Origin of the sequence: Komagataeibacter melaceti (genome assembly GCF_003403295.1) — a bacterium.
Taxonomy (GTDB): domain Bacteria; phylum Pseudomonadota; class Alphaproteobacteria; order Acetobacterales; family Acetobacteraceae; genus Komagataeibacter; species Komagataeibacter melaceti.
Map to the genome: position 1 here is coordinate 1 of NZ_QUWV01000039.1, position 57,671 is coordinate 57,671.

Consider the following 57,671-nt stretch of genomic DNA (forward strand, 5'->3'; position numbering starts at 1 on the left):
GCGTGATACGGTCATTCCCCCCGCCCCCGCCTACCACGCCCGGACTTCGGGCATAGCGGATGTGGCATGGCGTTCGCCCCCCGTGTCGCATATGGGCGGCACATCTCTGGGCACGCCGCATGTCAGCGCCCTGCCACCGCCAGTGCCGGTCAGCAACTGACCTGATTTTCCCTTTCTACCGGCTTTCCGGCCCGGAACACGCATGAACAACCCGATCCACGACCGACGCGACGGAGGCGAACAGGCTTCCTTCCCTATGGGGGGGAGCCTGCGCGCGCTCATGGCGCAGGACCGGATGCATGCGCGGCTGCTGGTTCTGGCCGGGGTGTTTTTCGTGCTGTTTTCGGCCATCAGCCTCAAGCTGACCATGGCCACCATCATCTGGCCCATGCCGCCCCAGCAGCAGCAGATCGCGCCACAGGTTCCCCCCATCCCCAAAAGCGACCCCAAGGGCATGATCGCGGGCGATGTGGCGCTGCCGCAGGTGCATCGGGCCTCGGTCATTGACCGCAACGGACAGGTTCTGGCCATGTCGCTGCCGGTGGCGCAGGTCTATGCCAACCCGCTGGAAATGATCGACCCCGCCGATGCGGCCCACAGGCTCAAGACGGTGCTGCCCACCCTGAACGAGGAAGACACAAAGCGCCGCCTGTCGCTGAACAAGCAGTTCGTCTATCTGGCGCGCGACATTTCCCCCGCGCAGGAACTGGCCGTCAACAACCTCGGCATCCCCGGCGTGTATTTCGAACCCGGTGAGCGGCGGCGCTACCCCATGGGGCGGGTGGCGGCCCATATCCTTGGCGGCGTGGACATTGACGACCACGGCGTAGCTGGCATCGAGCGTTATTTCGACCAGCGGCTGGACAGTGACCGCACGCCCCTGCGCCTGTCACTGGATGTGCGGGTGCAGAACGTGGTGCATGACGAACTGCAATCCGCCATGGATACGTTCCAGGCCATCGGGGCGTGCGCCATCGTGATGGACGTGCGTACCGGCGAGGTCATTAGCATGGTCAGCCTGCCGGATTATGACGCCAATGATTTTGGCCGGGCCGCACCCGATTCACGCTTCAACCGCGCCGTGACGGGCATGTACGAGCCCGGTTCGACCTTCAAGCTCCAGACCACCGCCATGGCGCTGCAGGATGGTGTCGCCCATATATGGGACCGCTTTTCCAGCATACCCATCAAGATCGGCCGCTTCACCATTTCGGACATGAAATCCGACCATTTCGACCCGTGGCTGTCGCTGCCGGAAGTCATGGCCTATTCCTCCAACCCGGCGGCAGCGCATATCGCGCTGGACGCGGGGGCAGCGCGCCAGCAGGACTGGTTGCGGCGGATGGGCTTCTTCTCCCGCGTGCCGATCGAACTGCCGGAGGCCGGGCGGCCCATCGTGCCCTCCGTACGCAACTGGGGTGTTTCCACCACCATGACGGTGGCCTTCGGCCATGGCATGGCGGAACCGCCGCTCTCCATCGTGCGGGGCACGGCGGCTACCGCCAATGGCGGGTTCCTGCTCAAACCGACCCTGCTCGCGCATGAAAGCACGCCCGCTGGCGCCACCACGCCGGATGCGGACATCACGCCGCCACCCGATGCCGAGCGCCTGATTTCCGCCGCCAACTCGGACATCCTGCGCCGTATCCTGCGGCTGGACGTGGCCAAGGGCACGGGGCAGAAAGCGGAATCCGTCGGGTATTACGTAGGCGGCAAGACCGGCACGGCTGAAAAGATCGGCCCGCATGGGGGCTATCTCAAGCACGTCAACGTCTCCGCCTTTACCGGTATCTTCCCCATGAACGCGCCGCGTTACGCCATCTATGTCATGCTCGACAGCCCCAAGCCGACCGCGCAGACCCATGGCTGGACCACGGCGGGGTGGAACGCCGCCCCCACGGCGGCACAGATGATCACGCGCATCGCCCCCCTGATGGGCCTGTTCCCCGATACGCAGCATGCCGCCGCGATCGAGGCGGAACTGGCCATTCCCATGCGGCCCGCCGTGCCGCGTGGCTACCGCGCGCTGGGGCCGGGCTACGACCCCGGCACCGAACACCTGCACGAACACGAGCATGAATCCGCTGCCCCCTCCGCCCGCCGCGCGCACGCCGCGCATGGCGCAACCGACACCGCCCAGGCGCCTGCCCGCACGCTTCATGTGCGCAACGACACCAGCCACCCGCCCGCGCAACGCCCGAGCGACAGGGGATAGCACGACATGCACCTGCCTGAACTCCTGCGCCGCGCGGGTACGGACATCACGCTCCCGCCCGCCGCTGACCGCCTGAACATTACCGGCATCTCGGCTGACAGCCGCGCCATCCGCTCCGGCATGATCTTCGCGGCGCTGCGCGGCACGCATGCCGATGGGCGGGCCTATATCATGCAGGCCATCGCCGCCGGGGCCGCCGCCGTGCTGCTGGAAGCCGACCCGGCCTTTTCCCCGCCGGCAGGGTTACCGGTACTGTTCACGCAGGATGCACGCCGCGCACTGACCCTGATCGCACGCGCCCTGACCCGCCGCCTGCCCCGCCACATCGCCGCCGTAACCGGCACCAATGGCAAGACCAGCACCGTGGAATTCCTGCGCCAGATCTGGGCGCTGCAGGGGCTGAAGGCGGGCACGATCGGCACGCTGGGCGCTGTCGCCCCCTGCCCCCTGCCCGATTGCGGGCCGGTGCTGACCACGCCGGACAGTGTCGGGCTCATGCACCTGCTGGGGGCCATGGCGCAGGCGGGTGTCGAGCATGTAGCACTCGAGGCTTCATCCCACGGGCTGGAACAGCGCAGGCTGGACGGGATCACCCCCTATGCGGCGGGGTTCAGCAACCTGACGCGCGACCACCTGGACTATCACGGCAGCGCCGATGCCTACCGCGCGGCAAAGCTGCGCCTGTTCGACACCATCCTGCCCGAAGGCGGCATTGCCGCCATGAATGCCGACATGGATGAGACAACCGGCGCGGCAATCCGTGAAATCGCGCGGCGCCGCAACCTCGTCCTGCGCACCACCGGCACCCGGGGCGAGAGCCTGCGCCTGCTGGCCGCACACCCCACGCCCACCGGGCAGGACCTGCACCTGGCCACGCCTTCCGGCCGGCATGAGGTGTCGGTGCCACTGGTCGGGCGGTTCCAGGTTGACAACATCCTGCTGGCCGCCGCCATGGCGGGCCCGGCCGATGATGCCCCTGACCGGGCGATTGGCCTACTGGAACACCTGCATGGCGTGCGCGGACGCATGGAGCGTGTGGCCGTGCTGCCCAGCGGGGCTGCGGCCTATGTCGATTACGCCCATACGCCAGATGCCATCGCGCGCCTGCTCCAGTCGCTCCGCCCGCATACGCGCGGCAGGCTGGTCATCGTAATGGGTGCAGGCGGCGACAGGGACCGGGGCAAGCGCCCCGTGATGGGGGAGACGGCCACCCGCCTTGCCGACCGGGTCATCGTGACGGACGACAACCCGCGCACCGAAATACCGGCCACCATCCGCGCCGAAATACTGGCCGCCGCCCCCAACGCACTGGAAGTGGGCGACCGCCGCGCCGCTATCGCCACCGGGCTGGACATGCTGGAAGAAGGGGACGTGCTGGTCGTGGCGGGCAAGGGCCACGAACAGGGACAGATTATTGGCCGCGAGAGCCTGCCATTTGACGACGCCACGGTGATCCGTGGCCTGACGGGGACTGAATGACACTGTTATGGAGCCGCGCGGACCTGCTGGCCGCGACATCGGGGCGTTTTCCATCCTCCACATCATCGGACATCGCCGGGACAGGCGTATCCATCGACACCCGCACCCTCAGGCCCGGTGACGTGTTCATCGCCCTGCGCGGTGAACGCAGCAACGGGCATGAACATGTCGCCGCCGCCCTGCATGCGGGCGCGGGCGCCGTGGTGGTGCATGAGCCCTGCGGCGTTGATGACCCGCGCATCCTGCACGTGGCCGACACGCTTGACGCCCTGCGCGACATGGCCCGCTTCGCGCGCGCGCGCTTTGCGGGGCGCATGGTCGGGGTGACGGGCAGCGTGGGCAAGACATCGGTCAAGGACATGCTGCGCCATGCGCTGCAGGCCTGCGGGCCGACGCATTACGCCGTGGCGTCATACAACAACCACTGGGGCGTGCCGCTCACCCTTGCCCGCCTGCCTGCCTCCGCCGCCTACTGCGTGTGCGAGATCGGCATGAACCATGTGGGCGAGATCCTGCCGCTGGCGCGCATGGTGCGCCCGGATGTGGCGGTCATCACCACGGTTGCGTCCTCCCATCTCGGGCTTATGGGCAGCATGGACGCCATTGCGCGCGAGAAGGCGGAAATCCTGTGCGCGCTGCCCGCGGGGGGCACCGGCATCATCCCTGATGGCATTACGGGCGAGACCCATTTCATCCACAACGCCGCACAGGCAGGTGCGACGCTGTGGCGCGTGGGCCAAAGCAAGGACTGCCCCGTTTACGCAACCGGGCTGGAGCATGACGCACAGGGCAGCGGGTTCGAGATGCACCTGCCCCACTGGCAGGGCAAGGTGCGCGTCAACGCGCCGGGGCGGCACATGGCGGGCAACGCGATGCTGGCGCTGGCCGCCGCCCATGCCTGCGGCGCGGATATGGACCGTGCCGTGGCGGGTCTGGCCACCTTCGCCCCCGGTGCCGGGCGGGGTGCGATCGCACGCGTGATGCAGGACAAGGTTGCGCTGCTGGATGAAAGCTATAATGCCTCTCCAGATTCCGTGCGTGCGGCCCTCGACCTGCTTGGCCTTGTCGCCACCGGCCGACGAATCGCCGTGCTGGGTGACATGCTTGAACTGGGCACGTTCGCACGGCACGAACACCAAGCCCTTCTCCCTGCCGTCTGCGCGAACGCGGATATTGTCTTCTGTTGCGGCCCGAATATGAAAACACTTTTTGACACCCTGCCTTCTTCCCTACAGGGAGGGTGGACACCCGAATCCGAACAGCTTGCCCCGATGGTGCGCGCGGCCCTGCGCGCGGGTGACACGGTCATGGTCAAGGGAAGCCATGGCAGCCGCATGGGCCATGTCGTCGCCACGCTGCGGATGGATGACGCACGGGTGGGACAGGCCTGATGCTGTATGACCTGTTCCAGCACCACCCGGCCGCCCATACCTCCGTGCTCAACCTGTTCCGCTACATCACCTTCCGCTCCGGGGCGGCATGCATGACCGCACTGGCGATCAGCCTGTGCCTGGGCAACCCGCTGATTGCGGAACTGCGCCGCATCCAGCGCGAGGGCCAGCCGATCCGCAAGCTCGGGCCGGAGCGGCACCTGATTGAAAAGGTCGGCACCCCCACCATGGGTGGCGTGCTGATCCTGCTCTCGCTGTTCGGCTCGACCCTGCTATGGGCCGACCTGCATAACGGTTTCGTCTGGGCGGTAATGCTGACCACACTGGCGTTCGGCGCGGTGGGCTTTGCCGATGATTACCTGAAGCTGTCACGCCGCAATACCGATGGCGTGTCCAAGCGCATGCGGCTGGGGTGTGAATTCGGGGCCTCGCTGATTGGCGGGATCTGGCTGCAAAGCCTGATGCCGCCCGATCTGGCCAATCACCTCGCCTTTCCCTTCGTCAAGGACCTGCTGCTGCCCCTTGGCTACGCCTTCCCGCTTTTCGCCATGATCACGATCACCGGGTTCGGCAACGCCGTGAACTTTACCGACGGGCTGGATGGGCTGGCCATCGTGCCGGTCATTATCGCGGCCCTTGTGTTCGCACTGATTTCCTATCTGGTCGGCAACCACATCTTTGCCGACTACCTGCAACTGCATGCCGTGCCCGGCACGGGGGAGCTGGGGGTGTTCTGTTCGGCGCTGGTGGGGGCCGGGCTTGGCTTCCTGTGGTTCAACGCCCCGCCCGCGGCCGTATTCATGGGCGATACGGGCTCGCTCGCGCTGGGCGGCGCGCTGGGTGCCGTGGCGGTAGCGGTCAAACATGAGCTGGTGCTGTGCATTGTTGGCGGGCTGTTCGTGGTCGAGACGTTTTCCGTCATCATTCAGGTGTTCTGGTACAAGCGCACGGGGCGGCGCGTGTTCCTGATGGCCCCGCTGCACCACCATTTCGAAAAAAAGGGCTGGGCTGAATCCAAGATCGTGATCCGCTTCTGGATCGTGTCCATCGTGCTGGGGCTGTGTGGTCTGGCCACGCTGAAACTGCGGTGAACGGCGCCTTCCCCCCCACCCTGTTCGCTGGCTGCCATTATGGCGTGGTCGGACTGGGCCGTAACGGCAACGCCGCCGTGGCGGCCCTGCTGGCCATGGGGGCCACCGTGCAGGCATGGGATGACCGCGAGGCCGCGCGCGTGGCGCTGCCCGCCCATGCCCGGCTCAGGGTTGCCCCCTTCACCAACATGCTCGGGCTGGCCGGGCTGATCCTCTCCCCCGGTATTGCGCATATCCTGCCCACGCCGCACCCGCTGGCCACGATGGCGCGCGATGCGGGCGTGCCGATCCTGTCGGATGCGGAAATCCTGTACCGCGCCGTACGGGCGGCGGGCAGCCGTGCGCGTTTCGCGGGCATTACCGGCACCAACGGCAAATCCACCACCACCGTCCTGCTGGCCCATATGCTGGCGGCAGGCGGCGTGCCGGTGGCGGCGGGCGGCAATCTTGGCCCCGCTGCCCTGTCGCTGCCGCTACTGCCCGATGATGGCGTGTACGTGCTGGAAATGTCGTCCTATATGCTGGAACGGCTGGACCTGCTTCATTTCGATGCCGCATGCCTGCTGAACCTGAGCCCCGACCATCTGGACCGCCATGGCGACATGGCAGGCTACGTCGCGGCCAAGCTGCATGTATTCGACCACCAGCACGCGGGCGACCTTGCGGTGCTGGGCGCCACCCTGCCCGATCTTGCCACGCTGCGCGGCCGGCTTGCCGCCACGGGCGCGGAAGTGGCCTGCATAAGCGGGGCGGAAGACAGGGCGTGTGACCTGTACTGCACGCCCCATGCCCTGTGTGACCGGCATGGTGTCATCGCGGGCCTTGATGCGGTCCATGAACTGCCTGGCACCCATAACCGCGAGAACGCGGCCGCCGCCACCGCCATGGCGCTCCATCTGGGGCTGGCGCGTGCGGCAGTGGAACCCGCGCTGGTATCCTTTGCCGCCCTTGACCACCGGCAGAAGCTGGTGGGCAGCATTGGGGGCATCCGCTTCATCAATGACAGCAAGGCCACCAATACGGATGCGGCCGCGCGCGCGCTGGCCTGCCATGACCGGATGATCTGGATTGCGGGCGGCACGGCCAAGGCGGGCGGGATCGAGGCACTTGCCCCCTGTTTCAACCGGGTGGCGCTTGCGCTGCTGATCGGGCGCGACGCCCCGGAACTGGCGGGCACGCTGGCGCGGCACGGCATACCCCACCGCATTGTCCATACCCTTGACCGCGCCGTGCCCGAGGCGCTGGAGGCGGCACGCGCGCTGAAGGCGGATGTGGTCATGCTCTCCCCCGCCTGCGCCAGCTTTGACCAGTTCAGCGGGTTTGAGGAACGTGGCGCGCATTTCGCTGCCCTGGTGCGCGGCCTGGCTCCGGCCACGGACGGAACCATGCCCGGATGAGCGGCCTGTCGCGCATAAACACATCGCAGGCAGCGCGATGGTGGCGGAGCATCGACCGGGTGACGCTCATCTGCGTGGGTATCCTGATCGGGTTCGGCTATATCCTGATGCTCGCGGCCAGCCCGGCGGTTGCGGTGCGTATTGGCGCGTCGCGCGACATGTTCATTTTCAAGCAGGTCTGCTTCCTGCTGCTGGCGCTGCTGATCGTCATCGCCACCTCCCTGCTGTCACTGCGCGGCGTCAGGCTGGTGGGGTGGATCGGGTTCGTGCTCGCGCTCGGGGCCACGTTCCTGACACTTGTGCATGGCATCGAGATCAAGGGCGCGCGGCGCTGGATCGCCCTGCCCATGATGTCGGTCCAGCCATCGGAATTCCTCAAGCCCTGCTTTGCCGTGGTCACCGCGTGGCTGCTGACCCAGCGCCGGGGGCGAAAATACTTCCCCGGCCTGCTGGTGGCGTTCGTGCTGTTCGGGCTTGTGCTGCTGCTGCTCAAGTCACAGCCCGATATCGGGATGCTGAGCGTCATCACCACCGTATTCCTGACCCAGCTTTTCATTGACGGGCTGAGCCTGTTCCTGGTGGGGGCGGGCGTGGCCAGCATGGTCGCGGCGTTCATCGGGGCGTATATGGTGTTCCCGCATGTGCGTTCGCGCGTTGAGCGGTTCCTGCACCCGGCGGTGGGCGACCACTACCAGATCGACACCGCCCTGCGCGCGTTCGGCAATGGTGGCCTGCTGGGCCGTGGCCCCGGCGAGGGACGGGTGAAGGACCTGCTGCCCGATGCCCATGCCGACTTCGTGTTCGCCGTGGCGGGCGAGGAGTTCGGCATGCTGATCTGCCTGTTCATCATCGGCGTCTTCGCCACGATGGTCATCCGCACACTGCTCAAGCTGCTGCATGAGAACGACCCCTTCATCGCGGTGGCGACGGCGGGGCTCATGACGGGGTTTGGCCTGCAGGCCTTCGTCAACATGGGGTCCACCCTGCACCTGATCCCGACCAAGGGCATGACGCTGCCATTCATTTCCTATGGCGGGTCGTCAGCCATGTCGGTTGCGCTTACAATCGGCATGGTGCTGGCCCTGACCCGCAACCGGCTGGGTGAAGGGCGGTTCAGCTCCTTCGGCACGCCACCTTCCTCAACGCGGAAAGCATCATCATGACCCGTCACTGCATTGCCGTCGCGGCCGGGGGAACCGGTGGCCATTTCTTCCCCGCCGAGGCACTGGCCTGCGAACTGGTGCGCCGGGGGCATGACATCATCCTCATGACCGACCGCCGCGCGGGCGTGCGTGAAAACGGCATCTTCGCCGGGCGGCAGCAGTTTGTCCTGCCCGGCGCGGGCATTGCGGGGCGTGGCATCGTGCGGGCCGCGCGCGGGGCCATGGCGCTGGCGCGTGGTGTGGTGGCCGCGCGGCATATCCTGCGGCGCATACAGCCCTGCGCCATCATCGGCTTTGGCGGGTATCCGTCCGTGCCGCCGCTGCTGGGCGGCAGCCTGCTGCCCCGTCGCATCCGGCCGCTGCTGTTCGTGCATGAAGGCAATGCGGTGCTGGGCAAGGCCAATGGCTTCCTTGCCCCGCGCATGGACGCCATCGCCACATCCTTTCCGGTGGTGGCGGGTGTGCCCGCAGGCACGCCCACCACGCTGACCGGCATGCCAGTGCGCCCGGACATCACCGCACTTGCGGGCGAAGGCTACAGCCCCTCCAACGGCGTCATCAACCTGCTGGTCTGGGGCGGGTCGCTGGGTGCGCGGGTGTTCAGTGACGTGGTGCCCGCAGCCCTTGCCGCACTGTCCCCGGCCCTGCGCGCACGGCTGCAGGTAACGCAGCAGGCCCGCGCCGAGGATGTCGAGCGCGTGGCGGCGGCGTACCGTGCCGCAGGCATCCCCGCGCGAATCGCCCCGTTCCTGAATGACGTGCCCGAGCGCCTGCGCACGGCACATCTGGTCATTGGCCGGGCGGGCGGTTCCTCGGTCGCGGAACTGACGGTGGCGGGCCGCCCGTCGCTGCTGGTGCCGCTGCCCATTGCCGCGCGTGACGAACAGGGGGCCAATGCCCGCGCGCTGGTGGATGCCGGGGCCGCGTGGATGATCCGCCAGCCCGATTTCACCGCCCCCACGCTGACCGAACGCCTGACCACGCTGCTGGCGGACCGTGACCTGCTGGCCCGCACGGCGCAGGCCGCAGGCCGCCTTGGCCGCCCCGACGCCGCCGCCCGTCTGGCCGACATGATAGAAGCACGCTTGCCTGACCGCACCCACACCGCTTAATTCCGCCTGCGCGAACACGGAGATCCGATTTCATGAGAGCCCTGCCCCTTTCCATTGGCACCATTCATTTTGTCGGCATCGGCGGCATTGGCATGTCCGGCATTGCCGAGGTGCTGCACATGCTGGGCTATGTGGTGCAGGGATCGGACATTGCGGAAAACGCCAATGTCCTGCGCCTGCGCGCCGCCGGTATTCCGGTCACCATCGGCCATGACGCGGCGAACCTTGGCAACGCGCAGGTGGTTGTCACGTCCACCGCCGTGCAGCGCGACAACCCCGAGGTCGTGGCCGCGCGCGCGCGCCTGATCCCGGTGGTGCGCCGGGCGGAAATGCTGGCCGAACTCATGCGCCTGCGCTGGTCGATCGCGGTGGGCGGCACGCATGGCAAGACCACCACCACCAGCCTTGTCGCCGCCGTGCTGGAAGCGGCGAAGCTGGACCCCACGGTCATCAACGGCGGCATCATCGAAGCCTATGGCACCAACACCCGCATGGGATCGGGTGACTGGATGGTGGTCGAGGCCGATGAGAGTGATGGCTCGTTCCTGCGCCTGCCCTCCGTCATTACGGTCGTGACCAACATGGACCCCGAGCATCTGGATCACTGGGGCACGGAGGAGGCCATGCAGGCGGCCTATGACCAGTTCGTGTCCAACATCCCGTTCTATGGCTTCGCGGTGCTGTGCATCGACCACCCCGCCGTGCAGCAGATGATCCCGCGCCTGTCGGACCACCGGATCATCACCTACGGTTTCTCGCCGCAGGCGGATGTGCGCGCCGAAAAGGTGATTACCGACAAGCTGGGGGCGACGTTCGAGGTCGTGATCACCAGCCGCAACCGCAACCGCTCACGCCGCGCGGGGCCGTTCCGCCTGCCCATGCTGGGCCACCACAACGTGCAGAATGCGCTGGCCGCCATTGCGGTGGGCACCGAGATGGAGATTGACGACGCCACCATCCGCTCCGCCTTCGCGGCGTTCCGGGGGGTCAAGCGCCGCTTCACCCGCACGGGCGAGACCGGCGGCATCACCATCATCGACGATTACGGCCACCACCCGGTGGAAATCGCCGCCGTGCTGAAGGCGGCGCGGCAGGCGGGTGCGGGCAACGTGATCGCGGTCATGCAGCCGCACCGTTATTCGCGGCTGAAAACACTGTTCAACGAATTCTGCACCTGCATGAACGATGCGGGCACCGTCATCATCGCCGATGTCTATGCCGCCGGTGAACAGCCGATCGAGGGCATCGACCGTGATGCGCTGGTGGAGGGGCTGCGCGAACGCGGGCACCGTTCCGTCGTGCCGCTGCCGGGGCCGGAACACCTTGCGGAAATGATCAACGCCATTGCCCGACCGGGTGATTTTGTCGTCTGCCTTGGCGCAGGCAGCATCACCAACTGGGCGCAGGCGCTGCCCGAACAACTGGCCGCACTCCAGTCCGGCGCACACCCCGCAGCCCCCCAGAAGGTGGATGCCCATTAAATGAGCGACACCACCCCCATGCCCACCCTGCCCCGCTGGGCGGAGGTTCTGGATACAGAAGCCTGCCGCCCCCGTGGCCGCCTGACCGCGCAGGCACCGCTGGGCGCGCGCACGTGGTTCCGCGTGGGTGGGGCGGCGGAACTCCTGTTCCAGCCCGCCAGCGCGGAAGACCTGGCCCGTGTCCTGCGCTGCCTCCCGCTGGAGGCCCCGGTCCTTGCACTCGGGGCCTGCTCGAACGTGATCGTGCGCGACGGGGGCATTGACGGGCTGGTCATCCGGCTGGCCCGTGGCTTTTCCACCATCACGCGTGATGGGGACGGGCTGATCGTGGGGGCCGCCTGCCTTGACGTGACCGTTGCCGAACACGCGGCGCAGGCCGGGCTTGGGGGGCTTGAATTCCTTGCGGGCATACCCGGCTCGATCGGTGGCGCGGTGGCCATGAACGCCGGGGCCTATGGTTCGGACATGGCCACCGTACTGGACTGGGTGGAGGTGGTGACACGTGACGGCAGGCTGCTGCGCCTGCCCGCCGCATCACTGGATTTCAGCTACCGCCACGCCAGCCTGCCCGCCCATGCCGTGGTGGTGCGCACCCGGCTGAACGCGCAGGAAGCCCCGCCCGCCGCCATCCGCCAGCGTATCGAGGACATCCGCGCCGCGCGTGAGGCATCCCAGCCTGTCCGCGCCCGTACGGGGGGGTCCACCTTCCGCAACCCCGCCCCCGACGAATCCGAGCGCAAGGCGTGGGAACTGATTGACGCCGCCGGGTGCCGTGGCCTGAAGGTGGGCGGCGCCATGATGAGCGAGAAGCACTGCAATTTCATGCTCAATACGGGCAATGCCACCGCAGGCGACCTGGAGCGGCTGGGCGAGACGGTGCGCCAGCGCGTGCATGACCACACCGCCGTCCTGCTGCGCTGGGAAATCCGGCGGATCGGCCGCCCGGTGGTTACCGGTAGGAAAGAAGACGTATGATGCCCCGCAAGATTTCCGTCCTGATGGGCGGCATGTCGGCCGAACGCACGGTCAGCCTGAACAGCGGGCGCAACGTGGCCGAGGCCCTGCGCGGCCGTGGGCATGAGGTACGCTGCATCGACGCGGGCGAAGACCTGCCCTCCATCGTGACCGACCTGCGCGACCATGCGCCCGATGTGGTGTTCAACGCCCTGCACGGCCGCTTTGGCGAGGACGGGTCCATTCAGGGCGTGCTGGACTGGATGGGCATCGCCTACACCCATTCCGGCGTCCGGGCTTCGGCCACCGCCATGAACAAAGATGCCGCACGCACCGTCTTCGCCGCCGCAGGCCTGCCGGTGGCGACCGGGATGATCCTCACCCCCGCCGAACTGGAGGGGGCGGACCCCCTGCCCGCGCCCTATGTGGTCAAGCCGCTGAACGAGGGGTCCTCCGTCGGGGTCGAGATCATTCACCCCGCCAGCAACCGCCGGGCAGAGGTGGCGCGCTCATGGTCCTTCGGCACGCATGTGCTGGTGGAGGAATACGTGCCCGGCCGTGAACTGACCGTGGGCGTGCTTGAAGACCGGGCGCTGACCGTGACCGACATCACGCCCGCAGGCGGGGCCACCAGCTTTTACGACTATCAGGCCAAGTACAACGCAGGCGGTTCCTGCCACCACCTGCCCGCGCGCATCCACCCCGAAGCGTTTGAACAGGCGCGCGAACTGGCGCTGGCCACCCACCGCGCGCTGGGCTGCCGGGGGGCGAGCCGCACGGATTTCCGTTATGATGACACGACCGACCCGGATGCGCCCGGGCGCCTTGTCATTCTGGAAACCAATACACAGCCGGGCATGACGCCCACCTCCCTCCTGCCCGAACAGGCCGCGGCATGTGGCATGGACTACGCCACGCTGTGCGAGTGGATGATTGACCACGCGACCTGCCGTACATGAAGCGACCGGTCGATAGCAGCCACCGGCCCTCCCGGCTCTCGATCTTCCTGCGCCGGCAGAAGCGCCTGCTGCGCCCCATCCTCGTTCTGGTGGTGCTGGCGGGGCTGGGGGCGGCTGGCGTGCTGGCATACCGGCATTTCGGCTCCGACCCGCGCTTTGCGCCGCTGCGCAACCGGATCATCAACATGCTGCCGTTGCGGATAACCGAAATCGACGTGACGGGCTGCGTGCTGACCAGTGAATCCGCATTGCAGGAAGCACTGGGCGTGCGGACGGGGGATTTCATCCTCGGCTTTTCCATGGCTGCCGCGCGCCACCGCATCGATGCGCTGCCCTTTGTCGATCATTCGGTGGTGGAGCGCCACCTGCCGCATACCATCATCATCCACCTGTTCGAACGCCGCCCCTTCGCCGTATGGCAGAATCACGGGCATTTCATGCTGATCGACCGTGAGGGCAACCAGGTGCGCGACCAGGGCATGACCGGCAAGGATGCCGAGGCCTTCATGCAGCTTCCGCTGGTGGTCGGCCCGGACGCCAACACGGCGGCGGCGGCGCTGATAGATGAACTTTCGGCCCAGCCGGAGGTCCGCAGCCATGTGGTGGCCGCTGCGCGCGTGGGCCAGCGCCGGTGGAACCTGACCCTGCGCAACGGCACCACCATCCTGCTGCCCGAGGGGCAGGAAGTCGCGGCCCTGAAGCGGCTTGCACAGATGCAGCAAAGTATAAGAATACTGGACCGTCCGGTTATCGCCATAGACATGCGCCTGCCTGACCGCCTGATCATACGTGAAAACCCGTCCGCCCCGTCGAATGACAACGACAGGGACAAGGGTGACACGCAGCCACAGGCGGCCCCCACGGGGGATCAGGCCCCGGTCGCACCATGGCTTTCCCCCGATACCGGTCCGATACGGAGGCGGGCATGACATATCCAGTGCCGGGAACGGTCCACAAGACCCTTCCCGCAACGCGCGTAACCACACCTTCAGCCCCGGTGCCCGCCATACGTGGGGCGGGCCTGCCCGCGCCTGCCCCCCGTTCCCGCAACGCGGCGGCAGTGGTGGCGGCCGAGGAGCGTGCGCCCACGCGCAGGCTGCGCACCGGGCCGTTCAGCGTGCTGGATATCGGCTCGACCAAAATCGTATGCCTGATCGGCCGGGGGGAGCCGGACAACACGATCCGTATCCTCGGCCATGGCTGGCGGCGTTCGCACGGGGTACGCTCGGGCGGGATTGTTGACCTGCGCGAGGCGGAAAGCGCCATCCGCGCTGCCGTGGCGCAGGCCGAGGACATGGCGACGGAACGCCGGGACTCGATTTTCGTGAACCTGTCCTGCGGCCACCCCGAAAGCCGCCACATCAACGCGCGCTGGCCCATTGGCGGGCGCGAGATCACGAAAACCGATGTCAGCCGCATCATTGCCGAAGGCCGCCTGCGCGCCGTGTCGGAGGGGCGCTCGGCCATCCATACCCTGCCGCTGGATTACGCGGTGGATGACACGCAGGAGGTGCTCGACCCGTGCGGGCACCTGTGCGACCTGCTTTCGGCACGGCTGCATGTGATTGACGCCAACACGACGGCGCTGCGCAACCTTGAGGCCGTGCTGTCGCGCGTGGAACTCAAGATCGAGGGGATGGTCTCATCCCCCCTCGCCTCCGGCCTTGCGGTGATGAACGAGGATGAGCGCAACCTGGGCGCCACGGTGGTGGACATGGGCGGCGGCACCACCTCGATCGGGGTGTTTGGCGACGGACGGCTACTGCACACATCCACGATTCCCGTGGGCGGCCTGCACATCACGCGCGACATCGCGCACGGGCTGTCCACCTCCATCGACAATGCCGAGCGGCTGAAGACCATGCACGGCTCGGCCGAACTGCTGGCCGGGGATGACCATGATCCCATTCTTGTGCAGCTGATCGGTGACAACGACCATCATTATGTCAGAATTCCACGCGCAAGGATTGTCTCGATCATACATCCGCGCGTGGAGGAGACACTGGAAATGGTACGCGACAGGCTGGAAATGGCCGCCGTCGGCCCCGCATCCGACGGGCGGGTGATCCTGACGGGCGGCGGCTCGCTGCTGGAAGGGATCGGACCGATGGCCGCGCGCATCCTCAACCGCCAGGTCCGGCTGGGCCGCCCGCGCCGCATTGTCGGCCTGCCCGAAAACGCGGCGACGTGGCCCATGTTCTCCACCTCGGCGGGGCTGCTGGCCTGGGCGGCCGGCGCCGCCGATGAAATGGGAGAACCCGACACGCGCGACGCCCGCCCGGCGGGCCTGATGCGACGTTTTATGGATTTCATACGCGAAAGGGTATGACATTGTGCAGAAACCCTTTATTGTAATTTAGCCATTCGTATGCCAGCCCGCCTACCCCAATCCATCGGGAGCCAAGCATGACCCTCAACCTGACCATCCCGCAACAGAACCACTCCGATTTCACCCCCCGCATTACGGTGATCGGTGTTGGCGGTGGTGGGACCAATGCGGTGGACAACATGATCCATTCGCAGTTGCAGGGGGTGGAATTCGTTGTCGCCAACACCGATGCCCAGCAGCTTTCCCACAGCAGCGCCGACCGCCGCATCCAGCTTGGCCCGCACCTGACGCAGGGCCTTGGCGCGGGTGCCAAGCCGGAAATCGGGCGCGCGGCGGCAGAAGAAGCCTGCGATGAACTTTCCCGCCACCTTGATGGCGCGCATATGGTGTTCATCACGGCGGGCATGGGCGGCGGCACCGGCACGGGGGCGGCACCCGTCATCGCGCGCATGGCGCGTGAGCGCGGAATCCTGACCGTGGGCGTCGTGACCAAGCCCTTCACGTTCGAAGGGGGACGGCGCGCCAAGTCGGCGGAGGCGGGCATTGCCGAGCTCCAGCAGTTCGTTGATACGCTGATCGTAATTCCCAACCAGAACCTTTTCCGGCTGGCCAATGAGCGCACGAGCTGGAAAGACGCCTTCAAGATGGCGGACAACGTGCTCTACATGGGCGTGCGTGGCGTCACCGATCTCATGATGGCGCCGGGGCTGGTCAACCTCGACTTTGCCGACATCCGCACCATCATGGCCGAGATGGGCAAGGCGATGATGGGCACGGGCGAGGCCGAGGGCGAAAACCGCGCCATCGCCGCCGCCGAGGACGCCATTTCCAACCCGCTGCTTGAAGATACGTCGATGTCGGGTGCGCAGGGCCTGCTCATCAACATCACGGGTGGCGAGGACCTGACCCTGTTCGAGGTTGATCAGGCCGCCAACCGCATCCGTGAGGAAGTGGCGGAAGACGCCAACATCATCTTCGGTTCGGCCATTGATACGTCCCTGAACGGCCGTATCCGCGTGTCCGTAGTGGCGACGGGCATCGACAACCCGCCCTCACGCGCGGCAGCCCAGCCGCCCCAGCAGCCTGCCGAGACCCCGGCCCCTGCGACAGCGGCCCCTGCCGCACCGCAGGCAGCAGCACCCGCGGCCGCCGCCCCGGCAGCCCAGCCTGCCACAGCAGCACCGGGACAGCCCGCTGCCGCCGCACCGCAGGCGGCACACCCGGCGGCCCCGCAGGCGCCCTCCCCCGATGCCGTGCCCCCGCAGGTGGCGCAGCGTGGTTCGCCGCGTTCGCCCCTGTTCACCGAAAGTGCGAAGGCCCCGGCACCCGAGCCGCAGCAGCCCGCGCCGCGCAGCCTGTTCGGAATCGTTACCGGCGCGCTGCGTCGCCACTCCACCCCACCGCAGCCGGAAGCCGCACCGCGCACCGAACCCTCCGTGCAGCAGCAGGCGCCCCAGCAGCCCCAGCCGGAGCAGCAGCAGGCCACGGGCAACCCCACGCCGGATGATGGCGGGCTGGACATTCCGGCATTCCTGCGCCGGCGCTCATCCTGACCATTACATACGCGGCCTGTCCCCTGCGGGCAGGCCGTGAATGCGGTGTTGAATAGGTAACAATAGGCAATAATCCTTGACTGTCCGAAGGGGCAATAACGCAGTAGCATTCATCATGCCATTTACTGCGCATTCCCCTACTCTTCCGCCAAGGATACAGGCAATGGACGGCATGTTGCCGCAGACAGGCGCCCCCTTCATGCCACAATCCCGACATGCCGGGCAGATGCAGCATACCCTGCGCCAGCCGATCAGCAGCGTGGGTACGGGCCTCCATACGGGGGCGCGCATTACCCTGCGCCTGTCACCCGCGCCGGAGAATACCGGCATCGTGTTCCGGCGCGATGATTCGGACCTGCCGCCCCTGCCCGCACGTTACGATACCGTGGTTGATACCCGGCTGAGTACGGTGCTGGCGCATGACCCGCAGGCCGGGGCCGCTGGCCGCATCGCCACGGTGGAACACCTCATGGCCGCGCTGGCGGGATGTGGCATCGACAATGTCTTCATTGATGTAAGCGGGCCGGAAATTCCTGTTTTTGATGGCTCGGCCGCTGAATTCGTCTTCCTGATCGAATGTGCGGGCATCACGGCGCAGGCGGCAGCACGGCGGGAAATCTACATCAACAGGACCGTAAGGGTGGAGGATGGCGACGCCTATGCCGAACTTTCCCCCACGCTGGAGCCGGGACTGCTGATTGATATTTCCATTGATTTCCCGGCCGCGGCCATCGGCCAGCAGCGCTATGCCGCGCGGTTGGAAAGCAGTTGCTTCCACCAGCATCTCAGCACGGCGCGCACCTTTGTGCTGCAGCCTGAAATCGAGCATCTCCATTCCATCGGCCTGGCGCAGGGCGGGTCACTCGACAACGCCATTGTCGTGAATGGCGATCAGGTGCTCAACCCGACGGGTCTGCGCCACCCGGAGGAATTCGTGCGCCACAAGGTTCTGGACGCGATTGGCGACCTGCATCTGGCAGGCGGCGCGATCAATGGCTGTTTCCGTGGCCACAAATCGGGGCATACGCTCAATAACCGCCTGTTGCGCAAGCTGTTTTCCGATCAGGCGAACTGGAGCACGACCCCATCCACCCCGCCTGCGCGCCAGCCACAGATCAAGGCGGCATGATGGGAAGGCCGAAATCAGCACGCGAAGACTTCACCCTCCCCCGGCACATGATATAAAGCTTCCGTAACTGGAAGAGCCGGCATGTTCGCACGCAGATCACGATATACCCCGCAGCCATCGCGCAATGCCAGCCATGCGGCCCGCTGGCTGGCGCTTCTGCCTGTCGCCTCCCTGCTGGCGGCATGCGGCAACAGCGCCAGCAGCATCAATGAACGCGCGCCCCGTGTCGGTTCGGCGGAGACCCTTTATAACAACGGCGTGGATGCCCTGCGCTCCGACCGTTACCTGCTTTCGGTCAACCAGTTCGATACCCTGCAGCGCAACTATCCCTATTCGCCCTACACGGCCAATGCCCAGCTTATGGAAGGCTATGCCAACTACCTGCTGAGCAAATACCCCGAATCCGTGCAGCAGCTTGACCGCTTTCTGGAACTGCACCCGACCAGCGCCGATGCCGCCTATGCCTTCTACCTGCGCGCGCTATGTTATTACGAACAGGTGGCGGATGTGCAGCGTGACCAGCAGGGCACGATCGAGGCCATGGATGCGCTGGAGGAAGTCATCACCCGCTTCCCCCAAAGCCCCTACGCCCGTGATGCGCAGTTGAAGATCGACCTGTGCCGCGACCATCTGGCGGGCAAGGAAATGCTGGTGGGACGCTACTACCAGCAGCAGAACGATTTCCTTGCAGCCGCGGGCCGCTACCAGCGCGTGGTGCAGGATTTCCAGACCACGAACCATGTGCCCGAAGCACTGGAGCGGCTGGTGGAAGTCTATCTGGACATGGGCCTGCTGGAACAGGCCCGCAAGACCGGCGCGGTGCTGGCCTATAACTACCCCAGCAGCAAATGGTACCACGATGCGTATGACCACCTGCGCGCGCACCATCTGCTCAAGGGTGTTGACGCACCGGACCACAAACAGGGCCGCAATATCTTCTCCCGGGCATGGCATTCGATTTTCTGATTTCCGCCAACGGCTTGCGCTGAACAGGAAACCTGCATGCTGACACAGCTCTCGATACGGGATGTGGTCCTGATCGAAAAACTGGATCTGGCCTTTCCCCCCGGCCTGACCGTGCTGACGGGGGAAACGGGGGCCGGGAAATCCATCCTGCTGGACAGCCTTGGCCTGGCGCTGGGGGAACGTGCCAGCGCGTCCCTTGTACGTGCGGGATGCGAACAGGCCAGTGTCAGCGCCTGTTTCGAGATCAGCCCCGCCCACCCGCTGCATGAACTGCTGAATGAGCAGGGCATCTCGGTAGATGATGCGCGTGACCCGATACTGCTGCGCCGTGTCGTGACGACCGATGGGCGTTCGCGCGCCTATATCAACGACCAGCCGGTTGCCGTCAGCCTGCTGCGCCGCGCGGCCACGCTGCTGGTGGAAATTCAGGGCCAGCACGAACAGATGGGGCTGGCGGATCAGGCCACGCATCTAGACCTGCTGGATGCCTTTGGCACCCCGCCAGAACTGCGCGTCCGCACGGCGGCCACCTATCGCCAGTGGATCGAGGCGACGGCGGAGCTGGCTGCAGCACGCGCGGAAATGGAAAATGCCGCGCGTGAGGAAGACTGGCTGCGCCAGGCGGTAGATGATCTGGGCACGCTCGCCCCGCAGGAAGATGAGGAAGCCCAGCTTGCCGGGCTGCGTCAGGCGCTGCAGCAGGGTGAACGCCGGGCGGAAGCCATTGCGGCGGCGCTGGCCGACCTTTCCCCGCGCGACCGACGCTCTCCTGGCCCCGCATCCGCGCTGCGCAATGCCAGCCGCGCGCTGCAACGCCTGCTGCCGGCCCCCACCGACCTGAACCCCGAGGCCGTGGGAGCAGCCGAACAGACCGCCGCGCAGGAAGCGCTCAATGCGCTGGAACGGGCGGAAGAAGCACTGGCCGAGGCCGAAAGCCTGCTCTCCCGCCTCGCTTCGGATGCACAGGCCGACCCGCGCCTGCTGGAACAGACCGAGGAACGCCTGTTCGCCCTGCGCGCGGAAGCCCGCAAGCATGGCGTGTCCGTGCCGGAACTGCCCGGGCTGCTTGCCGCCTTTGTGGAGCGTCTGGGCGCGCTCGACTCCGGCAATGCCCGAATCGAGGCGCTGGAGAAAAAGGTGGCCGAAACCCGTGCCGGTTTCGAGGCCATTGCCCTTGAACTTACCGCCGCGCGTGAAAAGGCGGCCCGCAGGCTGGAACAGGCGGTCATGGCCGAACTGCGCCCCCTGCGGCTGGAACGCGCACGCTTTATCGTCTCGCTCGTACCGCTGGAGGCGGAAGCGTGGAACGCACGTGGCAAGGAACAGGCTTCCTTCCTGATCGCGGCCAACCCCGGCCAGCCGCCGGGACCACTGGCGAAGGTGGCGTCGGGCGGGGAACTCTCTCGCCTCATGCTGGCGCTCAAGGTCGTGCTGGCCGGGCGTTCGGCCATTCCCACACTGGTGTTCGATGAGGTGGATTCCGGCGTGGGCGGCGCCACCGCCAGCGCCATCGGGGAGCGTCTTTATACCGTGGGCCGTAGCGTGCAGGTGCTGGTCGTTACCCACAGCCCGCAGGTCGCCGCACGCGGGGACGCCCATCTGCGCATAAGCAAGAGTGTCAGCCGCGGCCGGACGGAAACCCATGCCGCCCCGCTGGACACACAGGCCCGGCGCGAGGAAATCGCCCGCATGCTTTCTGGTGACACAATTACATCCGCCGCCCGCGCCGCGGCTGACAGCCTGCTGAAAGGGGACTGACATGCCCCCCCAATCCGACGCCGCCCCCTCGCCCGCCGAGGAAGCCCGTAACCTGCTGGCCGACCAGAACACCAGCGCGCAGGACGAAGCGCAGGCCGCCCACGCGCTGGAACGGCTGGCCCGCCTGCTGCCCCAACTGGACGCGGCCTACCACCAGAATGACGCGCCACTTGTCGATGATGCGACATATGACGGGCTGCGCATGCTCAACACCCGGCTGGAGGAACAGTTCCCCGACCTGCGCCGCGCCGACAGCCCGGCACGCAACGTGGGCGCACCGGCATCCGGCCCGTTCCGCCGCCACCGGCACATGGTGCCGATGCTCTCGCTCGACAACGTTTTCGGGCGGGAGGAATTCGATGCCTTCATCAACCGGATCGCCCGCTTCCTTGGCCTGACGGACGCACAGGCGCACGAACTGGCCTTTGTCGCGGAACCCAAGATTGATGGCCTGTCCATCAGCCTGACCTATGAACATGGCGCGTTCATTCGCGGCACCACGCGTGGTGACGGTGCCGAGGGCGAGGACGTAACAGCCAACCTGCGCACGATGGGCGACATTCCCGCCCGGCTGACCGCCCCCTACCCTGACCTGATTGAAATACGCGGCGAGGTGTTCCTGTCCAAACAGGCGTTTCTGGACCTGAACGCGGCGCAGGAAAGTGCGGGGGAAAAACCCTTCGCCAACCCGCGCAACGCCGCCGCTGGTTCGCTGCGCCAGCTTGACCCGGCTGTAACCGCGAAGCGCCCGCTCTCGCTGTTCGCTTATGCCGCCGGTTTCTGCAGCGCACCGCTGGCGGCAACCCACCATGATTACCTCGACCAGCTTGAGGCATGGGGCTTCCGGGTCAATCCGCGTAACCTGCGGGTCCGCAACGCGGCTGAGGCCGAGGCGTTCATGGAGCGCCTGACACGGGAACGCTCGGCGCTGGATTATGACATTGACGGCGTTGTGTACAAGCTCGACGACCGCGGCCTGCAGGAACGCCTTGGCTTTGCTGGGCGTGCGCCGCGCTGGGCGGTGGCGTGGAAATTCCCTGCCGAACAGGCCATCACCCGGCTGGAAAAAATCGAGATCCAGGTGGGCCGCACCGGCGCGCTCACGCCGGTTGCGCACCTGCAGGCCGTCAATGTGGGCGGCGTGATCGTGACCCGCGCCAGCCTGCATAATGAAGACGAGATTACCCGCAAGGACATCCGCGAGGGCGATCTGGTGCATGTCCAGCGCGCGGGCGACGTGATCCCGCAGGTCACCGGCGTTGTACTGCCGCGTGATGCAGAACGTCCCGCCTATGTTTTCAGGCATGTCTGCCCCATCTGCGGGGCGCATGCCGAACGGCCGGAAGGCGAGGTCGTATGGCGCTGCTCGGGCGGGCTGACCTGCCCGGCGCAGGTGGTTGAGCGGCTGATCCATTTCGTATCGCGCGATGCGTTCGATATCGACGGGCTGGGCGACCGTACGATCGTGGAGTTCCATGAACTGGGCTGGCTGCGCACACCGGCCGATATTTTCCGCCTGCCCGCGCATGAGGCGGAAATCGCCAGCCGGGACGGATGGGGCAGGCTCTCGGCCCGCAACCTGGTCAACGCCATCGAGGCACGACGGACAATCGAACTGTCACGGCTGATCTACGCGCTGGGCATCCGCCGCATTGGCATCAACAACGCGCGCCTTCTGGCCCGGCATTACGGATCACTGGCCAACTGGCGCCAACAGATGGAAAAGGCCGCTGTCATCGGCTCGGACGAGCGGCTGGAACTCGGCTCGATCACCGGCATCGGCTCCGCCATTGCCGATGAACTGGTGGCATTCTTTGCCGAACAGCACAACCGCGAAACGCTGGATGACCTCACCGGCGTGCTCACTCAGGTCACGGACGAGGAAATGGTGGCCGAGGGCGCGCTGTCGGGCAAGACCATCGTCTTTACCGGCACCCTCACCACCATGACCCGCCCCGAAGCCCGCGCGGTGGCCGAACGGCTGGGGGCCAGGGTATCGGACAGCGTGTCAAAAAAAACGGATATCGTGGTGCTGGGTGAAAAGGCCGGTTCCAAGGCGCGCAAGGCCACGGAACTGGGCATAACCACCATGGATGAAAGCGGCTGGCGCACGCTGGCGGGCATGCCGCCTGCTACCACGCAGCACGAATAACACCCATCCATACCCATGCGGCACAGTGTGGCCTTGCATGTCCCTGTCGCGTAACGTTTACTACCATAACGAACCCATCACGAAGTAGCAGGAGCAGCCGCACGGGACCAACACGTCATATTGCCGCAACGGGGTGCGGCGTGGATTATCAGGGGGATAGTATCTTATGACAGTTTCAGGGCCGCGGGGGCGGTTACTGACAACACGCCGGAACATGCTGGGCATGACCGGGGCGGCGGGCAGCAGCCTGCTGCTGCCACGCTCCGGCCGTGCCGCGACCGGCCAGCCCGCATGGCGCAGGCCGCTGGCGGAATCGGACGCGGTCATCGCGTTCGCCCATCCGGGGCCGATTACCGATGGGGGCTGGTCCATGGTGCATGACCGGGGCATGCATGCCGTGCGCCGGGCATTCCCGAAACTGCGCACCGTGTATGTGGAAAGCGTGCCCTATTCGGCCGACGCCACGCGAATCTTCCGCCAGTTCGTGGCGGAGGGCGCGCAGATGGTTTTCGCCACGTCGGAATATGGCGACTTCATCAAGGACGTATCGGACCGTGCGCCGGATGTCGCCTTCATGGAAGGTGACGGCTCCACCGTAACCGGCAACCTTGGCTGGTATTACGTCGCGCACTGGTACGCCAGCTACATCATCGGCATCGCGGCGGGGCTCATGACCCGCACGGGCAAGCTCGGCTTTCTGGGGTCATTTCCCATCCCGTCGGTCTATGCCAGCGCCAACGCCACCCTGCTGGGCGCGCAGACCATCAACCCCTCCATTACAATGCAGGCCATCACCACCAATTCCTGGTTCGACCCGCAGGCCGCGACCCAGGGGGCCAGCGCGCTGGCTGATAACGGGTGTGATTTCCTGTGCGGCATCATGGATGAGCCCGCCTACCTGCGCGTGGCCGTGCAGCGCGGGCTGAAGGCGGCGATGTGGAATACCGGTATGCTCAGTTACGGGCCGGATGCCTATGTCAGTTCCGTCACACTGGACTTTGACAGTTTCTATATCGCGCAGGTGCGCAGCCTGCTGGCGGGCACATGGCAGCCCGAAGGCCGTTTCCTGACACTGGGCCACGGCGTGGACCGTGATGACTGGGGACCGACCGTGCCCCCCGCCGTGGCACGGCAGGCGGATGACATGCGCACGCGCCTGCTGGCGGGGTACAACCCGTTCCGTGGCCCGATCCACGACAATCATGGTCGCCTGCGCGTGCCTGCGGGCGTCACGCTGAGCGATGAGGACATCTATCACAGCGACTGGGCTGTGGCGGGAGTATCCGGCCTTGAATAAACCCACCAACCCGCCCGGCATGGCGCCGGGCACGCCGCCCATCCTGCAGTTGCGCGGCATTGCCAAGCTCTTTCCCGGCGTCGTTGCCAACAAGGATGTGGACCTGGATGTCTGGCCGGGGGAAATCCATGCCCTGCTGGGTGAGAACGGGGCAGGCAAGTCCACGCTGATGAATGTCGTGACCGGCATCTACCAGCCGGAAGAAGGCGAGATCATCCTTGATGGCTACGGCCAGAGCTTTGCCTCCCCACAGGATGCGATCCGCGCGGGCATCGGCATGGTGCATCAACATTTCAAGCTGGTGGAAGCCTTTACGGTGGCCGAAAACATCCATCTGGGCTGGGACGAAGCGCCCCGTATCGCCTCCCCCGCCGTAATGGAAGCCCGCACGCGCGAGATTTCGGAACGCTTCGGCTTTCCCGTCCGGCCCGATGCGCGGGTGTGCGACCTTTCGGCCGGTGAGCAGCAGCGTGTCGAGATCCTGCGCGTTCTGGCGCGCAAGGCCCGCCTGCTGATCATGGACGAACCCACCGCCGTCCTGACACCGGAGGAGACGCAGGAGCTCTTCCGCGCGCTGCGGGCGTTCCGCGCGCAGGGCAACGCCGTCATCATCATCAGCCACAAGCTGGACGAGGTGATGGAGATTTCCGACCGGGTGAGCATCCTGCGCCGCGGGCGCAAGGTCGGCACGTTCAACACGGCGGAGTGCAATCCCTCCATGCTGGCGGCGACCATGGTGGGCCGCGACATTGTCCGGCGCAACATGCGCGCCCGGCCCGAGGGAGCGGCCCCCATCGCCACGACACCGATCATGCAGTTGCGCAACGTAAGCGTGTGCGATGACCGGGGCGTGGATACGCTGCGCGATGTCAGTCTGGACCTGTATGGCGGCGAGATTCTGGGCATTGCGGGCGTTGCCGGCAATGGACAGCGCGAACTGACCCATGTGCTGACCGGCCTCATGGCCCGCACATCGGGCGAGATCCTGCTGGATGGCAAGCCGGTTGCCCATGCCGACCCCGCACTGTTCGCCTCGGCCGGTGTCGGCCACATACCCGAGGACCGGCTGCGCAGCGCGCTTGCGCCCTCGCTGTCCATCACGTCCAACATGGCGCTGCGTGAATACGTCCATCCCCCCATCGGGCGGCACGGGCTGTATGACGCCGCCGCTGCCAGCGCGCTGGCTGGCGAGATCGCGGAGCTGGCGCAGGTCAACATTCCCGATTTCGCCATGCCGGTGCGCAACCTGTCGGGCGGGAACCAGCAGCGCCTGGTGGCCCGGCGCGAAATCCGCATTGCCAGCCGGGTGCTGGTCGCGGCCTACCCCGCGCGCGGGCTGGATATCGGGGCCATCGCCACCATGCTGGGCTACCTGACCGACCTGCGTGACCAGGGGGTGGCCGTCGTCTTCATCTCGGAGGACCTGGAAGACCTGCTGAATGTATCGGACCGGATCGGGGTCATGTTCCATGGCCGCCTCATGTCCGTCATCGAGGCCGAAGGGGCCGACATCGCCACCATTGGCATGCTTATGGGGGGGCGCGAGCCGACCGACATGCAACCAGGAGCAGCACAGTAATGGCCACACGTGCATTCCAGCGCCTGCCGACAGCGCCCGCGGGGCGGATTCTCACCCTTCGGCTTGTGGCGATCATCGTGTCACTGTTCATCATCGCCGGGGTGCTGGCGCTGGCCGGGCACAGCCCGCTCATGCTGGCGCAACTGATCGTGCATTCAACACTCGGCTCACGCTTCGGGCTGGAGGACCTGGCCCTGTTCATGTGCCCGCTGCTGCTGACCGGTGCGGCCGTGACCGTGTGCGGCACGATCGGGCTGTGGAATATCGGTGCGGAAGGCCAGTTCTATGCTGGCGCCATCGCCGCGACCGGGGTGGCGCTGGGCCTGCATGGCCCGACGCTTGTCATCCTGCCGCTCATGACCATTGCGGGCATCCTTGGCGGCATGGCGTGGATTGCGGTGCCAACGCTGGCCCGCGCCTATGCCGGGGTGAACGAGATCATCACCACGCTCCTGCTCAACTTCATCGCATCGCTGCTGACATATTACCTGACCACCGGCCCGTGGCGGGACCGGATCAGCGGGGCGCAGGTCTCCACGCAGCGGATATCGGTTTCCATCCCTGAAATGTGGGGCATCGTGCACTGGGGCTTCCCGGTGGCCATTCTTATCGTGATCGGGCTGGCGCTAATGCTGTCGCGCACCCGGTGGGGGTATGAAATCCGCATTGGCGGGGCCAACCCGGAAGCCGCGCGCTATGCCGGGATTCCGGTGCGGCTGCGCATCATTTCCGTCATGCTGCTTTCCGGCGGGCTGGCGGGGCTGGCCGGAATGTTCGAGGTGGCAGGCACGGTCCACCGCCTGCAGGGCGGCATGGCCAATAATTTCGGTTACCTGGGCATTGTAGTGGCAGTGCTGGCGCGGGGGTCGTGCCTGAACGTGATCCCGGCAGCACTGCTCATGGCGCTCATACTTGATTCCGGCATTGTCATGCAGACGCAGCAGCTTTCGGCTTCGGTCATCCTGGCCATTACCGGACTGATCCTGTTCATGATCGCAATCGGGGATGAACTGGCCCATTACCGGCCTGTGGCCAAGGTGGCGGCGGGAGGGAAAACATCATGATCGTATTGCTGACAGGCATGCTGGCCACCGCCGTACTGGCCGGTGGCGTACTCGCCCTCGCCGCGCTGGGCGAGGTGCTGGCCGAACGGGTGGGCGTGACCAACCTGGGTGTTGAAGGGCTGATGGCGCTGGGCGCGGTCACGGCGGTCATTACCGTATTTTCCGTCCATTCCCCATGGCTCGGGCTGCTGGCCGCCATCACCGTGGGGGCGCTGGGGGGCATGGTCTTCGCCTTTGGCGCCGTGGTGATGCGGGCCAACCAGGTGCTGTGCGGGCTGGCGACCACTTTCATGGGGCTGGGGCTGTCCACTGCGCTGGGGCACAACTATGCAGGGCAGCCGGTGGATGCGATCTTCGGGCATGTCAACATCCCGCTGCTTTCCGCCATTCCGGTCATTGGCCCTGCCCTGTTTGGCCAGAATATCCTGATCATACCGATATACGTGCTGCTGCCGCTGCTGGTGCATTTCGTCATGTTCCGCACGCGCCACGGCCTGAACATGCGCGCGGTGGGGGAAAACCCGGCTGCGGCGGATGCGGCGGGCATACCGGTCATGGCCATGCGGTTCTGGTACGTCACCCTTGGCGGGGCATTCGCGGGCATGGCGGGTGGTTACCTGACGCTGACCTATGTGCCGGTATGGTCCGAGGGCATGGTGGCGGGGCGTGGCTGGATCGCGCTGGCGCTGGTCATCTTCGCGGGGTACAGGCCGATTATCGTTACACTTTCCGCGCTGCTGTTCGGGCTGGTGACGGCACTGTCCTTTGTCGGGCAGGCGCATAACTGGCCGATTGACCCGGCCTTCCTGAACATGCTGCCCTATCTGGGCACGATGGCCTTCATTATCGTGCCCGTGGTGGTCTGGCACCGCATGCGGCGCATCATGGCGGCACCGGCCGCCCTGGCACAGCCGTACTATCGCGACGTGCGCTGATCCCTGCCCATAACCTGCGTCACGGCCCTGCAACCGGGGCGTGATGCAGGATATCGGCTGAAACATGGCGCGCATAACCTGCTGAATCGAGGCTGTCCGGAAATAGGCCCAGCAGCTTCAGTTCATCCACATAGCGTGCGATCTGGGTTTTCAGCTCATTGCCCACCGGGGCTATGCCCAGCACTTCATGGCCCATCATCTGCAGGATCTCATCCTGCCCCATGCCCGCAACCCGGCCATCCAGCAGGGTTGCGGCCTCGGGCATATGCGCGGGCAGCCAGCGGGCCGCATCACGCAGCGCAAGCACTAGCGCCACGGCGGCCGATGGCGTCTGTTGCAGGACATCCGTTGATATGCCGAGCGCGAGATTGGTACGGCGCGCATACAGGCCGCTCACGCTATTGACCAGTTCAACCAGCCCCAGCGCCGGGTTGCGCAATAACTGCCACGCCAGCGGGTCATGCAGCGCCACGGCATCGACACTTCCGGCCAGCAGGGCATCATCAATCTGGTCCGGTGGCAGGATGACCCAGTTTGGGGCAGTTTCCGGGTTCAGGCCCTTGCGCCGCAGGATAACGGAAAAGAACAGGCGATCGGCCATATCGGCATTGAGCACGGCAATACGGTGGCCAACGAGGTCCTCGATCTTGGCGATCCGGAGCCGCCGCCGCACCAGCAGGCGGAACGTGCCCGCCTGCAACCCCATGACCAGCCGGGCCGGCAGGTTCGCATTTGCCTGAAAAGCCTGCAACCATGACAGCACGGGCGCCACCGCCGCCATGCACCGCCCGGCCTGGATATCAGCAATGGCGTCACGGCCTGTCAGCACCCCTTCGCGCAGATGCACGTCCAGCCGGTACTGTGAGAAAAAATCCTGCCTCAGCGCAACATTGTACAGGATGGACGTTCCCGCATATGGCCATGACAGCGTCAGGTCATGGGGTTCGCCATCCAGCAGGGCGTCATCACGCTGGCTGATACGGGCCTGCTGGCGGCTTTGCAGCCATTGCGCGCCCACCACCGCCCCCCCTGCGGCAGCCAGTAGCGACATAACCACACGACGGCGCGGGAGTGGTGGCTTCCCGTCCCGGTTATCTTGCATCATTGGCTGCCGTTTCTCCTGCCATGCGAGGGTGTTACCGTTCTTTTACCCGGTATGGCCTCCCTTATTCCCCTTTTTGAAAAAAAGTTCAAAAGGGGGGTTTACGCCTCCCCATCTGTGTGGCTATAAGCTGCTCAACGCTGATCCCGAATAGCTCAGTTGGTAGAGCAAGCGACTGTTAATCGCTGGGTCGTAGGTTCGAGTCCTACTTCGGGAGCCACCTTTCCTTAAAATAAAATACGCGGATAATGGGCCTGATTTCAGGGCTTTACCTGAATATGGAACGGCGCTTTCGCGTCTGCGCACAGCTTTGGTCCGGCAGGGAACCTGCCCGCGTTTCTGTGCTCCATTGATCAGCTGCAATCAGCCTATGATCCGCTAACGGAAATCCGCCCTGAATTTCGTGACTGCGGCCTGTGCGCAGGCTTCGTCCTTCTCGCCTCCGGGCGCGCCGGATACGCCAATGCCGCCCAGCACCACATTATCCGATACGCGGCGCAACGTGACCCCACCGGGCACGAACAGCACCTCCGGAATGGTGTTGAGCGCGCCATTGGCCGGGCCGGTCACCTTGGCGGCGATCAGTTCGCTGGTTGTATTCATGTTGAAAGCCAGCCCGTAGGAATAGGCCGTATAGGCCTTGCGGTACGAAACCGACAGGGACTGGAGCGGCACGCTGTCCCCCTTGATCACGGCCTGCTGGTGGCCGGTCGTATCCACAACCGTCGCGGTTACGGAATAGCCCTGCGCCGCGCAGGCCCGCACGGCTTCGGACGCCAGATGTTCAGCCGTGGACCAGTCCAGCTTGGCGGTCGTGACGATATGGCTCTGGGCATGGGCGTGACTACCTGCCACCAGTCCCGCAAGGATAATGGCATTGCGCAATACGTGACGTGGGGACATCTCGGGCCATTCCCTGCTGTGGCAGCCCATGATGCGCAACACCCCGGGCCGGGCGCAATCACAAACAGACGTTCTATCCTGTTCCGCCGATCACGATCATGAATGAGGGGGCGGCCCGTCCTGACCGGATGCAACCATTACGCTCGCCATATCCATGGAACCGCACCCGGCATCCACTACACGTCAGAAAAATGGGCAAATAAGGCCTGACCGGGTGCAAAACCCGGCCTGAAAACCGGCGTTACAGACTTTTCCCGCTATATGAACCCCACCCATGCCTGGTGGTAAATGGCGGGAAGAAACAGCCGTAATAAATCCAGATTATGCCATATATTGCATACTTTCAGAAACTTAACAAAATAAAATTTTGCACTCAGGTTTTTATATATCATATATGTCCGGTATAAATAAGGAAGGAGTGCAATTTGTCAGACATTACGGCGCTTGTTCTTGATATTGGCCTGTTTGTTATTTTCCCATGGGGATTATGGCGGCTGTTACATCGGACGGTTCCCATCGTCGTCCTGCCTATCCTGCTGGGGATCATACTGGCTGTCATGCACGCGCCGGTGCAGCAACTGGGTATCCCTTCCGTCCTGGGCAACAATATCGGGTGGCTGGCCGTTCTGGTGCTGGCCTTCACTGCCGGGCTGGAAATGTGGCAGGACCCCGATGTCCACCCATCCGCACATGTCATTCCCCCGCCCTCACTGGGCCGCCTGCTGGGTGGCGCGCTGGTCGCACTGGGCGGCCCGTTCGTGATCGGGTCGGTTTTTGTCTATTATTTTCTCCTGCCGCTCCATGGCTGGCAGCCCCCGCATGTGTCTCCGCTGATCGGGGCCATGTCCATCGGGCTGTGCATCGCCGTCAGCGCCCTGCCCGTGCTGATCGGGATCGTGCGCGAACTGGACCCGGTCCAGCGTTCCATCGGGCAGCTTGCGCTCAAGCTGGCCGTGGTGGATGACGCGGCCCTGTGGATCGGGCTGGTCACGCTGCAGTTCATGGCGCGCGGGCCTGCCGCGCTGCATGGGTGGACCGGGCTGGAATTCGTGGCCGTCGCACTTCTGGTGGCGCTGGCCATAGTCAGCAACTGGGCCACCCGCAACATGCCCAATCCCCCCACATGGGGCATATGGGCAGCGGTGCCGATCTATCTGGCCGCGGGTTCATGGGCCAGCATGCAGCTTGGGCTGCATGAACTGATCGGGGCATATTTTGCCGGTGCGCTCATGCCGCCACGGTGGGTGGCGCGCCTGCCGGTGGAACGGGTCGGGACGTTCTCGCTCATCTGGCTGGCGCCGATGTTCTTTGGCCATAGCGGGCTGCACATCAATGGCGATGCACTGACATGGCCCTCGGTCACGGCATCGCTGCTGCTGGTCGTCATTTCCGTGCTGGCCAAGATGGGATCGGTCTATATCTTCCCGCCCGCGCCAAACCTGTCACGGCGGCAGGCGCTTGGCATGGGCGCGCTGCTGCAATGCAAGGGGCTTATGGAAATCGTGGCCGCCACCATCCTGCATGCACAGGGCATGCTGTCGGATTTCGCCTTTGCCTCGCTCATGGTTCTGGCGGTCGCCTCCACAACCCTGACCGGCCCGCTTTTCCACCTGTTTGCACCCCGCACAGGCGGGGACAATACGCCCTGAAAACCATGCGCCGCATCCGGGCGGCGGGAAGCCTTAATCCGGCGTTATGTCATCCAGCCGGTCCAGCCGCCATAAGGCGGGGAACATCCGTATCCACAGGGCCGTAACAACCAGCGTGCCGACACCACCCAGCGCCACGGACCCGACCGGCCCGACCAGACTGGCCAGCATCCCGCTTTCAAACTCGCCAAGCTGGTTGGAGGAGCCAAGGAACAGCATGTTCACGGCAGAAACCCGCCCCCGCATGCTGTCGGGCGTGCGCAGTTGCACCAATGCCCCCCGCACCACCACGCTGACCACATCCGCCGCCCCCAGCACAGCCAGCGCGATGATGGAAACCGCCATGGAGCGCGACAGGGCAAAGATGACGGTCGCCACCCCGAATATGGCCACCGCCGCGAACATGCGCGGCCCCGCCCGATGGTTGAGCGGCCGCCACACCAGCAGGAGCGAACACAGCACCGCCCCCACGGCTGGCGCGGCCCGCAGCAGGCCCAGCCCCAGCGGGCCGGCATGCAGGATGTCACTGGCATAGACCGGCAACATGGCGGTCGCCCCACCCAGCAGCACCGCGAACAGGTCCAGCGAGATCGCGCCCAGCATGTCGGGCCGTGCGCGCATGAAATGCATGACCTCGATAAAGGCGGCGCGTGAAAGCGGTGCACGCGCACGCGGCGTAAAGGCCAGCCGGATGCGCAGCGTGCCGATGCATGCGCACGTAAAACCAATGGCGCAGACAAGATAGCACACCCCGGCCCCCGCCCCGTACAGCAGGCCGCCCACTGATGGCCCGGTCACCGCCGCTGCCTGAAACAGTGAAGATGAAACCGCCGCCGCACGTGGGAACACATGGGTGGGCACCAGTACGGGCAGGAATGTCTGCTGGCATGGCATCTCGAACGCACGCGCCGCACCGAATATGATGACCATGGCGTAGATCATCCATGGCGTTGTCCAGCCCCCCAGCGCACTGATGGCCATGAGCAGCGCCGCAACCGCCTCGATACACTGGCACGTCACCACAATGGCCTGCCGGTTGAAGTGATCCGCCGCATGGCCTGCGGGCAGCAGCAGCCCGGCCATGGGCAGGAACTGCGCCAGCCCCACCAGCGCCAGCGCCGTCGTGCTGTGGGTCAGCGCATAGATCTGCCACCCCACCGCCACCGCCTGCACACAGGCGGAAAAGGACGAAGCCGTACGCGCGGCCAGGAACGCCACCAGCCCCGGATTATGGCGAAAGGATGCGGGGCGCAGGGGTGGTTCGCCCCCGGTGCGGGCCGGGGTTGTGGAAGCTGAAGGCATGATGGCCGCACCCTAGCAGCAGCCATGGCGATTTTCCTACGCTTACCCGCGTAAAAAGTATGTTCGCCCGTTTGCAAATCCGCCCCAACACAGGCAAAAGCTCTTCCATGACAGACCCCGCAAAGCATGCCACTGCCTCCACCCCGCAAGGGGACGCACGTGACTGGCTCGATATTCGTGCCGGTACGGTCGTGGCGGCACGGCCTGTGCCCGAGGCCCGGCAGCATGCCTTCTGGCTGACCATTGATTTCGGCCCCCATATCGGGACCCGACATTCGGTGGTGCAGGTCAGTCGTCGCTATGACCCTGCCCGGCTGACCGGCCGCCAGGTCTGCGCGGTTATCAACATCCCGCCCCGGCAGGTCGGAACCTTCCGCAGTGAAGTGCTGACGCTGGGCATGCCCGACAGTAATGGAGAAGCCATCCTGATCCGCCCGGATGGCCGCGTTCCCGATGGAGGAAAACTTTTCTGATGGCTACAAGCTACGCAACCGTAACATGGGACCAGCTGCACCGCGATGCCCGTCAACTGGCCAGCACGCTGATTTCCCGTGGCCCCTTCAAGGGAATTGTGGCCATCACGCGCGGTGGCATGATCCCTGCCGCGATCATCGCCCGTGAACTGGACTGCCGCCTGATCGAGACCGTCTCCGTCGTGACCTACGATGAAGAAAAGATGGGCGAGCCCAACGTGATCAAGTCTCCCGAGGCCGCTGGCGATGGCGAAGGCTTCGTGATCATTGACGACCTGGTGGATTCCGGCGTGACGGCGCAGCTCGTGCGCCAGATGCTGCCCAAGGCGGTGTTCGCCTGCCTGTACGCCAAGCCCGCCGGCCGCCCCATCACGGACCTGTTCGTGGTGGAAGTGCCGCAGGATACGTGGGTTCTTTTCCCGTGGGACACGGCGCCGCTGTTCATTCCGCCGCTGGCCAGCAAATCGGGTGGGGAGGACTGATCCCCTCCCCTTCAACACGAGGTGTTGTTGACCGCGCCCGCCTGCATGCACTTGCCGCAGGCACGATGGGCGCGGTATTTTTTTGAAAGAATGTGCTTGCCAGCGCGGCAGTTGCCACATAGGTTCCCGCTCGTGGTCGCGGGGCGTGGCGCAGCCTGGTAGCGCGCGTGTTTTGGGTACACGAGGCCCCCGGTTCGAGTCCGGGCGCCCCGACCATATCCAGGGAGATGAAATGTTCATGCGAGCCCGGATTTACAGGAAGTCCAAGCCCTCCACCCAGTCTGGGCAGGCCGGCACCCATACATGGGTTCTGGAATACGGGCAGAACCGCCCCCGCCATGTCGATTCCCTGATGGGATGGACCGGCAGCGCGGATACCCCCTCCCAGATCAGGCTCCAGTTTCCGGATCAGGACAGCGCGGTTGCCTACGCCACGGAGCAGGGCATCGCCTTTGACATTGAGATTCCCGCCCCCCGCATCCGCCGCCCCAAGGCCTATGCCGATAATTTCCGTTATGATCGTATCCAGAACTGGACGCATTAAGCGCCATCTGGCACAACGACATGCCCCGCGCCCTTAGCTCAGTTGGATAGAGCAACAGCCTTCTAAGCTGTGGGTCGCTGGTTCGAATCCAGCAGGGCGCGCCATTTTCCAGTGGGTTGGCAGTTAGAGGCAGGCTTGTATCGCCTGCCTGCATGCCGTGTCCTGAGGCACGGACAGCCGACCTTGCCCTGAATGACGATACTCAATGCCTGTCGTACATTCCCGGGGCCAATCTTCACCATAAAATATCAAACATTTCCGGCACCTTTGTGCCACGGGGCTTGTCTGTGCCTGTTGGTGCCGCCTGCCTGACATCCAATCGTCCGACAGGAAAAGGCATGGGCAACCCGGCATCCATAACCAGCCGGTCAGTGTATGCGCTTATAAACCACCCAGTTTTTCTGCCCCTGCACTGTCCTGAATGTTTCCTGATAGTTGGCACGGATTTCCTGATACACCATCTGCCGTATCAGCTCATTTTCGGCAATGTCCCCCGGCTCATGCGTCAGGATATAGGTCGGCCGACTGGCGAGAATTTTCCTGATTTCATCCTGCTGGTTGATGCCGGTCGCGTGCTCTTCCACCGTACTGTTCAGGTGGTCCGGAAACGGGTGGGTGGTAAGATGGCAGTATTTTGTAAAGTCATAGACAATAGGCGAGCCGCCATACACGAACACACATCCCTCCGGGTTGGAAACCGCGGCAATGACCGCACGGAACCTCTGGGCATTCCCCTGTGTGTGAAGGTGCTTGGCAAGCAGGACCTGCCCCTTGACCGTGGCGTAGGTGACCACCAGACATAGCCAGATTTTGCCTGCCTTACGGTTCCATAACGGTGACGCCGCAACTGCAAGCGGCGGGAGCATGGGCAGGGCATAATGGAGATAGCGCGTACCCATAATGCAGACACCGCCCACAGCCGCTAGCGCCCACAGGTTGAGAAACTGCGCGCATCTTTTCTGCTGGTCATCCATCGGGGCGGAGAGAAAGGGACGCAGGGGAAAGCTCAGCAGCAGCGGGGCAGTCAGCCACAGCATCCTGATCCCCTCCTGCCGGGAGGATGAGAGGCCGGTACGATGGAAGATTGAAAGGATATTGGCATACCACCAGTCATACCCATGCCCCATGGCCACATAGGCCAGGGCGATGACGGTGGTCGGGGCCAGTGCTATAGCCATCCATGCCAGCATCTGGACAAATATGTCCCGGTAAGATGCTCCTGCCTTATAAAGGCAATAGATCAGGAACAGACCTGCAAAAGCCCCCTCAAATATGACTGTATATTTTATCTGTATTGCAATACCGAACAGCAGCATGACCTTGCGGGCCGTTCTGGCAATATCCTGCGGCGTGGAAGACTTATGGACAAGGCCGCGCAAAACAAGCGCCATCGCCATGGCCACCGGCAGATTGTAAAAAACGGGGGACTGCCCTCCGTCTCCCCCTTCAAGCACTGTCCAGGCAATATATAACAGGGCCGCGACAAAGGCCCCCGAAGCCGGGGCGATGGTTCTGGCCATCCGCATCAACACAACGCCGGTCAGCCAGACGCTGATGAGTGCGCCAATCTCGAACGCCCATACGCGATAGGAGCCAAACAGGTGGAAAAAAGCGTACAGGATGAAAAGCCCCAGCGGCTTCCTGTCCCATATATCAACAAATGGAATGGCGCCGTGCAGTAACTGCCCACCGGTGAACAGATAGAACCCGACATCAACGCCTATTATCGGATTACCCAGAGCGAGAAAGCGCGTAATTATTGAAAAAACAAGAAGGCATATAATATATTTTGCTTCTCTCGTCTTTTCTTCACCCAAGTATTTTATCATTTTATACATTCATTTAATTGAATTATGTATTTGAAATTCCAATTTGGGTTTTCTATCCCATATTTCCGCAACACGATAAAATAAATCATTATTCACATATAAGTTGCATCCACACGCGTTCCCTGCCCGGCCCGACTGCCTGATGCAGATGAATACCAGTGGTTGCATTGCAGGATCGAACCGGATGGAACGCGGCATGCCCGAAATTGTGGTCCCGGCCGGACGCCGCACAACCTCATACCCCTTTGCAGGAAACGGGAGCGGATACGCACCAGACCCGCCATAATCCCAAGGGGCCGCTGCTCCGTTACCCAGCCTCTTTGTCAGCCCCGACAGCAACAGGATTGGGAGAAGACGCTTCCACCGGCTTACGGCCCGGCGCCACACGGCGGAACCAGGCAAAAACGGGCCGCAGGCACACACACAGCATGATGAGTGCTGCCACATCGGCCGCCGCCGCCGCCCCCTCCAGATGCCAGGCCATCGTCATGCCATAGACCAGCGGCAGGTAGGTCAGGGTCACGATGATCCGGCCCTTCAGCACCTGCGAGATCTGTCCCATTACCGTCAGCAATGGCTCAAGGGGCACTACACCCAGCCCCAGTATGGCGCTGCCCAGCATCAGCATGATCAGGTGCTTTCCACCCTGCCAGTGCACATGGAGCATCCATGTCAGCAGGATGTTGCCCACCGCCATCGCCACCCCCATGAGCACGACCGAAAACCCGGCGATCATGGCAAACAGCTTGATCGTGACACGCTTGATCCCGTACCAGTCCTGCTTTTCACGCAGGCGGATGAATTCAGGGTAGAGGGCGGGCATCATGAGCTGCGCAGGCTTGGCGATCCCCTCGCCAATCTGGCGGGAAACGCGATAGACGGCCGCATCCGCCGGGCCAAGGATACCCCCCACCAGCAATGTGCCAAACTGGTTGAAGACCGAACCCAGCACATGGTTGAAACTGGTGGAAAGCGTGAAGCGCCAGATGCCGGGCGCATCCTCAGGTTTGAGGCGAGTAAACAGGCTGAAACGCAGGGACCCCCCGGCATGGCGCAGTTGCAGCCAGCCCAGCGTGGTGCCGCTTATGAACATGACGATCTGCGTGGCGCTCCACACAAGCAGGTAATAATCCAGCCCCATATGCCACATGAAGCCTATGCCCGAACCCACGGTACGGACCATGATGCCGGTCAGGTCGGTCAGCATTGTCAGCCAGAAGCAGTTACACAGGCGGAACACCCCGGCCGACCAGCTTATGTTCATGAACCACAGGGTCAGCATATAAGCGAATGCCGCCCCCTGGTCCGCTGCGGGCCAGCCCATATAGGTACCGAACAGCGCCACGCCCAGCGTGCCCACAAGCCACCCGACCCCGCCGCTGATGTAATCGGCCCGCATGCAGAATGCCAGCACGCGCGAAAACTGCGCCCGCCTGCCGTTGGTGAACGGGTCGGTGCCATAATGCAGTAGCGGCTGCCAAGACTGCAGGTGCGTCGCGGCCGATACCGCCGTGCCAAAGGTGGTGACAAGCATGAGCACACCGAACTGCTGCAGCCCCAGTGCGCGCACCGCCCAGGCGACATACACAAAGCTGCAGATCGCGTTCGTCGCCCGGCCAGCAATCAGGAAGCCGGTATTGCCGAATATACGCTTGAGCGCATCCCGTTCGTCAGTGGACATGAGTCATCACACGCGCAAAAACCCGCGCACGGGACAGAACCGGACACGTTCCTTTCAGGCAACTGGCGAAAATGATGGGCAAGCTCCTCTTGCTAAAGCCAGATACGACCATGACGGGCAAAGGGTGATCCACTCCCCCGTCATGCCTGTTCGCGCGGGCGCCCTACTGCGGCCTCCCCTCACGATTAGACCCCTGCTCCCCGCATTGCAACCTGCTGGCAACTGGACAGGCCGCAAGCGCCCAGCCAATCGCCATGAACATCCACCCGGCACTGGGCTGGGTCAGGAATGAACTGGTGGACTGCACGGGCCAGAACACGATGCCGCATATAATAGCCAGCATAAGCCGCTGCGGGTCGCGCATGGGTATGATCCCCGCGCATACCGCCTTCAGCCAGCATATGGCCAGGGCAATAAACAGGAGCATCGCAGGCACCCCGCCCATGGTCCCCATAAGCAGATAGTAGTTGTGCGGATGCAGGTTACACCCACCTGCACCGCCATAAGTGTCCTCCGCCACACCCAGCCATGGCAGGCCATGGAAATAGGCAGGGTCCGGGCAGGCATGGCGGAAGCCGTCAAAACCCAGACCCAGCCACGGATGGTGCCAGATCATGACCCCCGCGCGGATGAACAGCATGCCATAAGGGCTCTGGGCAAAGCCCTGCATGTGCATGAGAAAGTTCACAACCAGCTTGTGATAGGCCTGTGGCGCCAGCACCGGTGACAGCCCGATCCCGACCGCCCCCAGCAGCACCACCGCCACCACCCCGCCACGCAGGCGTGGCACCACGATCCCGACAGCCGCCATACCCGCCAGCAGGCAGAGCAGCGGCATGCGCTGGGCCACCAGCACCATTGTCAGCACCAGCCCCAGCAGCAAGCCCGCCGCCATGACCCGCCCGCGCACACCCTCACGCATGGCGAGCCGGATGGCGTAGGGAAAAAGTGTCGGCAGCCCGGTCATGACCAGCGCCTGCCCGGCGCGGGGCGCCCATAACGGCCCCAGCAGCGCCCCGTCTTCCCAGCGGCCATAGCCCATGAAGTTACGCCCGCACAGATATTGCTGCCAGCACCCGACCACCAGCCACAGCGCGATCGCCCCGTAAGCCCGGAGCAGCACGCCACGTATATGCGGATCAGGCAGAACCCAGTGCTGAAGTGCAGCGACAAAGACGAAATACCGCACCAGACATAATGCCTGCATCACTGCATGGGCCGTGCCCGTCATGGCGGAAGACAGCACGATGTCTCCCCACAGCAGTCCCGCCACAATCACCCATGCCTGACGGAGCCAGCACCAGTCGCGGCACATGATGCAATGGACGGCGAACAACACCGCAACGCCTGTCATGACGATTTCCGCAGGAGCCAGCGCGTACAGCAACAGCAGCGGCATCGGTATGACCAGTCCGGTCACAACCCGCCGCATCCACAGTTCAGCCTGTTGCATGCCCTGCCCCTTCCGGCCCCTGCCTGTCGCGCGATACCGTATAGAGGGTGTATCGCAGGAGGGCGGAAAACAAAACGAGTGAAAGAACGCCCCTGAACCAACCTGCCTTCTTCTGGCCTGAAAAGACCATATCCATCAGGTAATTATCGGCCGTTCCGCGCAGCACCCCGCCCGTATGGCAGGCCAATCGCCCTATTGACAGGACGCGTCCCAGCACGACAGTTCATATGCCCTGCCTGCACTGTCCGGCCCCACCATGTTTGCGGAAAACCACCATGACGACACCTTCCTACCATGCCGAATGGCTCCCGCATGCCCAGCCGGAAGCCGCGTCCTGCCATTCCACGTCTTATCCGGTGCGGTTGACGGATGGTTCCACGCTGGTCCTGCCGCTCCGTCCCCTCCCCGATGGGCAGAAGGCCATTGCGCTTCTCATGTCCAACCAGACGGATTTCATAGTCGAGCGTGAAATCATCCGGCTGCTGACCGCCATGGCACGGGAACTGGCCCCGGAGGTCATTGTCGGGGTGCCGACCATGGGGCTGGCCTATGCGCGGCCGGTGGCGGAAAACCTTGGCTTTGGCAACTACGTCGCGCTGGGGCACTCGCGCAAGTTCTGGTATGATGAAGACCTGTCGGAACCCCTGACCTCCTCCACCAGCCCGGACCTGAGCAAGCGGCTGTATCTGGACCCCGCGCTGATTGAGCGCGTGCAGGGCAAGCGCGTCCTGATCATGGATGACGTACTGAACACGGGCCGGACCGCGGCGGTTGCGACACGGCTCATGCATAAAGTTCAGGCTGAGGTTATCGGTATCGGGGCGGTACTGACGGAAGGCTGGGCATGGCAGGCCGAACTGCGCAAGATCAGGCAGGATACCCCCGCGCTGGTCCATGCCCTTGGCCACATCCCGCTATTTGAACGCGTTACGGATGGCTGGTGCCCTGTTGCCGGGAGTTAATGGCTGACTGAACGACCTTGGTTTTACCGAAGAGTAAAACTCTCTGAGGATGAAACCTATGATACAAAAGAAGATATAATGTCATTCGCCTGAATTCCGTAAGCGCACGATGAGCCTTCTGGAAGATCCCAATCGGATTACCCAAGCATTTCAGCAGCCTGCCGCGAAATAGATGGCAAAATTGGCTACCCGGGGTACCGTCTGTTCATGCACGCAGAAATTGGTCAACTAGCACGCGCCGGTCTGCCACTTTTCCATGTCGGAGCGGAAACGCAGCATGGGCGAGATGATGCCTGCCGCAAAGGCGGGACGATTGGCAATCGCCGGACGGCGGCCCCTCCGGTACTGACATGTTATTTCGGTCCATCCTTATTGAAATACGGTATTGTTGGCGCTGACATTATCTGACTGTCCGCTGGCATCGGTAACGCCACCCGTGCATCCACGGAATATGTTTCCGGTAATGACGTTAAAACCAACTCCGCTGCCAAGATAGACCGCCGACATGCTGGTTGAAGCGGACGGGGTGGCTCCAAGACAGAAATTCACACCATTGATTATGGTCGATCCCTCGTCTGCGCCATCCCCACGGACTGAAGGTTCTATCGCCACTCCATATTCATCGGCGGCTGCGCCCGAATGTCCGCATCCGATAATATCGCCGCCGATGACTTTCGTATCCTGCACGAAGGTCTGGAGGCATGCCTTGTAGGAACCTTCCATCTTCCCGCTCAGAAACTCGGCATGGCCCGCTCCGGAGAAACGTGAAGCTGTAAGGTAGACAATGGCATAAGGCTGGTTAAACCCGTAAAGCTGACACGAATTGCACTCCAGATGCACGAAATTGTCCGCCAGAATGGCCGATGAAGTGTCCTGCTTTCCCATGGCATTCACTTCGATCTCCAGCCGATCGCCATGAATGAATTGCGGGCAGGCCCCGATACCTGAACTGTTGGGACACGCAATATAGACGCCGATATTCGTCTGCTCGATGGTAGTATGTCGTATCCAGGCCGCAGCCATGAAATCGGTAAGTTTTATGCCGATGCCAGCACCCTGGGTTGCGTTAGGAAGCTGGCTATCAATCCGGCCATCCGAAACATTCAACACGTCTGCCCGCGTCGGGCAGTTTGAAATGGTACTGCACCCGCTATCCGAACCGTGCCCCCATATACCGACACCATCCAATGCTATCTGCTTTATGGATACATGGTCGATACTGTTATGCACGCCGGAGAACACTTCCACGCCGACATAGGGGTAGAAAATCTCCACATCATGAACACGGCAGAGCTGGCAATGCTGAATGTAGACGGCAGCCCCTGTCTGTGTGGAAGGCATACCTCGGTTGTTCATGATGATGCCCAGGTCACTGATACCACCACCGTACCAGTAGAGATCATTTGCATTAACCGGGGCATCGAAGCTGATAAGGTTCGCGCTTCCGGTCCCCGTTGCGATGATGGAAGTAGCGGTATTGGCCAGATTCCCGCTGCCCCACCCCCAACCTGCGCCACGCAGATAAACGCCGCCACAGGGTATCGAAACGCCAACGGAGGCAGATATGTTGTATTGCCCGGCAGGGAAATACAATGTTCCGCCTTTCCCCTGCGCACGCGCGCACAGCGCGTTTACCGCGTTCTGGATCAGGGGAGTGTCGTCAATATTACCATCACCCGGCGCACCAAAATCCTTGATGCTGACAGTATCCTCAAGCCGTAGCAGGAGCGTCCGCGCAACGGACTGCGCCCACGGTGGGGAATACTGGATAAGGGTGGAAAGCACGCAGGCTACGGTATTCTGGCAGGTGAAGGATGCAGCGGTAATCGCGCCATCCGTGATCGTGGGCGATGTCAGTTTCTGGCTGACAGAAGTGCCACCAGCAATTGCAGGCGTCGCAAGAGACTGATTTTCTGACTGCCCCCCTGATGCGTCAACTTTCGTTCCCATAAGTTCAGGAAGCGTAGAATTTCCCCATTTCAGGCCGCTCCCATCACCATTGGCATCGAGCTTTCTCGCCCACCAGTCCTGCCACTCCTTCGCCGTGGGAATATAGTTCTGGTGCCAGTTCGGAAAGGACTGCGCATGCGCCTGCATGGTCATGCCAGCAATACATAGGGTGGCCAGAAGGAAGCGTCTCATTATTCGGTTTCTCCGTCGCCCGGGCTTCCACCCAGAACGATTGCATTATGATAAGGACGCCTCCACCCAACCGGGCTTGTGCCAATGGCACGATGCCGACGCGGCTATCAGGCGTGCTGGCCAGAATATACTGGCTGTCCCGATTGGCTATATCGCGCGGAATCAACCCCGTGTTTTGCACGCCATTGAGGGTATTCGCGGGAGACAAATAGACGGGTGTAGGGCAGCTGGCTGCACTATCACCCACGGCAAAGCCACCGGGAAATGTCTCATTCACCGACCGGATGGGGCACCATTCATTACGCAACGCGGGCATGCCGCGCACCCTGATCCAGTCGGGCACATATTCTGCGCTATGCTGTTCCAGCACCTGATCAGCCTGCATGGCCTGCTGTCGCGCGCCTGCGCTGCCATGCTGCGCATCTGGGCAGCGATCTCTCCGCAGCCGGTCACGGCAATGGCGATCTCGGCTGCAAGGGCCCACGTGAACGCTTCACGGACCTGCTGACGCCAGTTGTCGATGGGCTGTGCATTGGAAACATACTGCACCTGCACACTGGCATGGTTGGTGCGGATGACAGGGCCAGTCGTGTCCGTCCCCGCCGTTCCTACGCCTTCCCCAAAGGGCATCCCCGTCCGGAATAACGCGTGCTGTGCTTCCCCGTCCATCGGTGGATGATGGAGCCGCTGGGCAGGCAGTACCTTGTGCACCCCCACGCAGTCAGATGGGCGTTGGAACTCGTACTGCCATTGCTGGTCGGTGCTGGGAGCACCGGTTCCAGTGACTGTGACGCCACTGATAGGCCGAGAATAACGTATCAAGGCACATTGGCCAGAACGCGCTGCAGGCGGTCGCCTCAGCAGATCCATCATCCAGTGACGTAATCGTGCTGCGCGTCCCCGCCCGCAATAGTGCCGCGTTGCACAGGTCGATCTGCGTAGTCACAGGCCGCGCCTTACTGGCCCTGCTTTTCGATCATCTTGGCGATGAAGCGGGGGTCGGACACACTGACGCGCTCGCCGACCTGCTTCTAGTATTCCGCCATTTTCTTTTCGGCAGCGGCATCTATCGGTTCCAGGTTTGAACTGGGGTTGCCACCATACTCGATGACTTCCCCCGCTTCCCTGATCTTGCCGCCGATGTAGCTGCGGGTAAGAACCTTGTATTTCGCCATGATGCGCCTCACGCCACGTAGTTGCGGGGATACGGGACGTTCGCGGGAACATCCAGGTTGATGCCAGCCGTGACCGTGCCTGCGTCAAGCGCCACGGATGCCGTGTAGGTCAGACGCATGTATCGGTACAGCGTGTTGGAGAATGCGGGCTTGGCGCGGACGAGAAATGGCGTGCGTTCGGTCAGCACGGAGAGATCAATGCCGGGGAACTCCTCAAGCGTGTCCCAGTCGGACCCGTCCTGCGAAATCTGCACGGCCACGTCCATCGTGGGATCAGGCGGAGCCGCAACCGTGACCGTGACCGTGGGCGCAGACGTGTAGCCCGCACCGCCAGCCGTAACCGTAAAGCCGGTGACAACACCGTTTTCCACCGTCACTGTGGCTTCGCCCCCCGCCCCCAGGATGCCACCGCAATCCCGGTAACTGCCCCGCCGGCTTCGGTGGCGGTTTCGGTACCAGCCAGGTGCCGTATTCAGCAAACACCTTGAACGGGCCAGTCGGGGCGGCACCTTCTGGTGGCACGGGTAAAAGCCAATTGCCTGCCGGAAATGGCCGTGACGATTCTCGATCTGCTGGAACAGACTCTCCGCAGCGGCTTCCTGTTCCCGAACCGTGACGGACAGCCTTACCGCAACGCGGCCTCGAACTACGGGCAGGTCATGCACCGGGTCGCGGCACACTGTGAGACCAGGGGGATTCCCTTCACCCGCTTCCGCATCCATGACCTCCGCCACGCCTTTGCCATCCGCTGGCTCAAGGCAGATGGTGACATCTACCGTCTGAGCCGCCATCTGGGCCACACATCGGTCAAGACGACTGAAATCTATCTGTCCGCCCTGACGGCGGATGAACTGGACCGGGTAATACATGTCGGCACAAAAGACGGCACAGAATACCCATGAATGTAGCGGTTTTTGTGCGGAGTAACATCTAGACGGCGGCGGAATACCTAGCTAAACAGACCTTATGGAGAGGTGGCCGAGCGGTTGAAGGCAGCGGTCTTGAAAACCGCCGTGCGTGTGAGCGTACCGTGGGTTCGAATCCCACCCTCTCCGCCAATCCAATTCCCGACTCTGCACTAATCCGTTTTAGAAGGCTGAGATTCCTGCCCTTCTGCCGGCATTCTCCGTGCTTACTGCTCCGCTTTCTTGCAGGCGTGAAAAAGCACGGAAATGGGCAAGGAGAGAATCCAACACAACGCCCCAGCACTGTCATATGTCGGCTGGACTGGCATGTATTGTGGTGACCTGCGCCACGGTTGCATGGTGCAGAAGTATAACCGGCACCCACCATAAATATACAAACCCACAAACAAATAAAAAAGCACCCGACCATACCGGCCGGATGCTTTTTCAATAAGTCATTCCGCTGCTTCTTTACAAAAAGAAGCGGGATGGGTCAGACCGCGCGGCGGTGACCACCACCAGAACGGTTGCCGCCGGGCCGACCGCCACCGGGGCGACCACCGGGACGGCCACCGCGCGCGCCCATGGGCGGACGGCCACCGCCGCCACCGGGGCGACCACCGCCACCACGACCACGGCCACCACCCAGAACGGGCGGGCGCATGGTCGAATTCTCGGCAGCTTCCGAATGGTAGGGATGCTCGGACACGACAGGAATGTTCTTGCCGATATTCTTTTCAATATCGCGCAGCCATGCCCGCTGTTCCGCATCACAGAGCGAGACGGCCCAGCCCTCACGCCCCGCGCGCGCCGTGCGGCCGATGCGGTGCACATAGCTTTCGGGCACGTTGGGCAGGTCGTAGTTGAACACGTGGGTCACGTCATCTACGTCGATGCCACGGGCCGCGATGTCGGTCGCCACCAGTACCTTCACATTGCCCGAACGGAAGCCGGACATGGCCCGCTCACGCGCGCCCTGTGACTTGTTGCCGTGGATGGCTTCCGCCGTAATGCCATGTTCGCTCAGGAAGGCCGCGACCTTGTTGGCTTCATGCTTCATCAGCGTGAACACCACGGCGCGCTCGACCTTGGGTGAATCGACCAGCAGCTTCAGCGCCTCGCGCTTGTTGCCCGTATCGACAAACATCACGGCCTGACGGATGCGGTCCACCGTGCTGGACGGGGGCGTCACCTGCACGGTGGCCGGATCACGCAGCAGCCCATGCGCCAGGTCGGAAATGGTCTTGGGCATGGTGGCCGAGAACAGCAGCGTCTGGCGGTCGGTCGGCAGGGCGGCAACAATCTTGCGGATATCACGCACGAAGCCCATGTCGAGCATGCGGTCCGCTTCATCAAGCACCAGCACTTCAAGCCCGGACAGATCGACATGGCCCTGACCCATCAGGTCAAGCAGGCGGCCGGGGGCGGCGACAAGCACGTCCACGCCACGACGCAGGGCCTCGATCTGGCGCCCCTGCCCCACGCCACCGAACACGACAGCATAGGTAAAGCGCATGTGGCGGGCATAGGATGCAAAGCTTTCCCCGATCTGGGAAGCCAGTTCGCGCGTGGGCGCCAGCACCAGCGCGCGCGCGCCCTTGGGGTTGGCGCGTCCCTTCTCCCGCAGCAGGCGGTCAAGGATGGGCAGCGCGAAAGCCGCGGTCTTGCCCGTGCCGGTCTGTGCAAGACCAAGCAGGTCACGCCCCTGCAGCAGGTAGGGAATGGCCCCGGCCTGAATGGGGGTCGGGGTGGCGTAGCCTTCCTCGTCCAGAGCGCGCAGCAGCGGCTCCGCAAGATGAAGATCGGCAAACGTTGTCATGAATGGCGCCTCCTGGCGCGAAAAAACGGGGCCGCAGGCCGTGCAGCAGGCAGCATGCCCGGATAGCGAACCAACAGACATACCCGGCACCGGACCCGTATTGGCCGGGGGCGCGTATTCTGTCGTCGCAAGGATATCATGTGAAAAATAAAGGCCGGTCCAGTCTGCGTTTCTGCATGTCCCCCGCGTCAAGGACATGCGCAATCAAACCAGCAAAAGGAACAGGCGCGGTCCGCTCCCAAGCGCGATGCTGTACTGCGTTGTGGGGGTAACCGCAAGCATTTTCGTGCAGGCGGCCCCCTATTGCATGTTTTTACCGCGTTCAGGCCGCAGGGAAACGGTCGGTCAGGATGACTTCGCTATCGGGCAGCTTGCCCACGCGCGGCAGGGCGGCTTCCGTCCCCTTGCCGATCACGACGAACATCGCCACCACGTGGTTCTCGGGCAGGTTGATCAGGCGACCCACGGCGTCATAATCAAAGCCGTCCATCGGGCAGGACTGGTAGCCCATGGCCGTTGCCGCCAGCATCAGGGTCTGGCCCGCCAGCCCGCAGCTACGCATGGTCTCGTCCTGCTGGACCCATTCGCGGCCTTCGTAATAGCTCTTTATCAGCCCGGCCATGCGTTCCTTCACATCGTCGGGCGCGCCGTTGAAATAACGGGTGGGATTATCCTTCCATGCATCGCGGTCGGCACAGATCACGACCAGCGCGGAAGCATCGGTCACATGCGCCTGATCCCATGCCACCTTGCGCAGTTCGCGCCGCAGTTCAGGATCACGGACCACCACGAAGCGGCAATGCTGGATATTGAAGGCGGAAGGCGCCATCCGCGCGGCCGAAAGCATGGTGTGCAGTTCGGCATCGCTGATCCGGTGGTTCGGGTCATAGGCGCGTATGGCACGCCGGTTCCGGATGGCCTCAAGAGTATCCATTATCGCATCTCCCCACCGTGGCGTTCTTATGTCCGGGGGGTATCCTTGCGCCGCAACAGAAACAGCGCCTGCTCCCCGAATAGGTTGGCCAGCCGGATCGACCGCCGCCACGGTGCGCGCTCGCCGTCTTCATCCACAGCCATCCATTGCTGGACAACATAACCCTCATCCCGGCACAGCGTCAAAAAGTCGAGGATCGTGCACGGGTGGATGTTGGGCGTGTCGTACCACGGCGTATTCCATACGGTGGTCATGGGCATGCGCCCGCGCAGGAGCATCTGCACCCGCAGCCGCCAGTGCCCGAAATTGGGAAAGGACACGATGGCGTACCGCCCGATGCGCAGCATCTGGCGCAGCACCGCGCGCGGGCGCTCCACGGCCTGGAGCGTGCGTTGCAGCACTACATAGTCAAATGCGTTATCCGGGTAATGCACGAGGTCATGGTCCGCATCGCCATGCATGACCGGCAGGCCATGCGCCACCGCGTGCGTCACCTCCTTCATGTCGATCTCGATGCCACGGGCGTCACACCCGCTATTGCGGAACAGGTAGTCCAGCAGCGCGCCGTCGCCACAGCCCACATCCAGCACGCGCGTTCGGGGGCGGATCATCCCGGCGATCAGCCGCTGGTCAAGGCGCATGGTCAGGCAATCCCGGCATGTTCGGCAGCTCCCGCCAGGAAGCCGCGGATGGTACGATCAAAGTCCGGCTCATCAAGCAGGAAGGCGTCATGCCCCTTGTCACTGTCGATCTCGACAAAGGACACATTCGCCGCCACCCGGTTGAGCGCGCGCGCCACAAGCCGCGCCTGCGATGTGGGGAACAGCCAGTCGGACGAAAACGAGATGATGCAGAACCGCGTGCGCGTACCGGCAAAGGGACGCGACATGTCGCCATCATGCTCCGCGCCCAGATCGAAATAATCCATGGCGCGCGTGATGGTCAGGTAGGAATTGGCATCAAAGCGCCGCACGAAGGAGGAGCCCTGGTGGCGCAGGTAACTCTCCACCTCGAACATCTCGCCAAACAGGGCGCCCGGCACCCCGCCCCGCCCTGGTTCCTGACGCACGCGACGGCCGAATTTGCGCGTAAGGGCCGCTTCGGACATATAGGTGATGTGCGCCATCATGCGCGCGACCGCCAGCCCACGGGCCGGGACCTCGTTACATTCCCAGTACCGCCCGCCATGCCATTGCGGGTCCGCGAAGATGGCCTGCCGACTGACTTCGTTGAATGCAATGTTCTGCGCGGAATGGAAGGGCGAGGTGGCAATCGGCATGGCCGCGAACACGCAGTCGGGATAGGTCGCGGTCCATTCCAGCACCTGCATCCCCCCCATGGACCCACCAACCACGGCCAGCAGCCGCCTGATGCCCAGATGGTCGATCAGCAGCTTCTGGGCGCGCACCATGTCGCGGATGGTAATGGCGGGGAACGCGGTGCCCCATGGTTCCTCCACCCCGTCCTCGCGCCGGTGCAGGCTGCGCGGGCCGGTCGAACCCATGCAGCCACCCAGTACGTTGGCGCAGATGACGAAGAACCTGTCGGTATCAATGGGCAGGCCGGGGCCGACCATGCGGCTCCACCAGCCCGGCTTGCCTGTCAGCGGGTGGGGATCGGCCACGTACTGGTCGCCCGTCAGCGCGTGGCAGACCAGTATGGCGTTGTCCCGCCTGGCGGACAGCGTGCCATAGGTGCGATAGGCCACATCCACCGGCGCCAGATGGAAACCGCAGTCCAGATGCAGTCCATCCGGAAAGGTCACATGCTGGTGCGACAGGTTATTGACTGAAACGGTCTGGTCCATTCTGTATCCGGCATTGCGTCGACAGGGACGATAAAAACTACAGGCTGGCGACCGGCCCGCCGCGTGGCCCGCCTGCTGGCACAGCGTATGACATTACAGACCTATACATGCAAGGTTCATGGCCATGTCAGCAAATCCGGCCCCTTGCATCAGAACTGCTCCACCCTGCCCACGCCATCAATGGCCTTGATCATCTGCGCCACGCGCGGGGTCACGCGGTAACGATCGGCCAAGGTCAGTTCCACATCGCGCGTCTCGGCCACCGATGGCAGCAGGATGACCCGCCCGCGCCCGCCACCAATGCCGTGCAGCACGTCACGGATCGGCTCGAGGGCCTCGGCCTGATCGAACCAGATGCGCAGTTCCGCCGCCGCTTCCGCCGCCGCCTGCTCCAGTTCCATCACATCGGACGCGGTAATGCGCAGGGCCTCGCCTTCCAGCTTGAGGTCAGCACTCACCACCACCGCATTGCCCGCCGCAAGGATCTCGCGTGAGCGGGACAGCACCTCGGAGAAGAAGGTGACCTCACACCCGCCACTGGCGTCGGACAGGCGCACCCATGCCATCTTGTTGCCGGTGCGCGTGGGGCGTTCCTTGCGGTCCACCACGCAGCCCGCGATCTTGACGCGGCCAATCCCGGCCTGTGCCGCCGCCTCCAGCCCCGTGGCGCGCACCACGCCCAGACGGCGCATGAGCGGGCCGTAGGAATCCAGCGGGTGGCCGGTCAGGTGGAAACCTATGGCATCGGCTTCCATGTTCAGCCGCTCGAATTCAGGCCAGTCGGGCGTGCGCGGCAGGCGCAGCGGTTCGCGCTGGGCAGGCAGGTCGCCCCCACCGCCAAACAGGCCGATCTGACCGCTGGCGGCCTCCTGCGCGTTGGCCTGCGCGCGGCGCATCACGGTTTCCGCCGCCCCGCAGGCCTGCGCGCGGTTGGGCAGGATCGTATCGAACGCCCCCGCGCGGGCCAGGTTTTCAAGCTGCATCTTGTTGACCTGCTTGGAGTCAAGCCGGGCGGCCAGATCCTCCAGATCCCTGAAGGGCCGGTCGCCACGCACCGCCACCAGTGACTGCATGGCGCTCAGCCCGACCTTTTTCACCGCGGCCAGTGCGTAGCGGATGCCGTAGGTCTGGCCATCGGGCATCTTTTCAACCGTGAAATCCGCACCCGACGCATTGATGTCGGGCGGCAGCAGGGGAATACCCAGCCGGTCGGCTTCCTGCCGCAGGCCAGCCAGCTTGTCGGTCTTTTCACGGGCCAGCGACATACACGCGGCAATGAAGGCCACCGGGTGGTTCGCCTTCATCCACGCGGTCTGGTACGACACCAGCGCATAGGCGGCGGCGTGGGATTTGTTGAACCCGTAATCGGCGAACTTGGCCATGAGGTCGAACACCTCGGCCGCCTTTTCGCGCTCGATCCCGCGCTTCATCGCCCCTTCGGTAAAGATCTCGCGCTGGCGGTCCATCTCCGCGCGGATCTTCTTGCCCATGGCGCGCCGCAGCAGGTCCGCCCCGCCAAGGCTGTAGCCCGCCATCTTCTGGGCGATCTGCATCACCTGTTCCTGATAGACCATGATGCCATAGGTCTCTTCGAGGATATCGCGGATTTCCTCGTGCGGGGGTTCCCAGGCCTCCCCATGCTTGCGGCGGCAGTAATCGGGAATATTGGCCATGGGGCCGGGGCGGTACAGCGCCACGGCGGCGATCAGGTCCTCCAGCCGGGTCGGGCGCATCTGCTTGAGGACATCACGCATCCCCGCGCCTTCAAACTGGAACACGCCGCCGGTGTCGCCGCGCGCCAGCATGTCATAGGTCAGTTCGTCATCCAGCGGCAGGGCGGACAGATCCACCTCTATGCCCATGCCATGGAGGAATTTCACCGCGCGCTGCAGGATGGTGAGCGTGGTCAGGCCAAGGAAGTCGAATTTGACCAGCCCCGCCTGCTCCACGAACTTCATGTTGTACTGCGTGACCAGCATCTCGCTTTTCGGGTCACGGTACAGCGGCACCAGTTCCACAAGCTGGCGGTCACCAATCACCACGCCCGCCGCATGCGTGCTGGCATGGCGGAACAGGCCCTCGAGCTGCTGGCCGATTTCCAGCAGGCGGCGGATGGCCTCGTCCTCGTCGCGCATTTCCTGCAGGCGGGGCTCCCCCTCGATCGCGGCCTTGAGCGTGACCGGCTGCGCGGGGTTGTTGGGGATCAGTTCCGCCACGCGGTTGACCATGCCATAGGGCAGGCCCAGCACACGCCCGACATCGCGCACGGCGGCGCGGGCCTGCAGCTTGCCGAACGTAATGATCTGGGCCACGCGGTCCGGCCCGTATTCCTGCCGGACGTAACGGATCACCTCGTCACGCCGGTCCTGACAGAAATCGATATCAAAGTCAGGCATCGACACGCGTTCGGGGTTCAGGAACCGCTCGAACAGCAGGTTGAAGGGAATGGGGTCGATATCGGTAATGGTCAGCGCCCACGCGGCCAGCGACCCCGCGCCGGACCCACGCCCCGGCCCCACGGGAATGTCATGCGCCTTGGCCCACTGGATGAAGTCGGCCACGATCATGAAATATCCGGGGAAACCCATCTGCGCGATGATGTCCAGCTCAAAGGCGAGCCGTTCCTCGTATGTGCGCCGCGTCTCCTCATCCACGTCCATGCGCGACAGGCGGCGTGCAAGGCCGGTTATGGCCATGTGCCGCAGGGTCTGTTCCTCGGTCTGGCCTTCCTCCACCTTCGGGCAGACAGGCAGCAGGGGCTTGCGCGTTTCAACCTGCACCGCGCAGCGCCGCGCAATGTCCAGCGTGTTGTCACAGGCTTCCGGCAGGTCGGCAAAGAGTTCGCGCATGACCTCCGGCGGCTTGAACCAGTGTTCGGGGGTAACGCGCCAGCGGTCGCGTTCGGCCATGGTGCGGCCCTGCGCGATGCACAGCAGCGCGTCATGTGCTTCGTACATGTCCGGGCGGGGGAAAAAACACTCATTCGTGGCCACCAGCGGCAGGCCCATGCGGTCGGCCATGGCGATCATGCCCGGCTCCACCGCCTGTTCCGCCGCGCGGCCGTGGCGGTGCAGTTCCACCGCCATGCTGTCACCATAGGCCTCATGCAGCCGGGCCATGAGGCGGGCGGCTTCGCGTTCCTGCCCTTCGGCCAGCATGTTGAACAGCGGCCCCCGGCTGCCGCCCGTCAGCAGGAACAGGCCCGCGGCATGTTCGCACAGCAGGTCGAGGCTTACGGTCGGCTCATCCGTTTCATGCTGGAGAAAACCCGCGGAGGACAGGATCTGCAGGTTGGCCAGCCCCTGCGCATCACGCGCCAGCAGCACGACCGGCTCGGCCGGGGTGCCGGGCTTGTCGCTGCGCGCCGGCAGGGCGATCTGGCAGCCGATGATGGGCTGCACCCCCTTCTTGCCGCAGTACTGCGAGAATTCCAGCGCGCCGAACATGTTGCCGGTATCGGTAATCGCGACGGCGGGCATGCGCATGTCATGCGCCAGCGCCACCAGTTCGGGCACGCGGATGGCCCCCTGGCTGAGGGAATAGGCGGAATGGACGCGCAGGTGGATGAAATCGGCATGGGACATGGCCCCACTCTACCGCAGGGTGGCGGCGGATTGCACTACCCGCCGCGCACGTCCCCTTCCGTCCCATGCAGCGGCACGACCAGCCCGTCACGCAGGGTGACGATACGGTCCATGCGGCGGGCAAGGTCCATGTTATGGGTCGCGATCAGCGCGGCCACGCCATGGGCGCGCACCGTCTCCAGCAGCGCATCGAACACGGCGTCGGATGTGTTGACATCCAGATTGCCCGTCGGTTCATCGGCCAGCAGCACATGGGGCCGGTTGGCCAGCGCGCGCGCAATGGCCACGCGCTGCTTTTCCCCGCCCGAAAGCTTGCCCGGCAGGTGTTCCAGCCGGTGGCCCAGCCCGAACGCGCCCAGCAGTTCATCGGCCCGTACCCGTGCATCACGCCGGGGCACACCTGCAATCATCTGCGGCAGCATGACGTTTTCCCGCGCGCTGAATTCCGCCAGCAGGTGATGGAACTGGTACACGAACCCGATCCGGTCGCGACGAAGCTGCGTGCGCTCCCGGTCCGCCAGCGCGCCCGCATCCTGCCCCGCCAGCATGACACACCCGGCATCGGGTTTTTCCAGCAGTCCCGCCAGGTGCAGGAGCGTGGACTTGCCCGTGCCCGACGGGGCGACCAGCGCCACGATCTCGCCGGGGTGGAGGGTCAGGTCCGCCCCGCGCAGCACATCAAGCGTTTCCTCGCCGCTGATATAGCGCCGCGCCACGCCATCAAGGCGCAGCGGGGGGGCGTTGATCATCTCACTCATGGCGCAGGGCCTCCACCGGGTCGGTTCGCGCGGCCCGCCATGATGGGTAGAGCGTGGCCAGCAGCGACAGCGCAAGCGCCATCGCGATCACCTCCGCCACCTGCGACCAGATCAGCTTGGCGGGCAGGTGTTCGAGGTAATACACCTCGGCATTGAACAGGTCGGTGCCGGTGATGCGCTGCAGGAGCTGGCGGATACGCTCGATATTCAGGCAGAACACAATGCCCAGCCCGGTGCCGACAAACGTGCCCGTAACCCCGACCGATGCCCCGCACATGAGGAAGATGCGCATGATCGCGCCCCGCGTGGCCCCCAGCGTGCGCAGCACGGCAATATCCGCGCTCTTGTCCTTTACCATCATGATGAGCGAGGAAATCACGTTGAACGCCGCGACAAGGATGATCAGCGTCAGGATCAGGAACATCACGTTCTGTTCCACCTGCACCGCGCCGAAAAAGGCATTGTTGCTCTGCGTCCAGTCCATGACACGGACATCACCGTGCATGACCTTTTCAATGGCCTGACGGACCGGAATGACGTTTTCCGCATCCCGCGTCATGACCTGCACCTGCGTCACCTGCCCCGGCAACTGGAAATAGACCTGTGCCGCATGCAGGGGCAGGAAGACGTAGCCCGCGTTGTAGTCATTCACCCCGGCGTCAAAAATCCCCACCACGCGATAGGCGCGCACGCGCGGCATGGTGCCAAATGCCGTGGCCGCCCCCTGGGGCGAGACGAGCGTGAGCCTGCCGCCCACGGTCAGCCCCGCGCGTTCGGCCAGCGTGGTGCCGACGATGATGGTGTCGTCATCCCCAAAATCATCCATCGACCCGGCAACAAGGTTGTCACTGACCTCGTGCAGGCCGATCAGGTCGTTGCGGGTCATGCCCCGCACCAGCCCGCCCGCATTGTAATTGCCGGAATTGAGCAGTACCTGCGATTCCACCAGCGGCGCGGCCGAGACCACGCCGGGCACGCTGCGCACATGGGCCGCCACATCATCATAATCACTGATGGTGCGCGAAATGCCGTAAACGCTCAGATCCCCATTCAGGCCAAGGATGCGCCCCAGCAGGTCGGCCTTGAACCCGTTCATGACCGACATGACGATGATGAGCGTCGCCACGCCAAGCGCGATCCCCACAAGCGAGAAGATCGCGATGACGGAAACGAACCGCTCCCCGCGCCGGGCATGCAGGTAGCGCCCGGCGACCATCCGCTCGAAGGGACCGAACATCAGCCCTGCGTTTTCATGACAAGGGCCAGCGCATCTTCAGGCGTGGCCTCGGTGCGCTCGCCCGTGCGGCGGTTCTTGATCTCGACCTTGCCTTCCTTCGCGCCACGGGGGCCGACAATAAGCTGCCACGGGTGGCCCATCAGGTCCGCATCGGCAAACTTGGCGCCCGCGCGTTCGGCGCGGTCATCATACAGGAAATGCTCGGGCGCTGCCGCGTACAGCTTCTCGCACAGGGCGTCACACGTGCTGTCGCCGCTCTTGAGGTTGATGATCACGGCGCGGAAGGGAGCGACGGTTTCCGGCCAGATGATGCCGCCTTCATCATGGCTGGCCTCGATGATTGCGGCGACAAGGCGGGAGACGCCAATGCCGTAAGACCCCATTTCCGGATAAAGCGGCGCGCCATCCGGGCCGCTGACGGTAATGTCCATGGATTCGGTGTATTTGCGGCCGAAGTTGAAGATATGCCCGACCTCGATGCCGCGCCCCTCGCGCTGGCGTTCGGCAGGTACCTTCGCCCATGCCTCCGCGTCATGCATTTCGTCCGTCGCGGCATAGAACGATGTCATGCCGGTGAAGAACTTTTCGAGCGACCCGCGGTCGTGGATATCCACATCTTCACCCAGCCAGTCCTGTTCCTCCAGCGCGCTGTCAAAGAACACGCCACTTTCCCCCGTGGGGGCGAGGATCAGGAATTCATGGCTCAGCTCGCCCCCGATCGGCCCGGTATCGGCGCGCATCGGGATCGCGCGCACGCCCAGGCGCTGGAACGTACGCAGGTAGGCCAGCATCATCCGGCGGTAGGTATCGACCGAGGAGTCATGGTCCAGATCAAAGCTGTACGCATCCTTCATGTAGAATTCGCGCCCGCGCATCACCCCGAAACGGGGGCGCACCTCATCACGGAACTTCCACTGGATGTGGTAGAGAACCTGCGGCAGTTCCTTGTAGGACTTGATGATCTGGCCAAACAGGTCGGTAATCATTTCCTCATTGGTCGGCCCGTACAGCATGTCACGCTCGTGGCGGTCACGGATACGCAGCATTTCCGGGCCGTAAGCGTCATAACGCCCCGAACGCTTCCACAGCTCAGCGGACTGCAGGGTGGGCATGAGCAGTTCCTGGGCGCCTACAGCATCCTGTTCCTCACGCACGATGTCCGCGATGTTGCGCAGGACCCGCAGCCCGGCCGGCAACCAGGCATAGATGCCCGCGGCTGTCTGGCGAATCAGGCCCGCACGCAGCATGAGCCGGTGCGAGGTGATCTGGGCCTCGGCCGGATTTTCCTTGAGGGTAGGCAGAAAACTGCGGGACAGACGCATATCCGTATGAACCTTGAAGTAGGGGAACCAGTAATGCGACGGACCCTAAACCAATCGGAACCGGCGTGGAATGGGGCATGTGCGGCAGCGGCAGCCGCGCCACACCAAAGCGTGATGGCCACCCTCCCCCTCAGCGTAAACATCCGCGTGAGGGGGAGTAGCCGCCCCACCATGGCGGGGCTAGTGTGCCCGGGCAAATCTGGTTGCATCAAAAGACGCCGGGTTTAGGGAAAACGTTCCAAATAAAAATGGCAGGAAACGGTCAACCGCTTCCTGCCATAATCATTTTCAGCCCTGTGCGCAGTGATTACACGCGCAGCAGGTGCACATCCACCAGCGGGCGCTTCTGCAGCTTGCGGCCCAGCGCGCGGCGCAGGGCGGTTTTCGCAGCCTCGCGGAAGGTCGCGTCGTTCACGCGCAGTTCATCAGGAATTTCATCCAGCGCATTGCCGAATTCTTCCGTAATGCGCAGCGTTTCCGGGTCTTCCATATCCAGCAGGCCGGGGGCGCTGACCTTCGGATCACCAATCAGGTAGCCTTCGTCATCCACGGCAAAGCTGCCCAGCACCATGCCATTGAACAGCATGCGGCGCCGGGCCGACAGCACGCCACCATTCATGGGCAGGATACGGCCACCATCAAGCACCAGCCGCCCGGTCGGCGCGGTATCGCCCACCTCCACGCCATTGGCGCGGATATCAAGGATGTCGCCATCCTCCAGCAGCACCGGCTCGATATCGAGTTCCTGCGCGATGGCGGCGTTGGCGGTCAGGTGACGCCATTCCCCATGCACGGGAATAAGGTAACGCGGGCGCACGAGATCATACAGCTTGCGCACGTCACCACCCGTTGCATGGCCCGAGACATGCACCAGATGGTCCTTGTCCGTAATCACCTGCACGCCACGGCGGGTCAGGTTGTCCTGCACCTGAATCACGGCCTGCTCGTTACCGGGAATCATGCGGCTGCTGTAGATGACCGTATCATTCTCACCCAGCGAGATGTTGGGGTGGGTATCCGATGCAATGCGCGACAGGGCCGAACGCGGCTCACCCTGACTGCCGGTTACGATCAGGAGAATCTGGTCGTCATGGACGGAATTCGCCTCCTGCTCGGACAGGAACTGCGGCACGTCGGACAGGTAGCCACATTCACGCGCCGCGACCTCCAGGTTACGCAGGCTGCGCCCCACGACGGCCACCTTGCGCCCCGCCGCCTGCGCGGCCTTGGCCAGCGTCTCGACACGCGCGACGTTACTGGCGAAGCATGTCACCGCGATCCGCCCCTCCAGCGAGGCGATCAGCCGTGTCATTTCACGCCGCACATCCGCTTCCGACGCGGAAGGCCCCTCGGTCCGGACATTGGTGCTGTCACACACCATGGCCAGCACGCCCTCGCGCCCCAGCGCAGCAAAGGTCTCGAGGTCGGTCGGCGGGCCGACCTGCGGGTCGGGGTCGATCTTCCAGTCACCCGTATGGATGATGATGCCCTGCGGCGTACGCAGCACCAGTGACTGTGATTCCGGCACCGAATGGGTCACGGAAATGAAGCGCAGGTCGAACGGCCCCACGGTAAAGGCGCTGCCCGGCGCAACCACATGGATC

46 protein-coding genes and 4 tRNA genes (1 of these 50 running past the window's edge) are annotated in these 57,671 nt (G+C 64.0%); 32 read left to right on the top strand and 18 right to left on the bottom strand.

Annotated features, from left to right (window positions below; all coding sequences use genetic code 11):
• Nucleotides 1–202: 202 nt before the first annotated feature.
• From DY926_RS04750 to DY926_RS04850, 21 genes are all read left to right on the top strand, one after another.
• Nucleotides 203–2,215 (top strand): peptidoglycan D,D-transpeptidase FtsI family protein, encoded by a 2,013-nt coding sequence (locus DY926_RS04750; protein WP_116702316.1) that lies wholly within the window; start codon nucleotides 203–205, stop codon nucleotides 2,213–2,215.
• 6 nt (nucleotides 2,216–2,221) lie between these two features.
• Nucleotides 2,222–3,694, top strand: a complete 1,473-nt coding sequence (locus tag DY926_RS04755) for a UDP-N-acetylmuramoyl-L-alanyl-D-glutamate--2,6-diaminopimelate ligase (protein WP_116702317.1) — start codon at nucleotides 2,222–2,224, stop codon at nucleotides 3,692–3,694.
• Nucleotides 3,691–5,085, top strand: coding sequence for a UDP-N-acetylmuramoyl-tripeptide--D-alanyl-D-alanine ligase (locus tag DY926_RS04760; protein ID WP_116702318.1), 1,395 nt, complete (start codon nucleotides 3,691–3,693; stop codon nucleotides 5,083–5,085). Before DY926_RS04755 ends, DY926_RS04760 begins: the two co-directional genes overlap by 4 nt.
• Nucleotides 5,085–6,176, top strand: coding sequence for a phospho-N-acetylmuramoyl-pentapeptide-transferase (mraY, locus tag DY926_RS04765; RefSeq protein WP_116702319.1), 1,092 nt, complete (start codon nucleotides 5,085–5,087; stop codon nucleotides 6,174–6,176). Before DY926_RS04760 ends, mraY begins: the two co-directional genes overlap by 1 nt.
• Nucleotides 6,173–7,573 carry a UDP-N-acetylmuramoyl-L-alanine--D-glutamate ligase gene (gene murD, locus DY926_RS04770; protein ID WP_116702320.1) on the top strand — a complete coding sequence of 467 codons (1,401 nt, stop codon included), beginning with the start codon at nucleotides 6,173–6,175 and terminating at the stop codon, nucleotides 7,571–7,573. The genes mraY and murD overlap by 4 nt, the downstream gene beginning before the upstream one ends.
• Nucleotides 7,570–8,736: an FtsW/RodA/SpoVE family cell cycle protein gene (locus DY926_RS04775; RefSeq protein ID WP_116702321.1), complete on the top strand. Its 1,167-nt coding sequence runs from the start codon at nucleotides 7,570–7,572 to the stop codon at nucleotides 8,734–8,736. The genes murD and DY926_RS04775 overlap by 4 nt, the downstream gene beginning before the upstream one ends.
• Entirely contained in the window at nucleotides 8,733–9,848 is a 1,116-nt protein-coding gene (gene murG, locus DY926_RS04780) for an undecaprenyldiphospho-muramoylpentapeptide beta-N-acetylglucosaminyltransferase (protein ID WP_116702322.1), read from the top strand. The genes DY926_RS04775 and murG overlap by 4 nt, the downstream gene beginning before the upstream one ends.
• A gap of 32 nt (nucleotides 9,849–9,880) precedes the next feature.
• A complete protein-coding gene (murC, locus tag DY926_RS04785; RefSeq protein WP_116702323.1) occupies nucleotides 9,881–11,329 on the top strand; it encodes a UDP-N-acetylmuramate--L-alanine ligase in 1,449 nt (482 codons plus the stop codon).
• A gap of 18 nt (nucleotides 11,330–11,347) precedes the next feature.
• A complete protein-coding gene (gene murB / locus DY926_RS04790; RefSeq protein ID WP_241503069.1) occupies nucleotides 11,348–12,304 on the top strand; it encodes a UDP-N-acetylmuramate dehydrogenase in 957 nt (318 codons plus the stop codon).
• Entirely contained in the window at nucleotides 12,301–13,242 is a 942-nt protein-coding gene (locus tag DY926_RS04795; protein ID WP_116702325.1) for a D-alanine--D-alanine ligase, read from the top strand. The genes murB and DY926_RS04795 overlap by 4 nt, the downstream gene beginning before the upstream one ends.
• Nucleotides 13,239–14,171 (top strand): cell division protein FtsQ/DivIB, encoded by a 933-nt coding sequence (locus DY926_RS04800; RefSeq protein ID WP_116702326.1) that lies wholly within the window; start codon nucleotides 13,239–13,241, stop codon nucleotides 14,169–14,171. The genes DY926_RS04795 and DY926_RS04800 overlap by 4 nt, the downstream gene beginning before the upstream one ends.
• A complete protein-coding gene (ftsA, locus tag DY926_RS04805; RefSeq protein WP_241503065.1) occupies nucleotides 14,168–15,571 on the top strand; it encodes a cell division protein FtsA in 1,404 nt (467 codons plus the stop codon). Before DY926_RS04800 ends, ftsA begins: the two co-directional genes overlap by 4 nt.
• 77 nt (nucleotides 15,572–15,648) lie before the next feature.
• Complete coding sequence (ftsZ, locus tag DY926_RS04810; protein WP_116702328.1) at nucleotides 15,649–17,124, top strand: cell division protein FtsZ; 1,476 nt, start codon at nucleotides 15,649–15,651, stop codon at nucleotides 17,122–17,124.
• 163 nt (nucleotides 17,125–17,287) lie between these two features.
• Nucleotides 17,288–18,253: a UDP-3-O-acyl-N-acetylglucosamine deacetylase gene (lpxC, locus tag DY926_RS04815; protein WP_116702329.1), complete on the top strand. Its 966-nt coding sequence runs from the start codon at nucleotides 17,288–17,290 to the stop codon at nucleotides 18,251–18,253.
• Nucleotides 18,254–18,334: 81 nt separating this feature from the next.
• On the top strand, nucleotides 18,335–19,219 hold the full coding sequence (locus DY926_RS04820; protein WP_116702330.1) for an outer membrane protein assembly factor BamD: 885 nt from the start codon (nucleotides 18,335–18,337) through the stop codon (nucleotides 19,217–19,219).
• 36 nt (nucleotides 19,220–19,255) lie between these two features.
• Entirely contained in the window at nucleotides 19,256–20,977 is a 1,722-nt protein-coding gene (gene recN, locus DY926_RS04825) for a DNA repair protein RecN (RefSeq protein ID WP_116702331.1), read from the top strand.
• Nucleotide 20,978: 1 nt separating this feature from the next.
• Nucleotides 20,979–23,129: an NAD-dependent DNA ligase LigA gene (gene ligA / locus DY926_RS04830; RefSeq protein WP_116702332.1), complete on the top strand. Its 2,151-nt coding sequence runs from the start codon at nucleotides 20,979–20,981 to the stop codon at nucleotides 23,127–23,129.
• 166 nt (nucleotides 23,130–23,295) lie between these two features.
• Nucleotides 23,296–24,426, top strand: a complete 1,131-nt coding sequence (locus DY926_RS04835; RefSeq protein WP_116702333.1) for a BMP family ABC transporter substrate-binding protein — start codon at nucleotides 23,296–23,298, stop codon at nucleotides 24,424–24,426.
• A 19-nt stretch (nucleotides 24,427–24,445) separates the two neighbouring features.
• Nucleotides 24,446–26,005 carry an ABC transporter ATP-binding protein gene (locus DY926_RS04840; protein WP_116702388.1) on the top strand — a complete coding sequence of 520 codons (1,560 nt, stop codon included), beginning with the start codon at nucleotides 24,446–24,448 and terminating at the stop codon, nucleotides 26,003–26,005.
• Complete coding sequence (locus DY926_RS04845; protein ID WP_116702334.1) at nucleotides 26,005–27,069, top strand: ABC transporter permease; 1,065 nt, start codon at nucleotides 26,005–26,007, stop codon at nucleotides 27,067–27,069. The genes DY926_RS04840 and DY926_RS04845 overlap by 1 nt, the downstream gene beginning before the upstream one ends.
• Nucleotides 27,066–28,004 carry an ABC transporter permease gene (locus DY926_RS04850; RefSeq protein WP_116702335.1) on the top strand — a complete coding sequence of 313 codons (939 nt, stop codon included), beginning with the start codon at nucleotides 27,066–27,068 and terminating at the stop codon, nucleotides 28,002–28,004. The genes DY926_RS04845 and DY926_RS04850 overlap by 4 nt, the downstream gene beginning before the upstream one ends.
• 19 nt (nucleotides 28,005–28,023) lie before the next feature.
• Here the strand turns inward: DY926_RS04850 and DY926_RS04855 are convergent, their stop codons facing one another.
• Entirely contained in the window at nucleotides 28,024–29,109 is a 1,086-nt protein-coding gene (locus tag DY926_RS04855) for an ABC transporter substrate-binding protein (protein ID WP_116702336.1), read from the bottom strand.
• 141 nt (nucleotides 29,110–29,250) lie between these two features.
• On the opposite strand from DY926_RS04855, the gene DY926_RS04860 reads away from it, so the two are divergent.
• Nucleotides 29,251–29,326 (top strand) — tRNA-Asn (locus tag DY926_RS04860).
• Nucleotides 29,327–29,484: 158 nt separating this feature from the next.
• Here DY926_RS04860 and DY926_RS04865 read toward each other — a convergent pair.
• A complete protein-coding gene (locus tag DY926_RS04865; protein ID WP_116702389.1) occupies nucleotides 29,485–30,009 on the bottom strand; it encodes a GlcG/HbpS family heme-binding protein in 525 nt (174 codons plus the stop codon).
• Between the two features lie 425 nt (nucleotides 30,010–30,434).
• On the opposite strand from DY926_RS04865, the gene DY926_RS04870 reads away from it, so the two are divergent.
• Nucleotides 30,435–31,658, top strand: coding sequence for a cation:proton antiporter (locus DY926_RS04870; protein WP_116702337.1), 1,224 nt, complete (start codon nucleotides 30,435–30,437; stop codon nucleotides 31,656–31,658).
• 33 nt (nucleotides 31,659–31,691) lie between these two features.
• On the opposite strand, the gene DY926_RS04875 is transcribed toward DY926_RS04870, so the two are convergent.
• Nucleotides 31,692–32,960, bottom strand: a complete 1,269-nt coding sequence (locus DY926_RS04875) for an MFS transporter (protein ID WP_116702338.1) — start codon at nucleotides 32,958–32,960, stop codon at nucleotides 31,692–31,694.
• 107 nt (nucleotides 32,961–33,067) lie between these two features.
• Here DY926_RS04875 and DY926_RS04880 point away from each other — a divergent pair, with 107 nt between their 5' ends.
• From DY926_RS04880 to DY926_RS04900, 5 genes are all read left to right on the top strand, one after another.
• Nucleotides 33,068–33,433: a tRNA-binding protein gene (locus tag DY926_RS04880; RefSeq protein ID WP_116702339.1), complete on the top strand. Its 366-nt coding sequence runs from the start codon at nucleotides 33,068–33,070 to the stop codon at nucleotides 33,431–33,433.
• A complete protein-coding gene (gpt, locus tag DY926_RS04885; protein ID WP_116702340.1) occupies nucleotides 33,433–33,915 on the top strand; it encodes a xanthine phosphoribosyltransferase in 483 nt (160 codons plus the stop codon). Before DY926_RS04880 ends, gpt begins: the two co-directional genes overlap by 1 nt.
• A 139-nt stretch (nucleotides 33,916–34,054) precedes the next feature.
• Nucleotides 34,055–34,131, top strand: a tRNA-Pro gene (locus tag DY926_RS04890).
• 22 nt (nucleotides 34,132–34,153) lie between these two features.
• Entirely contained in the window at nucleotides 34,154–34,459 is a 306-nt protein-coding gene (locus tag DY926_RS04895) for an ETC complex I subunit (RefSeq protein ID WP_158551921.1), read from the top strand.
• Nucleotides 34,460–34,486: 27 nt separating this feature from the next.
• Nucleotides 34,487–34,563, top strand: a tRNA-Arg gene (locus DY926_RS04900).
• A 264-nt stretch (nucleotides 34,564–34,827) separates the two neighbouring features.
• Here the strand turns inward: DY926_RS04900 and DY926_RS04905 are convergent.
• The 3 genes from DY926_RS04905 to DY926_RS04915 form a co-directional block, all read right to left on the bottom strand.
• Entirely contained in the window at nucleotides 34,828–36,276 is a 1,449-nt protein-coding gene (locus tag DY926_RS04905) for an ArnT family glycosyltransferase (RefSeq protein ID WP_148707740.1), read from the bottom strand.
• Nucleotides 36,277–36,595: 319 nt separating this feature from the next.
• Nucleotides 36,596–37,969 (bottom strand): lipopolysaccharide biosynthesis protein, encoded by a 1,374-nt coding sequence (locus tag DY926_RS04910; protein WP_116702343.1) that lies wholly within the window; start codon nucleotides 37,967–37,969, stop codon nucleotides 36,596–36,598.
• Nucleotides 37,970–38,132: 163 nt separating this feature from the next.
• Nucleotides 38,133–39,422: an O-antigen ligase family protein gene (locus DY926_RS04915; RefSeq protein WP_116702344.1), complete on the bottom strand. Its 1,290-nt coding sequence runs from the start codon at nucleotides 39,420–39,422 to the stop codon at nucleotides 38,133–38,135.
• A 275-nt stretch (nucleotides 39,423–39,697) separates the two neighbouring features.
• Here DY926_RS04915 and DY926_RS04920 point away from each other — a divergent pair, with 275 nt between their 5' ends.
• Nucleotides 39,698–40,384, top strand: coding sequence for a phosphoribosyltransferase (locus DY926_RS04920; RefSeq protein WP_116702345.1), 687 nt, complete (start codon nucleotides 39,698–39,700; stop codon nucleotides 40,382–40,384).
• A 369-nt stretch (nucleotides 40,385–40,753) separates the two neighbouring features.
• On the opposite strand, the gene DY926_RS04925 is transcribed toward DY926_RS04920, so the two are convergent.
• A complete protein-coding gene (locus DY926_RS04925) occupies nucleotides 40,754–42,526 on the bottom strand; it encodes a glycosyl hydrolase family 28-related protein (RefSeq protein ID WP_116702346.1) in 1,773 nt (590 codons plus the stop codon).
• A gap of 355 nt (nucleotides 42,527–42,881) precedes the next feature.
• Here DY926_RS04925 and DY926_RS17225 point away from each other — a divergent pair, with 355 nt between their 5' ends.
• A complete protein-coding gene (locus tag DY926_RS17225) occupies nucleotides 42,882–43,034 on the top strand; it encodes a hypothetical protein (RefSeq protein ID WP_158551924.1) in 153 nt (50 codons plus the stop codon).
• 523 nt (nucleotides 43,035–43,557) lie between these two features.
• Here DY926_RS17225 and DY926_RS17230 read toward each other — a convergent pair.
• Together DY926_RS17230 and DY926_RS17510 are read right to left on the bottom strand one after the other, a co-directional pair.
• Nucleotides 43,558–43,701: a hypothetical protein gene (locus DY926_RS17230; RefSeq protein WP_158551927.1), complete on the bottom strand. Its 144-nt coding sequence runs from the start codon at nucleotides 43,699–43,701 to the stop codon at nucleotides 43,558–43,560.
• A gap of 8 nt (nucleotides 43,702–43,709) precedes the next feature.
• Entirely contained in the window at nucleotides 43,710–44,078 is a 369-nt protein-coding gene (locus DY926_RS17510; protein WP_186336086.1) for a hypothetical protein, read from the bottom strand.
• A gap of 177 nt (nucleotides 44,079–44,255) precedes the next feature.
• Between DY926_RS17510 and DY926_RS04940 the strand changes: the two genes are divergently transcribed.
• Together DY926_RS04940 and DY926_RS04945 are read left to right on the top strand one after the other, a co-directional pair.
• Complete coding sequence (locus tag DY926_RS04940; protein ID WP_241503067.1) at nucleotides 44,256–44,603, top strand: site-specific integrase; 348 nt, start codon at nucleotides 44,256–44,258, stop codon at nucleotides 44,601–44,603.
• Between the two features lie 66 nt (nucleotides 44,604–44,669).
• A tRNA-Ser gene (locus DY926_RS04945) sits at nucleotides 44,670–44,759 on the top strand.
• Between the two features lie 340 nt (nucleotides 44,760–45,099).
• Here the strand turns inward: DY926_RS04945 and DY926_RS04950 are convergent.
• The 9 genes from DY926_RS04950 to DY926_RS04990 form a co-directional block, all read right to left on the bottom strand.
• Nucleotides 45,100–46,425 (bottom strand): DEAD/DEAH box helicase, encoded by a 1,326-nt coding sequence (locus DY926_RS04950; protein WP_116702390.1) that lies wholly within the window; start codon nucleotides 46,423–46,425, stop codon nucleotides 45,100–45,102.
• A gap of 322 nt (nucleotides 46,426–46,747) precedes the next feature.
• Nucleotides 46,748–47,359 (bottom strand): nitroreductase family protein, encoded by a 612-nt coding sequence (locus tag DY926_RS04955; RefSeq protein WP_116702349.1) that lies wholly within the window; start codon nucleotides 47,357–47,359, stop codon nucleotides 46,748–46,750.
• A gap of 26 nt (nucleotides 47,360–47,385) precedes the next feature.
• A complete protein-coding gene (gene metW / locus DY926_RS04960; protein WP_116702350.1) occupies nucleotides 47,386–48,000 on the bottom strand; it encodes a methionine biosynthesis protein MetW in 615 nt (204 codons plus the stop codon).
• 2 nt (nucleotides 48,001–48,002) lie between these two features.
• Nucleotides 48,003–49,166: a homoserine O-acetyltransferase MetX gene (gene metX / locus DY926_RS04965; RefSeq protein ID WP_116702351.1), complete on the bottom strand. Its 1,164-nt coding sequence runs from the start codon at nucleotides 49,164–49,166 to the stop codon at nucleotides 48,003–48,005.
• 149 nt (nucleotides 49,167–49,315) lie between these two features.
• Nucleotides 49,316–52,750, bottom strand: a complete 3,435-nt coding sequence (gene dnaE / locus DY926_RS04970; protein ID WP_116702352.1) for a DNA polymerase III subunit alpha — start codon at nucleotides 52,748–52,750, stop codon at nucleotides 49,316–49,318.
• Between the two features lie 35 nt (nucleotides 52,751–52,785).
• Nucleotides 52,786–53,508, bottom strand: coding sequence for an ABC transporter ATP-binding protein (locus DY926_RS04975; RefSeq protein ID WP_116702353.1), 723 nt, complete (start codon nucleotides 53,506–53,508; stop codon nucleotides 52,786–52,788).
• On the bottom strand, nucleotides 53,501–54,745 hold the full coding sequence (locus tag DY926_RS04980; protein WP_116702354.1) for a lipoprotein-releasing ABC transporter permease subunit: 1,245 nt from the start codon (nucleotides 54,743–54,745) through the stop codon (nucleotides 53,501–53,503). Before DY926_RS04980 ends, DY926_RS04975 begins: the two co-directional genes overlap by 8 nt.
• On the bottom strand, nucleotides 54,745–56,067 hold the full coding sequence (proS, locus tag DY926_RS04985) for a proline--tRNA ligase (RefSeq protein WP_116702355.1): 1,323 nt from the start codon (nucleotides 56,065–56,067) through the stop codon (nucleotides 54,745–54,747). Before proS ends, DY926_RS04980 begins: the two co-directional genes overlap by 1 nt.
• Nucleotides 56,068–56,374: 307 nt before the next feature.
• A protein-coding gene (locus DY926_RS04990; protein WP_116702356.1) for a ribonuclease J crosses the window boundary here: on the bottom strand, nucleotides 56,375–57,671 show its 3' portion. The gene runs 347 nt beyond the window's last position; the window shows 1,297 of its 1,644 coding nt (coding positions 348–1,644); the start codon falls outside the window, past its right edge; it ends in the stop codon at nucleotides 56,375–56,377.

Excerpts from the sequence above, each read along its gene's own strand:
- DY926_RS04750 (WP_116702316.1), top strand. The coding sequence starts at position 203 with ATGAACAACCCGATCCACGACCGACGCGACGGAGGCGAACAGGCTTCC.
- murG (WP_116702322.1), top strand. The coding sequence starts at position 8,733 with ATGACCCGTCACTGCATTGCCGTCGCGGCCGGGGGAACCGGTGGCCAT.
- DY926_RS04755 (WP_116702317.1), top strand. The coding sequence starts at position 2,222 with ATGCACCTGCCTGAACTCCTGCGCCGCGCGGGTACGGACATCACGCTC.
- DY926_RS04795 (WP_116702325.1), top strand. The coding sequence starts at position 12,301 with ATGATGCCCCGCAAGATTTCCGTCCTGATGGGCGGCATGTCGGCCGAA.
- DY926_RS04760 (WP_116702318.1), top strand. The coding sequence starts at position 3,691 with ATGACACTGTTATGGAGCCGCGCGGACCTGCTGGCCGCGACATCGGGG.
- DY926_RS04845 (WP_116702334.1), top strand. The coding sequence starts at position 26,005 with ATGGCCACACGTGCATTCCAGCGCCTGCCGACAGCGCCCGCGGGGCGG.
- DY926_RS04910 (WP_116702343.1), bottom strand. The coding sequence starts at position 37,969 with ATGTCCACTGACGAACGGGATGCGCTCAAGCGTATATTCGGCAATACC.
- DY926_RS04850 (WP_116702335.1), top strand. The coding sequence starts at position 27,066 with ATGATCGTATTGCTGACAGGCATGCTGGCCACCGCCGTACTGGCCGGT.
- dnaE (WP_116702352.1), bottom strand. The coding sequence starts at position 52,750 with ATGTCCCATGCCGATTTCATCCACCTGCGCGTCCATTCCGCCTATTCC.
- DY926_RS04865 (WP_116702389.1), bottom strand. The coding sequence starts at position 30,009 with ATGTCCCCACGTCACGTATTGCGCAATGCCATTATCCTTGCGGGACTG.
- ftsZ (WP_116702328.1), top strand. The coding sequence starts at position 15,649 with ATGACCCTCAACCTGACCATCCCGCAACAGAACCACTCCGATTTCACC.
- DY926_RS04800 (WP_116702326.1), top strand. The coding sequence starts at position 13,239 with ATGAAGCGACCGGTCGATAGCAGCCACCGGCCCTCCCGGCTCTCGATC.
- proS (WP_116702355.1), bottom strand. The coding sequence starts at position 56,067 with ATGCGTCTGTCCCGCAGTTTTCTGCCTACCCTCAAGGAAAATCCGGCC.
- DY926_RS04920 (WP_116702345.1), top strand. The coding sequence starts at position 39,698 with ATGACGACACCTTCCTACCATGCCGAATGGCTCCCGCATGCCCAGCCG.
- DY926_RS04980 (WP_116702354.1), bottom strand. The coding sequence starts at position 54,745 with ATGTTCGGTCCCTTCGAGCGGATGGTCGCCGGGCGCTACCTGCATGCC.
- DY926_RS04880 (WP_116702339.1), top strand. The coding sequence starts at position 33,068 with ATGACAGACCCCGCAAAGCATGCCACTGCCTCCACCCCGCAAGGGGAC.
- ftsA (WP_241503065.1), top strand. The coding sequence starts at position 14,168 with ATGACATATCCAGTGCCGGGAACGGTCCACAAGACCCTTCCCGCAACG.
- recN (WP_116702331.1), top strand. The coding sequence starts at position 19,256 with ATGCTGACACAGCTCTCGATACGGGATGTGGTCCTGATCGAAAAACTG.
- DY926_RS04835 (WP_116702333.1), top strand. The coding sequence starts at position 23,296 with ATGACAGTTTCAGGGCCGCGGGGGCGGTTACTGACAACACGCCGGAAC.
- lpxC (WP_116702329.1), top strand. The coding sequence starts at position 17,288 with ATGGACGGCATGTTGCCGCAGACAGGCGCCCCCTTCATGCCACAATCC.
- DY926_RS04855 (WP_116702336.1), bottom strand. The coding sequence starts at position 29,109 with ATGATGCAAGATAACCGGGACGGGAAGCCACCACTCCCGCGCCGTCGT.
- DY926_RS04955 (WP_116702349.1), bottom strand. The coding sequence starts at position 47,359 with ATGGATACTCTTGAGGCCATCCGGAACCGGCGTGCCATACGCGCCTAT.
- DY926_RS04775 (WP_116702321.1), top strand. The coding sequence starts at position 7,570 with ATGAGCGGCCTGTCGCGCATAAACACATCGCAGGCAGCGCGATGGTGG.
- DY926_RS04975 (WP_116702353.1), bottom strand. The coding sequence starts at position 53,508 with ATGAGTGAGATGATCAACGCCCCCCCGCTGCGCCTTGATGGCGTGGCG.
- DY926_RS04950 (WP_116702390.1), bottom strand. The coding sequence starts at position 46,425 with ATGACAACGTTTGCCGATCTTCATCTTGCGGAGCCGCTGCTGCGCGCT.
- DY926_RS04875 (WP_116702338.1), bottom strand. The coding sequence starts at position 32,960 with ATGCCTTCAGCTTCCACAACCCCGGCCCGCACCGGGGGCGAACCACCC.
- DY926_RS04915 (WP_116702344.1), bottom strand. The coding sequence starts at position 39,422 with ATGCAACAGGCTGAACTGTGGATGCGGCGGGTTGTGACCGGACTGGTC.
- metX (WP_116702351.1), bottom strand. The coding sequence starts at position 49,166 with ATGGACCAGACCGTTTCAGTCAATAACCTGTCGCACCAGCATGTGACC.
- mraY (WP_116702319.1), top strand. The coding sequence starts at position 5,085 with ATGCTGTATGACCTGTTCCAGCACCACCCGGCCGCCCATACCTCCGTG.
- DY926_RS04925 (WP_116702346.1), bottom strand. The coding sequence starts at position 42,526 with ATGAGACGCTTCCTTCTGGCCACCCTATGTATTGCTGGCATGACCATG.
- metW (WP_116702350.1), bottom strand. The coding sequence starts at position 48,000 with ATGCGCCTTGACCAGCGGCTGATCGCCGGGATGATCCGCCCCCGAACG.
- DY926_RS17230 (WP_158551927.1), bottom strand. The coding sequence starts at position 43,701 with ATGGCGAAATACAAGGTTCTTACCCGCAGCTACATCGGCGGCAAGATC.
- murB (WP_241503069.1), top strand. The coding sequence starts at position 11,348 with ATGCCCACCCTGCCCCGCTGGGCGGAGGTTCTGGATACAGAAGCCTGC.
- DY926_RS04840 (WP_116702388.1), top strand. The coding sequence starts at position 24,446 with ATGGCGCCGGGCACGCCGCCCATCCTGCAGTTGCGCGGCATTGCCAAG.
- DY926_RS04895 (WP_158551921.1), top strand. The coding sequence starts at position 34,154 with ATGCGAGCCCGGATTTACAGGAAGTCCAAGCCCTCCACCCAGTCTGGG.
- DY926_RS17225 (WP_158551924.1), top strand. The coding sequence starts at position 42,882 with ATGCTGTTCCAGCACCTGATCAGCCTGCATGGCCTGCTGTCGCGCGCC.
- gpt (WP_116702340.1), top strand. The coding sequence starts at position 33,433 with ATGGCTACAAGCTACGCAACCGTAACATGGGACCAGCTGCACCGCGAT.
- murC (WP_116702323.1), top strand. The coding sequence starts at position 9,881 with ATGAGAGCCCTGCCCCTTTCCATTGGCACCATTCATTTTGTCGGCATC.
- DY926_RS04820 (WP_116702330.1), top strand. The coding sequence starts at position 18,335 with ATGTTCGCACGCAGATCACGATATACCCCGCAGCCATCGCGCAATGCC.
- ligA (WP_116702332.1), top strand. The coding sequence starts at position 20,979 with ATGCCCCCCCAATCCGACGCCGCCCCCTCGCCCGCCGAGGAAGCCCGT.